The 56,915-nt window shown below is 66.8% G+C and carries 46 protein-coding genes, 1 tRNA gene and 1 pseudogene (1 of these 48 running past the window's edge); 22 read left to right on the top strand and 26 right to left on the bottom strand.

What is annotated here, in order from left to right; genetic code table 11:
* On the top strand, nt 1-1,271 hold the 3' portion of the coding sequence (locus KZ491_RS11145) for a D-amino acid dehydrogenase (RefSeq protein WP_222565904.1). 16 nt of this gene lie to the left of the window's left edge; 1,271 of the gene's 1,287 nt are visible here — the last part of the coding sequence; the start codon falls outside the window, past its left edge; the stop codon is at nt 1,269-1,271.
* Nucleotides 1,271-2,359 (top strand): alanine racemase, encoded by a 1,089-nt coding sequence (gene alr / locus KZ491_RS11140; protein WP_222565903.1) that lies wholly within the window; start codon nt 1,271-1,273, stop codon nt 2,357-2,359. The genes KZ491_RS11145 and alr overlap by 1 nt, the downstream gene beginning before the upstream one ends.
* Nucleotides 2,360-2,372: 13 nt before the next feature.
* On the opposite strand, the gene KZ491_RS11135 is transcribed toward alr, so the two are convergent.
* The 7 genes from KZ491_RS11135 to KZ491_RS11105 all read right to left on the bottom strand — a co-directional run bounded on the left by KZ491_RS11135 (nt 2,373) and on the right by KZ491_RS11105 (nt 10,290).
* The gene (locus tag KZ491_RS11135; RefSeq protein WP_222565902.1) at nt 2,373-3,023 is read right to left on the bottom strand and encodes a DUF4124 domain-containing protein; all 651 of its coding nucleotides are present in this window, start codon (nt 3,021-3,023) and stop codon (nt 2,373-2,375) included.
* Complete coding sequence (locus tag KZ491_RS11130) at nt 3,020-3,838, bottom strand: DUF4124 domain-containing protein (RefSeq protein WP_222565901.1); 819 nt, start codon at nt 3,836-3,838, stop codon at nt 3,020-3,022. Before KZ491_RS11130 ends, KZ491_RS11135 begins: the two co-directional genes overlap by 4 nt.
* A gap of 44 nt (nt 3,839-3,882) precedes the next feature.
* The gene (gene tsaC, locus KZ491_RS11125) at nt 3,883-4,473 is read right to left on the bottom strand and encodes an L-threonylcarbamoyladenylate synthase type 1 TsaC (RefSeq protein WP_222565900.1); all 591 of its coding nucleotides are present in this window, start codon (nt 4,471-4,473) and stop codon (nt 3,883-3,885) included.
* A 41-nt stretch (nt 4,474-4,514) separates the two neighbouring features.
* On the bottom strand, nt 4,515-7,043 hold the full coding sequence (locus tag KZ491_RS11120; protein WP_222565899.1) for a DNA topoisomerase I: 2,529 nt from the start codon (nt 7,041-7,043) through the stop codon (nt 4,515-4,517).
* A gap of 209 nt (nt 7,044-7,252) precedes the next feature.
* Nucleotides 7,253-7,741, bottom strand: a complete 489-nt coding sequence (locus KZ491_RS11115) for a DUF494 family protein (protein WP_222565898.1) — start codon at nt 7,739-7,741, stop codon at nt 7,253-7,255.
* A gap of 75 nt (nt 7,742-7,816) precedes the next feature.
* Nucleotides 7,817-9,043 (bottom strand): DNA-processing protein DprA, encoded by a 1,227-nt coding sequence (gene dprA, locus KZ491_RS11110; RefSeq protein ID WP_222565897.1) that lies wholly within the window; start codon nt 9,041-9,043, stop codon nt 7,817-7,819.
* A 95-nt stretch (nt 9,044-9,138) separates the two neighbouring features.
* Nucleotides 9,139-10,290, bottom strand: a complete 1,152-nt coding sequence (locus tag KZ491_RS11105; protein ID WP_222565896.1) for a LysM peptidoglycan-binding domain-containing protein — start codon at nt 10,288-10,290, stop codon at nt 9,139-9,141.
* A gap of 170 nt (nt 10,291-10,460) precedes the next feature.
* On the opposite strand from KZ491_RS11105, the gene def reads away from it, so the two are divergent.
* Genes def through rsmB form a run of 3 tightly spaced genes read left to right on the top strand, consistent with a single transcriptional unit; the run spans nt 10,461 to nt 13,290 of the window.
* A complete protein-coding gene (def, locus tag KZ491_RS11100; RefSeq protein ID WP_222565895.1) occupies nt 10,461-10,973 on the top strand; it encodes a peptide deformylase in 513 nt (170 codons plus the stop codon).
* A 57-nt stretch (nt 10,974-11,030) separates the two neighbouring features.
* On the top strand, nt 11,031-11,954 hold the full coding sequence (gene fmt, locus KZ491_RS11095; protein WP_222565894.1) for a methionyl-tRNA formyltransferase: 924 nt from the start codon (nt 11,031-11,033) through the stop codon (nt 11,952-11,954).
* The gene (rsmB, locus tag KZ491_RS11090; protein ID WP_425493148.1) at nt 11,923-13,290 is read left to right on the top strand and encodes a 16S rRNA (cytosine(967)-C(5))-methyltransferase RsmB; all 1,368 of its coding nucleotides are present in this window, start codon (nt 11,923-11,925) and stop codon (nt 13,288-13,290) included. Before fmt ends, rsmB begins: the two co-directional genes overlap by 32 nt.
* Here the strand turns inward: rsmB and KZ491_RS11085 are convergent.
* The 4 genes from KZ491_RS11085 to KZ491_RS11070 all read right to left on the bottom strand — a co-directional run bounded on the left by KZ491_RS11085 (nt 13,273) and on the right by KZ491_RS11070 (nt 17,704).
* Nucleotides 13,273-14,391, bottom strand: coding sequence for a glycosyltransferase family 4 protein (locus tag KZ491_RS11085; RefSeq protein ID WP_222565893.1), 1,119 nt, complete (start codon nt 14,389-14,391; stop codon nt 13,273-13,275). The two genes, rsmB and KZ491_RS11085, sit on opposite strands and share 18 nt — an antisense overlap.
* On the bottom strand, nt 14,388-14,828 hold the full coding sequence (locus KZ491_RS11080; RefSeq protein ID WP_222565892.1) for a glycosyltransferase family 2 protein: 441 nt from the start codon (nt 14,826-14,828) through the stop codon (nt 14,388-14,390). The genes KZ491_RS11085 and KZ491_RS11080 overlap by 4 nt, the downstream gene beginning before the upstream one ends.
* 128 nt (nt 14,829-14,956) lie before the next feature.
* The gene (gene asnB / locus KZ491_RS11075) at nt 14,957-16,867 is read right to left on the bottom strand and encodes an asparagine synthase (glutamine-hydrolyzing) (protein WP_222565891.1); all 1,911 of its coding nucleotides are present in this window, start codon (nt 16,865-16,867) and stop codon (nt 14,957-14,959) included.
* 9 nt (nt 16,868-16,876) lie between these two features.
* Nucleotides 16,877-17,704 carry a glycosyltransferase family 2 protein gene (locus KZ491_RS11070; protein ID WP_222565890.1) on the bottom strand — a complete coding sequence of 276 codons (828 nt, stop codon included), beginning with the start codon at nt 17,702-17,704 and terminating at the stop codon, nt 16,877-16,879.
* A 40-nt stretch (nt 17,705-17,744) separates the two neighbouring features.
* Here KZ491_RS11070 and KZ491_RS11065 point away from each other — a divergent pair, with 40 nt between their 5' ends.
* Nucleotides 17,745-18,809 (top strand): CDP-glycerol glycerophosphotransferase family protein, encoded by a 1,065-nt coding sequence (locus KZ491_RS11065; RefSeq protein WP_222565963.1) that lies wholly within the window; start codon nt 17,745-17,747, stop codon nt 18,807-18,809.
* Nucleotides 18,810-18,870: 61 nt separating this feature from the next.
* On the opposite strand, the gene KZ491_RS11060 is transcribed toward KZ491_RS11065, so the two are convergent.
* The 3 genes from KZ491_RS11060 to KZ491_RS11050 all read right to left on the bottom strand — a co-directional run bounded on the left by KZ491_RS11060 (nt 18,871) and on the right by KZ491_RS11050 (nt 21,904).
* Complete coding sequence (locus KZ491_RS11060) at nt 18,871-20,397, bottom strand: PH domain-containing protein (protein WP_222565889.1); 1,527 nt, start codon at nt 20,395-20,397, stop codon at nt 18,871-18,873.
* Nucleotides 20,387-20,899: a PH domain-containing protein gene (locus KZ491_RS11055; protein WP_246606762.1), complete on the bottom strand. Its 513-nt coding sequence runs from the start codon at nt 20,897-20,899 to the stop codon at nt 20,387-20,389. The genes KZ491_RS11060 and KZ491_RS11055 overlap by 11 nt, the downstream gene beginning before the upstream one ends.
* A gap of 63 nt (nt 20,900-20,962) precedes the next feature.
* Nucleotides 20,963-21,904, bottom strand: coding sequence for a lauroyl acyltransferase (locus KZ491_RS11050; protein ID WP_222565887.1), 942 nt, complete (start codon nt 21,902-21,904; stop codon nt 20,963-20,965).
* A gap of 89 nt (nt 21,905-21,993) precedes the next feature.
* Here KZ491_RS11050 and dtd point away from each other — a divergent pair, with 89 nt between their 5' ends.
* The 5 genes from dtd to KZ491_RS11025 all read left to right on the top strand — a co-directional run bounded on the left by dtd (nt 21,994) and on the right by KZ491_RS11025 (nt 26,570).
* Nucleotides 21,994-22,434: a D-aminoacyl-tRNA deacylase gene (gene dtd, locus KZ491_RS11045; protein ID WP_222565962.1), complete on the top strand. Its 441-nt coding sequence runs from the start codon at nt 21,994-21,996 to the stop codon at nt 22,432-22,434.
* Between the two features lie 99 nt (nt 22,435-22,533).
* A complete protein-coding gene (rpoD, locus tag KZ491_RS11040; protein ID WP_222565886.1) occupies nt 22,534-24,411 on the top strand; it encodes an RNA polymerase sigma factor RpoD in 1,878 nt (625 codons plus the stop codon).
* Nucleotides 24,412-24,518: 107 nt separating this feature from the next.
* Nucleotides 24,519-24,594 (top strand) — tRNA-Ile (locus KZ491_RS11035).
* 129 nt (nt 24,595-24,723) lie between these two features.
* Nucleotides 24,724-25,101 carry a YajD family HNH nuclease gene (locus KZ491_RS11030; protein ID WP_043958318.1) on the top strand — a complete coding sequence of 126 codons (378 nt, stop codon included), beginning with the start codon at nt 24,724-24,726 and terminating at the stop codon, nt 25,099-25,101.
* Nucleotides 25,102-25,355: 254 nt separating this feature from the next.
* Nucleotides 25,356-26,570 carry an NAD(P)/FAD-dependent oxidoreductase gene (locus KZ491_RS11025; protein ID WP_222565885.1) on the top strand — a complete coding sequence of 405 codons (1,215 nt, stop codon included), beginning with the start codon at nt 25,356-25,358 and terminating at the stop codon, nt 26,568-26,570.
* A gap of 86 nt (nt 26,571-26,656) precedes the next feature.
* Here the strand turns inward: KZ491_RS11025 and KZ491_RS11020 are convergent, their stop codons facing one another.
* The 4 genes from KZ491_RS11020 to KZ491_RS11005 form a co-directional block, all read right to left on the bottom strand.
* The gene (locus KZ491_RS11020; RefSeq protein ID WP_222565884.1) at nt 26,657-28,762 is read right to left on the bottom strand and encodes a peptidase domain-containing ABC transporter; all 2,106 of its coding nucleotides are present in this window, start codon (nt 28,760-28,762) and stop codon (nt 26,657-26,659) included.
* Nucleotides 28,763-29,257: 495 nt separating this feature from the next.
* Nucleotides 29,258-29,449: a Blp family class II bacteriocin gene (locus KZ491_RS11015; protein WP_246606760.1), complete on the bottom strand. Its 192-nt coding sequence runs from the start codon at nt 29,447-29,449 to the stop codon at nt 29,258-29,260.
* A gap of 322 nt (nt 29,450-29,771) precedes the next feature.
* Nucleotides 29,772-31,019 carry an HlyD family secretion protein gene (locus tag KZ491_RS11010; RefSeq protein WP_222565883.1) on the bottom strand — a complete coding sequence of 416 codons (1,248 nt, stop codon included), beginning with the start codon at nt 31,017-31,019 and terminating at the stop codon, nt 29,772-29,774.
* A gap of 137 nt (nt 31,020-31,156) precedes the next feature.
* The gene (locus KZ491_RS11005; protein WP_222565882.1) at nt 31,157-33,136 is read right to left on the bottom strand and encodes a UvrD-helicase domain-containing protein; all 1,980 of its coding nucleotides are present in this window, start codon (nt 33,134-33,136) and stop codon (nt 31,157-31,159) included.
* 106 nt (nt 33,137-33,242) lie between these two features.
* On the opposite strand from KZ491_RS11005, the gene KZ491_RS11000 reads away from it, so the two are divergent.
* Both KZ491_RS11000 and KZ491_RS10995 read left to right on the top strand, forming a co-directional pair.
* Nucleotides 33,243-33,965, top strand: a complete 723-nt coding sequence (locus tag KZ491_RS11000; RefSeq protein ID WP_222565881.1) for an SEL1-like repeat protein — start codon at nt 33,243-33,245, stop codon at nt 33,963-33,965.
* Nucleotides 33,966-33,982: 17 nt separating this feature from the next.
* Nucleotides 33,983-34,618, top strand: a complete 636-nt coding sequence (locus KZ491_RS10995; protein ID WP_222565880.1) for a thymidine kinase — start codon at nt 33,983-33,985, stop codon at nt 34,616-34,618.
* On the opposite strand, the gene KZ491_RS10990 is transcribed toward KZ491_RS10995, so the two are convergent.
* From KZ491_RS10990 to mutM, 3 genes are all read right to left on the bottom strand, one after another.
* Complete coding sequence (locus tag KZ491_RS10990) at nt 34,516-36,456, bottom strand: serine/threonine-protein kinase (protein WP_222565879.1); 1,941 nt, start codon at nt 36,454-36,456, stop codon at nt 34,516-34,518. The genes KZ491_RS10995 and KZ491_RS10990 overlap by 103 nt on opposite strands.
* Nucleotides 36,457-36,507: 51 nt before the next feature.
* Nucleotides 36,508-37,080, bottom strand: coding sequence for an ECF-type sigma factor (locus KZ491_RS10985; RefSeq protein WP_222565878.1), 573 nt, complete (start codon nt 37,078-37,080; stop codon nt 36,508-36,510).
* A gap of 88 nt (nt 37,081-37,168) precedes the next feature.
* Nucleotides 37,169-37,981, bottom strand: a complete 813-nt coding sequence (mutM, locus tag KZ491_RS10980) for a bifunctional DNA-formamidopyrimidine glycosylase/DNA-(apurinic or apyrimidinic site) lyase (protein ID WP_222565877.1) — start codon at nt 37,979-37,981, stop codon at nt 37,169-37,171.
* 220 nt (nt 37,982-38,201) lie between these two features.
* Between mutM and KZ491_RS10975 the strand changes: the two genes are divergently transcribed.
* The 5 genes from KZ491_RS10975 (at nt 38,202) to KZ491_RS10955 (ending at nt 42,392) form a co-directional block, all read left to right on the top strand.
* Complete coding sequence (locus tag KZ491_RS10975; RefSeq protein ID WP_222565876.1) at nt 38,202-39,386, top strand: DesA family fatty acid desaturase; 1,185 nt, start codon at nt 38,202-38,204, stop codon at nt 39,384-39,386.
* Entirely contained in the window at nt 39,383-39,763 is a 381-nt protein-coding gene (locus KZ491_RS10970; protein ID WP_425493147.1) for an EF-hand domain-containing protein, read from the top strand. The genes KZ491_RS10975 and KZ491_RS10970 overlap by 4 nt, the downstream gene beginning before the upstream one ends.
* 160 nt (nt 39,764-39,923) lie before the next feature.
* A complete protein-coding gene (locus KZ491_RS10965; protein WP_222565875.1) occupies nt 39,924-40,235 on the top strand; it encodes a DUF485 domain-containing protein in 312 nt (103 codons plus the stop codon).
* Nucleotides 40,236-40,273: 38 nt separating this feature from the next.
* Nucleotides 40,274-41,902, top strand: a complete 1,629-nt coding sequence (locus KZ491_RS10960; RefSeq protein WP_281421678.1) for a cation acetate symporter — start codon at nt 40,274-40,276, stop codon at nt 41,900-41,902.
* A gap of 46 nt (nt 41,903-41,948) precedes the next feature.
* Nucleotides 41,949-42,392 carry a universal stress protein gene (locus KZ491_RS10955; protein ID WP_222565873.1) on the top strand — a complete coding sequence of 148 codons (444 nt, stop codon included), beginning with the start codon at nt 41,949-41,951 and terminating at the stop codon, nt 42,390-42,392.
* Between the two features lie 468 nt (nt 42,393-42,860).
* On the opposite strand, the gene KZ491_RS10950 is transcribed toward KZ491_RS10955, so the two are convergent.
* Nucleotides 42,861-44,267 (bottom strand): DcaP family trimeric outer membrane transporter, encoded by a 1,407-nt coding sequence (locus KZ491_RS10950; protein ID WP_246606758.1) that lies wholly within the window; start codon nt 44,265-44,267, stop codon nt 42,861-42,863.
* A 174-nt stretch (nt 44,268-44,441) separates the two neighbouring features.
* Here KZ491_RS10950 and acs point away from each other — a divergent pair, with 174 nt between their 5' ends.
* The gene (gene acs, locus KZ491_RS10945; RefSeq protein ID WP_222565872.1) at nt 44,442-46,397 is read left to right on the top strand and encodes an acetate--CoA ligase; all 1,956 of its coding nucleotides are present in this window, start codon (nt 44,442-44,444) and stop codon (nt 46,395-46,397) included.
* 69 nt (nt 46,398-46,466) lie between these two features.
* A complete protein-coding gene (locus tag KZ491_RS10940; protein ID WP_222565871.1) occupies nt 46,467-47,132 on the top strand; it encodes a response regulator transcription factor in 666 nt (221 codons plus the stop codon).
* Nucleotides 47,133-47,141: 9 nt separating this feature from the next.
* On the opposite strand, the gene KZ491_RS10935 is transcribed toward KZ491_RS10940, so the two are convergent.
* On the bottom strand, nt 47,142-50,606 hold the full coding sequence (locus KZ491_RS10935; RefSeq protein WP_222565870.1) for a hybrid sensor histidine kinase/response regulator: 3,465 nt from the start codon (nt 50,604-50,606) through the stop codon (nt 47,142-47,144).
* An 88-nt stretch (nt 50,607-50,694) separates the two neighbouring features.
* Nucleotides 50,695-53,664 (bottom strand): winged helix-turn-helix domain-containing protein, encoded by a 2,970-nt coding sequence (locus tag KZ491_RS10930; RefSeq protein ID WP_222565869.1) that lies wholly within the window; start codon nt 53,662-53,664, stop codon nt 50,695-50,697.
* 423 nt (nt 53,665-54,087) lie between these two features.
* Here KZ491_RS10930 and KZ491_RS10925 point away from each other — a divergent pair.
* Together KZ491_RS10925 and KZ491_RS12815 are read left to right on the top strand one after the other, a co-directional pair.
* A pseudogene (locus tag KZ491_RS10925) lies at nt 54,088-55,845 on the top strand (S8 family peptidase); the annotation flags it as partial.
* A gap of 144 nt (nt 55,846-55,989) precedes the next feature.
* Nucleotides 55,990-56,220, top strand: a complete 231-nt coding sequence (locus KZ491_RS12815; protein ID WP_235318682.1) for a proprotein convertase P-domain-containing protein — start codon at nt 55,990-55,992, stop codon at nt 56,218-56,220.
* A 74-nt stretch (nt 56,221-56,294) separates the two neighbouring features.
* Here the strand turns inward: KZ491_RS12815 and rpmG are convergent, their stop codons facing one another.
* Together rpmG and rpmB are read right to left on the bottom strand one after the other, a co-directional pair.
* Complete coding sequence (rpmG, locus tag KZ491_RS10920; protein WP_036191471.1) at nt 56,295-56,459, bottom strand: 50S ribosomal protein L33; 165 nt, start codon at nt 56,457-56,459, stop codon at nt 56,295-56,297.
* A gap of 13 nt (nt 56,460-56,472) precedes the next feature.
* Nucleotides 56,473-56,709, bottom strand: coding sequence for a 50S ribosomal protein L28 (gene rpmB / locus KZ491_RS10915; RefSeq protein WP_036191474.1), 237 nt, complete (start codon nt 56,707-56,709; stop codon nt 56,473-56,475).
* Nucleotides 56,710-56,915: the final 206 nt, after the last annotated feature.

The raw sequence follows: 56,915 nt of genomic DNA, 5'->3' as shown, positions 1-56,915 counted from the left end.
TGGGCAGTGGCGTGATTGGCACTTGCAGCGCGTGGTATCTCGCGCAGGCGGGTTTCGAGGTGACGGTTATCGATCGCGAATCCGCCCCGGCGCAGGAAACCAGCTTCGCCAACGCGGGACAGATCTCGCCCGGCTACGCATCGCCGTGGGCCGCACCGGGCATTCCGCTGAAGGCGTTCAAATGGCTGTTCTCGCGCCACGCGCCGTTGGCCATCAAGCCCGGCCTGGATCCGCGCCAGTACGTGTGGATGCTGCAGATGCTGCGCAACTGCACGGTCGATCGCTACGCGGTGAACAAGGCGCGCATGGTGCGCCTGTCGGAGTACAGCCGCGACTGCCTGGACGAGCTGCGCGTCAGCACCGGCGTCGACTACGAGGGTCGGCAGCTCGGCACGGTGCAGCTGTTCCGCACGCAGGCCCAGCTCGACGACGCCGCCAAGGACATCGCGGTGCTGAAGGAATACGGCGTGCCCTACGAGCTGCTCGACCGCGACGGCATCGTGCGCGTGGAGCCTGCGCTGGCTGGCGTGGTGGACACGTTGGTCGGGGCGTTGCGCTTGCCGCATGACGAGACCGGCGACTGCGAGCTGTTCACCCGCCGCCTGGCGGCGATGGCCCGGAATGCAGGCGTGGAGTTCCGCTTCGGCGCAACGGTGGACCGGATCGAGGCGTCTGGCGGGGCGGTGACCGGGGTCAGCATCGACGGCCGGATGGAGCGTGCGGATCGCTATGTCGTGGCGATGGGCAGCTATTCGACTCCGATGCTCGCCCCGCTGGGCATCGACCTGCCGGTGTACCCGCTGAAAGGCTACTCGCTGACCCTGCCGATCACCGACCCGGCGATGGCGCCGACCTCAACCGTGCTGGACGAGAGCTACAAGGTTGCGATCACACGCTTTGACGAGCGCATCCGCGTGGGTGGCATGGCGGAGCTGGCAGGGTTCGACCTGAGCCTCAATCCGCGGCGCCGGCGCACACTGGAGAAAGTCGTCAACGATCTCTATCCGCATGGCGGCAACCTGGCCACGGCGGAGTTCTGGACCGGCCTGCGTCCGGCAACCCCCGACGGCACTCCGGTGGTTGGCCCCAGCCCATTGGCCAACCTCTACCTCAACACCGGTCACGGCACGCTGGGCTGGACGATGGCCTGCGGTTCGGGCCGTTACCTGGCCGACCTGATGTCCGGTCAGGCGCCGCGCATCAGCAGCGAAGGTCTGGACATCTCCCGTTACGGCCGCAGTCGGGTGGCCCACTCCGGAGCGCGGGCCTGATGCGTCCGGCACGCGCCTTCATCGACCTGGACGCGTTGCGCCACAATTACCGCCTCGCACGCGAGCTGGGTGGGCACAAGGCGCTTGCGGTGGTCAAGGCCGATGCCTACGGACACGGGGCCGTGCGTTGCGCGCGCGCGCTGGAGCCGGAAGCTGACGGGTTCGGCGTCGCCTGCATCGAGGAGGCCCTGGAGCTGCGCGAGGCCGGCATCCGCGCGCCGATCCTGCTGCTGGAAGGCTTCTTCCAGGCCGATGAGCTCGCCCTGATCGACCGCCATGATCTGTGGTGTGTGGTCCAGGCCACCTGGCAGATCGAGGCCATCGAACGTGCGCGGCTGCAACGGCCGTTGACGGTGTGGCTGAAGCTGGACTCGGGGATGCACCGGCTCGGATTGGCGCCCGACGAATACCGCGCCTGCCTGCAGCGGTTGCGGGCACTGCCGCAGGTGCGTGAGGTGGTGGCGATGACCCACTTCTCCCGCGCCGACGAGCTGGACAGTCACCGCACCCAGGAGCAGCTCGAGAACTTCCACCGGGTCATCGACGGGCAGGGCGTGGGCGGCAGCCAGATGACGGCGAGCGTCGCCAACTCGGCCGCCTTGCTGGGCTGGCCGGCGATCCGCGCCCAATTCGCCAGGCCCGGGCTGATGCTCTACGGCGCCACGCCGTTCGCGGCGCCGCACCCCCTTGCTGACCGGTTGCGGCCGGTGATGACGCTGGAGTCGCAGGTCATCGCGGTGCGCGAGCTGGGCGAGGGGGAACCGGTCGGTTACGGCGCGCGCTTCGTCACCGAACGACCCACCCGGGTCGGGGTGGTCGCCATCGGCTATGCGGACGGCTACCCGCAGTTCGCCCCGAACGGCACGCCGATATGGATCGACGGCCAGCCCGGGCGGGTGATCGGGCGGGTCTCGATGGACATGCTGACCGTCGACCTCGACGGCCATCCGGAAGCCGGCATCGGCAGCCGGGTCGAGTTGTGGGGCAACCACATCCGCGCCGGCCGCCTCGCCGAACGGGCCGCGACCAGCGCGTACCGGCTGTTGTGCGGCCTCAAACGCGTGCCCAGGACCTACCTGGGCGGGTAAGACGGCGCAGTCCTCAGTTCGCGTCCCGGCAGGTGCTGGCGTGGATGAGCCCCTCGATCCGGTCCAACTCGACCCGGGTCGCCGCCGGATCCTCGGCGCGACCGAACAGCAGCTTGGCCCGGATGTCATGTGCGTGCTGTTGCCACTGCTTGCACAGGGCGGTTTCGGGAACCGGGGCGCAGGTGTCGGTCACGTACTCGCACGCCGCCGCCAGGCCACCACCGGCACTGCCGTCCAGCCCGGACACGCGCAGCGGCGCGCAACGACGGGTCGGGATCGGGTCATCGCTGAAATACTCCTGGCGGTCCCAGGTGCGGCAACTGAAGAGCGCCGGTGGCGGTTCGGTCGGGAGGTTATCGGCATTCTCGCCGGCGGCGTCAGGATCGCTGTCGCCACCGTCCACGACGTTGCCATCAATCGCCCCAGCCGGAGCGGTGGCCGGACCGGTGACGGGCGACGCCGCTGGCATGGGAGGAATGGCGGCCGGGGCGGGGGTTTCCATCACCCGGCGCTGTTGCTGGCTGCCCTTGGGGCAAGGGACGTCGTTCTGCACGCTGACTGCGCCGTTGGCGTCGGTGCAGCGGTAGATCACCACCGCGTCCTGTGCGATGACCGGCACCGCGGCCAGGCCGAGCGCACAAGCCAGAAGAAGGGGGCGGATCACGGTCGGCACCCGGTGTCCAGACGCTCGTCGATGCGGCGCTTCTCGGCGTCGATCTGCCGACGCTCGCTCTGCAGCGCGCTGTTGTAGCGACGCGTCAGCGCGGTGCGACGTTCGCGGAGCTCGGCACAGACCTCGGCCTGCGGGATCGGTACGCAGGTATCGCGGATCCATGTACCGGGTCCCTGGACGACGCCGCCCATGGGCAGGCGATCCGGCACCCCGGGTTGACTGCCCGAGGGGACCGGGGAGGGCCGGCCGACACTGTCGAACTTGAAACCGGGCCGCCCATCGCCGGCGGTGGGGCTGGCGCCTGTCCCGTAGCGCGTGCCACCCGCCGGCCGCACTGGCGGCAGGGGGTAGTAGTCCGGCTGATGGCCGTAACCGGGGCCGATGATCACCGGATAGCCCAGCGTCCACAGCGGCACCCAGCGTGGATTACCCTCCGGCGAGTCGCTGGTGTATTGCGCACCATCCGGTGTCATGCAGCGATAGACAGGGGGCAGGGCTATGCGGCCCGTTGCGCCGGTTGGCTCGGGCTCGCGGGTGACAGCAACCGTCGGCGTGGGCGCCGCGGCTGCGCCGGGAGGCGGCGGTGGCGGATCCTGCGGGCGCTGCATCCCTCGCGTTTCCTGCTGCTCTCCGCGACGGCAGGGCGTGTCGCGCAGGCTCAGCCGGCCGTGGGCGTCGGTACAGCGGTAGATGGTCACCAGGTTCTCTGGGGTGTCGGCGCGTGCGCCTGTGGGCAGGGCAAGGCCGGCCGCAAGCATCAGCAGCGCCAACAGATTTGTGCAGAGGGGGAACGCACCCGGTTTCATCGCTTCATCTTGCCCGCGCGCCGTCCGCGGCGGAAGCGGCGCGTTCAGGCCCGCAGCACTCCGCCCGTGCGAGCGTCACGGATCGTGCTGGGCGTGGCGCGGCCACCGACTTCGCCGGCAAGCACGGCGTCGATCTTCGCCAGCAGCGCAGGGTCCAGCTGATCCACGCCGGTTGCTGCCGGGTGGCCGGCGAGATTGGCGCTGGTCGACACCAGCACACCACCCCATGCCTCGCACAGCGCCACGACCGTTGGGTGGGCACTGACGCGGACGGCGACGCTGTCGTGATCGCCGGTGATCACGGGCGGAACGGCCGCTGTCGCGGGCATCACCCAGGTATGCGGACCGGGCCAGCTTGCCCGCACCTCATCGCCGCGGTCCGGCGGTAGTGCACGCCAGTCGATCAGCCCGTCCAGTTGCGCCAATGCGCCGGCAATCAGGATCAGACCCTTTTCGACCGGGCGCTGCTTGATGGCGAGAAGCCGCAATACCGCGGCCTGGTCGAAGGGATCGCAGCCCAGCCCCCACACCGCTTCGGTGGGATAGGCGATGACGCCCCCTTCGCGCAGCGTGCGCACGGCGGAGTCCAGGTCGCAGGTTGCGCCGGCAAACCGGTCGGGCACGCCGTCACGCATGGCCCGCCCCTGTCACGTCGCCGGTGACGCCCACCCGGTGGTTACCCGGCCGTTGCGTCGGTGGCCCCGGCCGTCTTGGCGGCGGATTTCGTGGCGGCCGTCTTGGTCGCCTTTTTTGCCGCGGTTTTTTTCACGGCCTTCTTGGCGGCCTTTTTCACCACCTTCTTGGTGGTTTTCTTGGCGACCTTCTTGGTCGCCTTTTTTGCCGGGGCCTTGGCCGCCGCCTTCTTCGCAACCTTTTTCGCGGGCGCCTTCTTGCCGAAGCCCTTGCGCATCGGCTTGCCGGTTTCCTCCATCAACTGGATGACTTCCTCCAGCGTCAGCGACGCCGGCTCGCGATCCTTGGGGATCTTGCCGTTGAGCTTGCCGTCACTCAGGTATGGGCCGTAACGGCCGTTCAGCACCTGGATATCGCTGCCCTCGAACTCCTTGATGATCCGGTTGCGCGCGATCTCTTCCTTTTCCTCGATCAGGAACACCGCGCGGGCGAGGTCGATCTTGTACGGGTCGTCCTCTTTCTTCAGCGACGCGTACACCGTCCCGCGCTTGGCGAACGGCCCGAAGCGCCCGATGCCGACGCTGACGTCCTCGCCCTTGTCCTGGCCCAGGTGGCGCGGCATCAGGAACAGCTCCAGGGCATCCTCAAGACTGATGGTGTGCATGCTCTGGCCGGGACGCAGCGAGGCGAACTTCGGCTTGTCCTCGGCGTCCTCGGCAGTGCTGCCGATGGCCGCGTAGGGTCCGTAGCGGCCCAGACGCACGCTGACCGGCTTGCCGGTCTTCGGATCGGTGCCCAGCTCGCGCGCGCCGGTCGCCTGGCTGCGGTCAACCGACTCCATCTTGTCGTCGACCATTTCCTTGAACGGGGTCCAGAAGCGCTCCATCAGCGGGATCCAGTCCTGCTCGCCGCGCGAGACCGCGTCCAGCTCGTCCTCCAGCTTGGCGGTGAAGTCGTAGTCCACGTAGCGGGTGAAGTGGCCGGAGAGGAAGTTGCTGACCGCGCGGCCGACGTCGGTCGGGCGGAACCGGCGGCTTTCCAGTTCGACGTACTGGCGGAACAGCAGGGTCGCGATGATCGATGCGTACGTGGAAGGCCGGCCGATGCCGTACTCCTCCAGGGTTTTGACCAGCGAGGCTTCCGAGAACCGCGGCGGTGGCTCGGTAAAGTGCTGATTGGCGTTGACCTGCTGCAGCGGGATGCGGTCGCCGGTCTTCATCGGCGGCAGCTTGCGGCCCTCGTCGTCGGCGTCCTCGGCCTTGGTGTCCTTGCCTTCCTCGTACACGGCCAGGAAGCCCGGGTCGATCACGGTCGTGCCCGACACGCGGAAGCTGTGTTCACCGCCGGCGGCCAGGTCGACGGAGACGGTGTTGAGCGTGGCCGGGATCATCTGGCTGGCGACGGCGCGCTTCCAGATCAGCTCGTACAACCGGCGCGCGTCCTCTTCCAGGAAGTTGGCCATCTGCGCCGGGGTGCGCAGCGCGGAGGTCGGGCGCACCGCCTCATGGGCCTCCTGCGCGTTCTTGGCTTTGGACTTGTAGGTCACCGGCTGATCGGGCACCGCGCCGATGCCGTAGTCGCGGGCGATCACGTCGCGGATCTCGGCGACTGCATCCTGCGACAGCGCGACCGAGTCGGTACGCATGTAGCTGATCAGGCCGACGGTGCCTTCCTCGCCGCCCAGCGCGACGCCCTCGTAGAGTTTCTGCGCGACCTGCATGGTGCGCTTGGTGGTGAAGCCGAGTTTGCGCGCGGCTTCCTGTTGCAGGGTGGACGTGGTGAATGGCGCGGCCGGACGGCGCTTGCGCTCCTTGCTGACCACGTCGGTGACCTGCAGCGCGCCACCGGCGGCGCCGACGATGCGCTGGCGGGCGGCCTCGGCGGTCTCGCCGTCGGTGATCGTGAACTGCTCGAACTTCTTGCCGTCCAGCTTGATCAGTCGCGCATTGAAGGCCTGCGAGGGGTGCAGGCAATCGGCCACGATCGACCAGTACTCGCGCGCCTTGAATGCCTCGATCTCTTCTTCGCGCTCGACGATCATGCGCAGCGCCGGGGATTGCACCCGGCCGGCGGACAGGCCGCGCTGGACCTTGCGCCACAGCACCGGGGAGAGATTGAACCCGACCAGGTAATCCAGCGCGCGGCGCGCCTGCTGGGCATCGACCAGGTCGCTGGCGATGTCGCGCGGATTGGCCATCGCCTCGTTGATCGCCCGCGGGGTGATTTCGGTGAACACCACGCGCTTCAGCGGTTTGCCTTCCAGCAGGCCGCGCTCGCGCAGGATCTCGGCGATATGCCAGCTGATCGCCTCGCCTTCCCGATCCGGGTCAGTGGCCAGGAACACGGCCTCGGCCTTCTTGGCTTCCTTGGCGATGGCCTCGACGTGCTTCTGGTTCTTCTCGATCAGGTCGTAGCGCATCGCGAAGTTGGCATCCGGATCGACCGCGCCTTCCTTCGGGATCAGGTCACGCACGTGACCGTAGGAGGCCAGGACCATGAAGTCCTTGCCGAGGTATTTGTTGATCGTCTTGGCCTTGGCGGGCGATTCGACGATGAGGAGGTTCTTGGCCATCGCGGCAGAGCCTGTAGTCGGGGGCGGGTGCGCGCCGTAACGGCAGCGCGGGAGGACGCACAAACAAGCAGACACCCGCGGCTGGGCACGGAGGTCGAAATTGCGTTGCCAGTGAAATCACGCCGCGGGCGCTGCTGTCAAGCCTTGTCCGCGACAAACGGCCGGAGCGGGTCCGGGCGTGGCGCGCACAGTATTAATGGTCGCGCCGCTCAATGCACGGGGTCGGGCTCTTCCTCGAACATCTGGGTTTCCATCCAGGCATACGCCGCCTCGCTTCCGGGCTGGTTGAACAGCACCATCAGGACGACCCACTTGAGGTCGTCCAGGTCGATCTCGTGCTGGTCCAGCGCCATTGCGCGATCGATCACCAGTTCGCGCTGGCCCGCGTCGAGCACGCCGTGCTGCTCGAGAAACAGCAGAAAGCCGCGACAATCGGTGTCCAACCGGTCCAGCTCGGGACCGGCATAGACGCGCGTCGGCCAATCCGCGCGCACGGGACTGGGCGCCGGCCGCTGTCGCGCCAGTGCATCCAGCCACTCAAAGGCCTTGTTGATCTCGGCAGCGCTGAAGCCTGCCTGGCCGAGCTCCTCGAACAGCGGCCCGCTTTGCAGATTTTCACGGTCGCGGACCAGATCCGCGTCTTCGGTGAAGTAGTGTTCGAACAGGTACAGCAGGACATCCAGAATGCTTTCTTTCATTTCCCCTCGGCCTGCGCCGCAGGCGGCGCGGTGGGTCAGGAGTTGCTTGGGACCGTCGAACCGTCAAGTGACGGATCACCGGTGTCGATGGAAGCGGCCGTGTTGCGCGACCACTCGACCCTCCAGCTCCAGCGGCAGAAGCATGGATGACAGGCGTGCGGACGTCAATCCGGTGCGCTGAACAAGCTGATCCATATCTGTAGGGTCGTGACCGAGCGCCTGCCACAAAATATGGTGGTCATCGTCGTTTTGGGTTGGCGTGGGGTGGGAGGTCGACCGTGGTGGCGGATCGGGAGGGAGAGCAGATCCGCACGAGCGGGCTGACTCTCCTGAACTGGGGGCGGCCAGACGTTCGCGCAAGTGGCTGGCCTGCGCGCTGATGGCGGAAGCCAGCAGGTCGGCGATATCCGACGGGCTTTCAATCAGGCACGCACCGTCGCGGATCAGGCGGTGGCAGCCGCGCGCCAGCGGGTTGTGGATCGAACCGGGGACTGCCATCACCTCGCGCCCGCACTCCGCCGACAGGCGCGCGGTGATCAGCGCGCCGGAGCGGTAGGCGGCCTCGATCACCAGCGTGCCCAGGCACAGCCCGGCAAGGATCCGGTTGCGACTGGGAAAATGTTCCCGGCGCGGCCCGGTGCCGGGGAGGTGTTCGCTGACCACCGCGCCCCGCGCGGCGATACGCGCATGCAGTGCCGTGTTCGCACGCGGGTAGGGAACGTCCGGACCGGTCCCCAGCACCGCCACGGTTTCACCGCCGGCTGCCAGGGTGGACTCGTGGACCGCGGTATCGATGCCGGCTGCCAGTCCACTGGCGATCATCAGGCCCTGTCCGGCCAGGGCCCTGGCGAACTCGCGCGCGTTGTCCGCGCCGCCCGGCGTCGGCGAGCGACTGCCGACGATCGCCACGGCGGGAAGCCACAGCAGCGTCGGATCGCCCGCCACGAACAGGGCCAGGGGTGGGTTCTGCGTGTGCCGCAGCAGCGGCGGGTAGTCCGGATCGTCCCAGCCGATCAGGTGGTGGTCCGGAGCGGCCAGCCAGTCCAGCGCACGCAGCACCGCGTCCCCGGGTGGCATCTGCAGATGCGCCACTTGCCGGGCCTGCAATCCGACTGCCCGCCACAGGGAAGGCCCGGCCGCCAGTGCGGTCTGCGGCGAAGCCTGCGTCAGCAGGTTGCGGCGCGGTGCAGCGGGACCGGCGCAATCCAGCAACTGGAGCAGGGCGTGGTTGCGGGAGCGGTCGGTGCGGTCGACCGGCGTGGCAGGGGCAGCAACGGCATCGTGAGCAGCGGAATCGTCCATCCCGCGAGCATCGGGCGGAAACGACGACGGCACCCTAGGGTGCCGTCGATGATCGCGGTAGGGAATCCCCTTTCGCGCCGGTCAGTGATCCGGGCTCAGTAAGGCGCGTCCGGGTGCTTGAGCTCGTGACCGACCTGGATCGGGCGGATGCCCTCCATGACGAGTGCGTAGCTGACCTTGTCGAAGGTCCGGAACACCATCAGGTGTCCAGCAAACTCGTCCGGCAGCCGCACGCGGTTGTTGCGGCCGAAGGTGTCCTCGCTGCGGTCCCAGCCACTGCCGGTGCTCATGCGGTCGACCACTTCGCTGCCCACACGCCAACCCGAGAACACGGTGCCGTTGTCCACGCCGTCACGGGCGCCGACCGACAGGGCCACCACGTCACGCGGTCCACCGGTGCGCAGCATGTCCGCCACCGCCAACACGCGGGCGCGGCCGTACTCGAACTGCTGGCGCGGCGGATGCGGGAAGAACTGCAGGTCATATGGCTGGGCCTCCACCGGGATCAGGCGATCACCGATGCGCACTTCACGGCCGCTGTCGTCCAGCACCATCGTGGTGGCTTCGATGCCGCCGACTTCGCCGCGGGTGACCGTGCCGGTCGCCTGCTGCATCAGCTCGTAGCCCAGCAGCTCGGCACCGTTGTCGGGTACGACCACATTGGTCCAATGCCGCTCGAAATCGATCGTGCGGCGACCACGGTTGTCCAGGTCGGCCGCGTCGAAGATGTCGCAGCACATGGTCCGGTCGAGACGGGCGTAGCGCTGGGTCGGACGAACCACCGCGTAGCGCTGGCCGGCAACGGCGCCCGGCAACCCCTTGATGTAGACGACCTGACCCTTGGCACTGCGCAGGCGGTCCTCTTCCAGGCCGACCACGTGCGGCAGGCTGTCGATTTCATCGACGACCCGCAGGTCCTTCAGGAACGGTTCGATCTGCGACAGCGGCACGCCGGTGACGGGTGCGAGCTGGCGCGGGCCGGGTTGGGCGGTGACGCGGTTCAGATACGCCAGCGACAATACGTCGCCGGGATAGATGAGGTGCGGATTCTCCACCTGCGGGTTGGCCTGCCAGATTTCCGGCCACAGCCAAGGTTTCTGGAGGAAGGTTCCGGCGATGTCCCACAACGTGTCACCTTTCTTGACCACGTAGGTGTCGGGGTGATCCCCGCGCAACCCGGCAGCCATGGCAAAAGTGGCAATTGTCAGCAACGCAGCGGTAGCGACCGTGCGGATCGGCTTCAACATAATAGGTATACCTGATTCCCCATGCAGGTGCGCCCGGGCGTCATAAAGCGACGCGGGCGGCTCACTATATCCCAGATGAATAGAGTCATTGCAAGCAAAAGCACTGCAACAGCCGCGTTATACTGACCCGGTATCTTGTGGATGTGATCCACGCCCCCATTTCAAGAGCCATGGCCCAGTTACCGATCCTCGAATTTCCCGATCCGCGCCTGCGCACCGTCGCGACCGACGTTGATCCGTCCCAGATCGGCGCCCCGGAATTCCAGCGTCTGCTCGATGACATGCTCGAGACCATGTACGACGCGCCCGGTATCGGTCTGGCGGCCAGCCAGGTGGACGTCCACCAGCGTTTCATGGTGATCGATGTCTCCGAGGACAACGATACTCCGATGGTGTTCATCAACCCGCAGATCCTCGCCAGCGAAGGCGAAGAGGTGCATGAGGAGGGCTGCCTGTCGGTCCCGGGGATCTTCGCCGAGGTGACCCGCGCCGAGCGGATCACGGTCAAGGCGCTGAACCGGGATGGCGAGTCGTTCGAGATGGACTGCGACGGGCTGCTGGCGGTCTGCGTCCAGCACGAGATGGACCACTTGCTGGGAAAGCTGTTTGTGGACTACCTGTCCCCGCTGAAGCGCGAGATGGTGCGCAAGAAACTGGCCAAGGCACGCCGCAACGCCGCCTGAGTAACCATCCGGGTGGTCATGCCCGGTTGCAGGCATGCCCGGCTGTAAGATGGCCCGATGAGAATCGTCTTTGCCGGTACCCCGGATTTCGCCGTCCCCAGCCTGCGTGCGGCGGCCAAAAACAACGAAGTAGTCGCCGTCTACACCCAGCCCGACCGTCCGGCAGGGCGTGGTCGTGGCCTGACGCCCTCACCTGTGAAGCGGGTGGCGCAGGAACTGTCGATCCCCGTCTATCAGCCGGAGAACTTCCGCAGCGCCGCGGCGCGCGAAGCGCTGGCCGCACTGAAGCCTGATCTGTTGGTGGTGGTCGCCTATGGCCTGATCCTTCCCCAGTCAGTGCTGGACATCCCCACCGAGGGGTGCTGGAACGTGCACGCCTCGCTGCTGCCGCGCTGGCGCGGTGCGGCGCCGATCCAGCGCGCCATCCAGGCGGGCGACACCCGTACCGGCGTCTGTTTGATGCGGATGGAGAAGGGGCTCGACACCGGCCCGGTCCTGCTTTCGCAATCCATCGACATCCGCGCCGATGAAACCGGTGGCCAACTGCATGACCGGCTGGCGGAGTTGGGTGCACAGGTCCTGGCCGACGGTCTGGGACTCCTGCGCGCCGGCTTGCGCCCGCAGCCGCAGCCGCAACCCGACAGTGGCGTCACCTACGCGCACAAGCTCGACAAGGCCGAGGCGAAACTGGACTGGAGTCGCCCGGCGATCGAGCTGGCCAACAAGGTGCGCGCGTTCAATCCCTGGCCGATGGCGGAGGCAGTGATCGCCGGCGAGCGCCTGCGGCTGCACGCCGCGGTCGCCGTGCCGCGCGATCAGCACGCGGAGCCCGGAACAGTCCTCGCCGCGGGCCGCGACGGCATCGACGTGGCGTGCGGTGAAGGCACCCTGCGCGTGCGCGTGCTGCAACGCGACGGCGGCAAGGCGATCACCGCCGCTGACTATCTCAATGGACGCCGAGATCTGGTGGTCGGCGGTTGATGCGCCGATGACCGTCACTCCCGGCAGCCAGCCGCGCATTGCCGCCACTCGGGTGCTGGATGCCGTCCTGCATCACGGACGGTCGTTGAAGGCCGAGCTGACGAGTGCCCAGCAGGGACTGGACGATCCGCGCGACCGCGCCCTGGTCGAGGCGATCTGCCTGGCCGTGCTGCGCCAGCCGGCGCGGTTTGACGCGGCACTGGCAGCGTGGATGCCACGACCGTTGGCTCGCCGCGATCGCGAGCTGCGTGCTCTGCTGCTGGTCGGTTTCGCCCAGCTGGATCCGATGGGACTGCCGGCGCACGCGGCGGTGGCGGCGACGGTGGAGGCGGCGCGCGGGCTCGGTCGCGACCATCAGGCCGGCATGGTCAACGCCCTCCTGCGCCGCGCGCTGCGCGAAGGCCTGCCCGCGTTGGAATCCCACGCGCACTGGCCGGCCTGGCTGTGCTCCCGCATCGAGGGAGACTGGCCGGCAGAGGCAGAGTCGATCCTTACCGCCAGCGAGCAGGCGCCACCCATGTGGTTGCGGGTCAATCGCCAACAGGGCAATCGCGAGGCGTATCGCGCTGAGCTCACCGCAGTGGGGATCGAAGGCGTGTTGGTTGACGGGCTGGACGACGCCCTGCGCCTTGATGCCCCGGTGCCCGTTGCCGGCCTGCCCGGCTTTGCCGAAGGCCGCGTGTCGGTGCAGGACGGCGCAGCGCAGCGTGTGGTTGACGCGATGGCGGTCGACGGAGGGATGCGCGTGCTGGACGCCTGCGCCGCACCCGGTGGCAAGGCGGCCCACCTGCTGGAGCGCGAATCGTCGCTTGATCTGACCGCGCTGGACATCGACCGTCGCCGCCTGCGCCAGGTCCAGACAACGTTCGACCGGCTGGGTCTGGGCGCGGATGCCAGGCTGCTTGCAGCCGATGCCACCGATCTGGCGGCATGGTGGGACGGGGTGCCCTTCGATGCCATCGTGCTGGACGCACCATGCTCGGCGACCGGCATCATCCGCCGTCAGCCCGACGTGCTTCTGCACCGGCGCGAGTCCGATATCGACAACCTGGTCGCACTGCAGGGCCGGCTGCTGGACGCACTGTGGCAAACCCTGGCGCCGGGCGGGAGCTTGGTCTACACGACCTGCTCGATCCTGCGCGACGAGAACGACCGCCAGATCGCCGCCTTCCTTGCCCGCACCAGCGATTCACAGGGCGAGGCCCTGGAAGAAGGTTTCGGTCGCGCGCCGGAAAATGAAACCCACGGCCGGCAACGCCTGCCCGGCGAGGACGGCATGGACGGATTCTTTTACGCGCGCCTGCGCAAGGCGCCGGCTTCAGTCAGCGGGGAGTAGGTCGCGGTACACCGCCTCGGTGCGCTCGACGAAGCGCTCGATGCCGAACACCTCCAACGCGTGTGCGCGCGCCGCCTCGCCCATGGCCGGCAGCTTGGCGCGCTGCTTGAGCAGCGTCTGGATCGCGGCGGCGATGGCCGCCACATCGCGTACCGGGACGACCCAGCCATCGACGCCGGGGCGGATGTTTTCCGGCAGGCCGGCGTACTCGCTGACCAGCACCGGCTTGCCCATCGCCATCATCTCCCGACACGCGAAAGAAATCGTCTCCACGTCCCAGGACAGCACGAAGCCGGCGTCGATGGCCGCGATCATCGGCCGGACATCGTGCAGCAGGCCGGCGAAGCGAACCTGCCCGCCCAGCCCAAGCGTCTCGATGCGCGCCAAGGAGGTGGCCGAAGGTGGTCGTCCGGCGAGCAGCACGCGCACTTGTTCGCGCTGTTCTGCCGGCAGCCGTGCGAGCGCTTCGACCAGGTCCATCCAGCCCTTGTAGTCGGCGGTGCCGGCGTTGCTGCCCAGCACCAGCGTGGGCGAGTCGGGAAACAGTGCATCGCGTTCGGCACGCGCGTTGCCGGCCCGCCACGGTCTGTAGAACCCGGTATCGATGCCGTTGTGCACGGTGGCCATGCGGCAGCGTTTGTAGGCGGTGTCGGCAAGGGCGCGGCGGGTGTAGTCGCTGACCGCTATGAGCTGATCGGTGCGGCGCGCGCGCCACCAGTGGCCGATGCCCCGCATCGGCTTGGAGTTGTGTTTGGTCAGCACCAGGCGGGGTGGCCTGGGCAGACCTCGCACCGCCGCCAGCACCAGCCGATGGTCGGCCGAGCCATTGACGTGGATGAGGTCGTAGGCGTGCTCGCGCAGATGCGCTGCCAGTGCGTTGCGGGCGCGGCGGATCGCAGCCAGTTGGCGCAGTCCGTTGGGGAAGGGCTGCGCGAGTGCGGTCACGCCGGGGATCTCGCCGGCCTCGCACAACAGGCGGCTGCCCGGCGGGGCGGCAATGCACACCTTGTGACACGGCGCGAGCCCCCTGGCCAGCGACGCCAGGTAGGTCGTATGACCGCCGCCGTCACCGTCATGGAAGTTGGTCAGCAGGATCTTCATTGAGTCGGGAGGGGCGTCGGCTTGCCGGATTTGCGTCCGCCCAGCCGGGAGCGGCTTTCCTGGTCGAACACCTGCATGTCGGAAATGATGAAGTCGGTCCCGCCCGACGCGTAGGCCTGCGCCAGCTTGTGCAGGTAGTCCGGACTCCAGTGGTCATCGGAATCGAGGAAACAGACGATGTCGCCGCGGGCATGGCGCAGACCGGCACGGAAGGCCGAGAGCTGGCCGGCATTGTCCTGGCAGACCAGGGTCACCCGAGGATCCACGCCGTAGCGCTCGCGCAGCAACTGCGCCGAGCCATCGCTGGACTTATCGTCGACCACGATCACGTCGCAGGGGCGATGCGACTGCCCCAGAGCGCCATCCACGACGGCGGTGACGTAGTCGCGGTAGTTGTAACTGGTAATGACGACGGAGAAGCGGGTCTGGGACGGCATCTCACGGAACCCGGCCAGGCCGGGTCCTTGGTGGGGGAGCCCCTTTGTAGCAAGTCTGGGGAATGCAGTTCTGCAAAAGTTCACGCCGGTTTCGGCAATTCGGTGCGCTTCGCGGGGTACGAAGCTGCTCAATCCTGCGAATCCCGCCACGCCTGGAACATCAACACGCCCCACAGGTGGGTGTGCCATTTGCGTTGGCCGGCGAGGAATTGGCGCCAGATCGCGCGGATCGGCGCCGGGTGGAAGTGGCCTTCCTCGCGCAGGCGCCGCTCATCGAGCTGGGCCTCGGCCCAGTCGCGTAATGGGCCGCGCAGCCAGTCGCCGACCGGGGCGCCGAAGCCGGACTTGGGCCGGTACACCAGCTCATCGGGCAGGTAGCGTGTCAGCAGGCGCTTGGGCAGGTATTTGAGCGTGCCGTTGTGCCATTTCATCGACAGCGGCAGCGACCAGGCGAACTCGGCGACCCGCCAGTCGAGCAGCGGCGCGCGGGTCTCCAGTGCGACCGCCATGCTGGCGCGGTCGACCTTGGTCAGGATGTCCTCGGCCAGGTAGCAGGCGAAATCCAGTTGCATCAGGGCATCCGCGCCGGTGCCGACGCCGGGCATCGCGGCGGGATCGTCGTAGGCGGTGGGTTGCCGGCGCGCGCCGATGACCACGTCTTCCGGGCAGCGCCAGCGGGTCACCCGCTGACGCGCCAGACCCTGTAAATCGCCGGCGGCGAGTTCGGCGCGCAAGGCCGCCAGTCCACCCAGACGGGCCCGTTCGCCGGGATCGCCGGCAAGCTTTGCCAGCAGGCGCCGCGGTAGCCGGGACAGCCGTTGGTCGTTGCGCAGCGCGCGCGCATAACGGCCGTAGCCGAAAAAGAGCTCGTCGCCGCCATCGCCGGACAGCGCCACGGTGACGTGCTCCCGCGCCAGCCGGCACAGCAGTGCGGTTGGTACCTGGGAGGAGTCGGCGAACGGCTCATCGAAGATCCGCGGCAGTTGCGGCACCAGCTCCAATGCGGCGGCACCGTCCACGTGCAGCGGGGTGTGCTCGGTGCCCAGATGGCGGGCAACGGCGGTGGCGTAGTGGCTCTCGTCGTGGACGGTATTGTCGAAGCCAATGGAGAAGCTGCGCACAGGACGGCTGGATTGCGCCTGCATCAGCGCGGTGACCAGGGAAGAGTCGGTCCCGCCGGAGAGGAACGCGCCCAGCGGTACATCGGCCTCCATCCGCATCGCGGTGGCGTCGCGCAGCAGCGCGTCCAGTGCCGACAGCGCGGCGTCCTCGTCGTCGGCAAAGCCGTGTTCGATCGCGCTGCGCTGGCGGTCACGGCTGCTCCACCAGCTCTGCGGTGTGTTGACCGGGTCGAAGCTGGCGTTGCCGGAGCGGACGGTGGCGGCATCGATCCGCAGCAGCCGGCCGGCGGCGAGTTTATGCACCCCGCGCAGGATCGCGTGCGGCGCGGGGATGTAATCCAGCCGCAGCAGCAGGGCCAGCGCGTCCGGATCAACATCGCCGGACATGGTCGGGTGGGCGCGCAGCGCCGCCAGCTCGCTGCCGAACACGAAGGTGCCGTCATCGGCCCAGCCGTAGTAGAGCGGTTTCTTGCCGACGCGGTCACGCGCCAGCCACAGCACTTTGTCGTGACGATCCCATGCGGCCAGCGCGAGCATGCCGTTGCCGCGCTCCAGCGCTGCCTGCACGCCCCACTGGGCGACGGCGGCGAGCAGCACCTCGGTATCGGAATGGCCGCGGAACCGGTGGCCCAGTGCGGCAAGCTCGGCCCGCAGGTCGCGGTGGTTGTAGATCTCGCCGTTGAAGGCGATCACCCAGCGTCCATCGACCGACACCATCGGCTGGTGGCCTTCCGGGCTCAGGTCGACGATCGCCAGCCGGCGATGCGCCAGCACCAGTCCGGACGCCGGGTCGGTCCAGACGCCCGCGTCGTCCGGGCCGCGATGGGCGATGGCCGTGCCCATACGGGTGCCCAGCGCCGCCAATGCTTCGGCGCTGTCGTTCGGAGTGGGCGTCCAGGCGCCGGCGATGCCGCACATGACCGGTGCTCAGCCTTCCGCGCGCGGCGGAGTGGTGGTGTCGGCAGGTTGCCCGGCAGGGATAGCCGGGCTGTCGGCGACCGCCTGGCCGTTCTGCAGCAGCCACAACATGATCGTCTTCTGACGCACGTAGTTGGCCCTCACGTACGCATAGACCAGCCCGTGCCAGCCGTCGAGGAATCCCGCCCGCAGGATGTAGCCGCGCCAGAAACGCCACGCCGGCGACAGCACCAGTTTGGCCAGCGAGGCGCGTTTGCCGCGGGCGAAATCGTGCTCGGCCATCATCCGTGCGTAGCGCTGGGTCTTGGCCAGTTGCTGTTCCAGCGAGCGGTAGGGGTAGTGGACCAGGTCGCCGGCCAGAGTCTTGACCGGGCCATCGACACTGGCGGCCTCGTGGATCTCGCGGGTGCCACGCCAACCGCCGCGGCGACGATCGAACAGGCGCAGGATCCTGTCGGGGTAGGCATTGCCGTGTCGAAGGAAACGGCCGAAATAGTGGTCCAGACGGGCGAAGCGATAGCCGGCGGCGTCGACAAACCCGGCGTCCCGCGCTGCCAGGATCGCCTCGCGCAGGGCATCGCTGACGCGCTCATCGGCGTCCACGCACAGCACCCAGTCATTCCGGGCCTGCTCGATGGCGAACTGCTTCTGGCTGCGGAAGCCGGTGAACGGTCGCTCCAGCACACGCGCGCCCATCGCGTCGGCAATCTGCACCGTGGCATCGGTCGACTGCGAGTCCACCACCACGATCTCGTCGCAGAACGCCAGCGAGGCGAGGCAGTCGCCAATGCGGGCGGCCTCGTTGAACGTGATAATGCAGGCCGATATCGCCGGCACCGCGGGTGCTGGACGGGTTGGTGACGGAGCCGGGGAAGCGTTGATGGCGGAATACCTGTTGTTCGCGACCGAGCGCTACGCGCTGCCCATCCTGCAGCCCCTGGCGCAGGCCCTGCAAGCGCAGGGTCACGGCGTGAGCGCTTGGCTGGTGGACGGCGCGGCGGGTGCCGAATTGCCGGCGCCGGTGCGCATGGTAGACGACGTCCACGCCGCGGTAGCGTTGCGGCCGCGCGCGGTGTTCAGCGCCGCCAACTGGGTGCCGCCGTTCGTGGCCGGGGCCAAGGTGCAGGTGTTCCACGGTTTCAACGTGGAAAAACGCGCGGCCGCGCGCGGCCATTTCCGGGTGCGCGGACTGTTTGACCTGTACTGCACCCAGGGACCGGCGACCACCACGCCGTTCCGGGAATTGGCCAAATCCGCCGGCCACTTCAAAGTGGTTGAGACCGGCTGGCCGAAGCTGGACCCGTTGTTCGGTGAACCCGACCGGTTGGCGCGGCAACTGCGTGACGCGGCGGGCGGGCGGCCGGTGGTGATGTTCGCGTCCACCTTCACCGAGCGCCTGAGCGCGGCGCCGCACCTGCTCGCCGCGATCAGCGCCGAGATCGCGCGCGGCGACCGTTACTGGATCCTGACCCTGCACCCCAAGTGCGCGCCGGAGCTGTTCGATCGCTACCGCGCGCTGGTCGGGTCGAACGCCTGTTTCGTGGAGACCGAGCAACTGGTCAGCGCCCAACGCGCTGCGGATGTGCTGCTCGCCGACACCACCTCGGTGGTGAGCGAGTTCGTGGTCCAGCGCAAACCGGTGGTGACCTTCCGCAACCGGGCGCCGAAGCCGCACATGATCGATTTCAACGACCCCCACGCGCTGCCGGCGATGCTGGCGCGGGCATTCGCCCCCGATCCATCGCTGCAGGACGCCATCGCCGCCTACGCCGATGCGATCCATCCGTATCGCGATGGGCATTCCTCGCAGCGGGTCATCGCCGCGACGGAGGCGTTGTTGGCCGGTGCGCTGGGACCGCTGGCTCGCAAGCCCTTCGGCGCGTTCACCCGTGGCCTGCAGATCCGCCATCAATTGGGTTACTGGGGGCGCAGCGCACGTTGACCTGGTCGGGTGACGACCACCACGTACGACTCGTCACCAGCAAGGCAACCTACCGTCGGGATCACCAGCGCAGCGGCCGCCGCGCCAGCTCCGATGACAACTGCCGGTAAACCGCGTCGGCGGAGGCGTATGGCAGGTAGCGGATGCACAACTTCGGGGATCTCGCCCCGGCGCCAGCCGTGTCCAGCCACAGCGTGGCGGTGCCGAAGTGCCGGTCCAGCGGTGATCGGGTCAGTCGCAACGCCTGCAGTTTGTCGACCTCGGCGAAGCGCCAGTAGCGCTGCAACCACCCCTCGCGGACCGCCACCAGCTCGTCGCCGAGCGTCCAGCTCGCGCGGCGCGCCGCCGCATGTGCCTGCACCGCCGCCCACGGCAGCCAGACCAGTACCAGCAGCCCCAAGCTTCCAAAGCGCACGCAGAGCGCTGCGGTCACCAGCGCGATCCACGGCAGCGTGGGAAGCATTCGCCGCCACCAGCCGCGCATCGGCAGTGGCTGCCAGTCCAGCGCAAGCCAGCGGGCGCGCGGCAGCAGCGCCTCGATCAGCCGGTCGCAGTCCTCGCGCGGCGCGATCGGCGCCAGCTCATGCAGGGTCCGCGACTGACCTTCCTGCTGGCTGGCGGCGGTATCGACCTCCAGCGTGCGCTGCTTCAGCCACCGGTGGAGCAGACCTTCGGTCAGCGTCCACGCCTGGATCCGTCTTCGCGACGCGCTGGTGCGCCACCGGGTCAGCAGGCCGCGCTCGACGGTCAGGCGGCGCCCGTCGCGACTCAACACGAAACCGTAGTACTGGAGCACGGCCAGCAGCACCGACAGCAGGCGCAGTGCCAGCAACATCGCCGCCAGCAGCGTCACACCTCCGGCCAGCAGCTGCCAGAGCGGCCAGTGGTTGGCTCCGTTCCAGGTCTCCCAGGTGCCGCCGAGCCGCTCGAACAGGTTCGACCAGATCCGCCCACCCGTCTGCGAGAGCGCGGCCACGCCGGCGCCCACCAGGATCATGCCGCGGTTGGACACCACGCCCAGTCGCAACAGGTCCGCGGTCCCCATGTGCAGCAGCGGCTCGGGTGCGATGGTCGGTGCGGCCCCGGCCGCCTCGTCCGCGGCAACGCCGCCCTCCGATAGGGTCGACGCGGTTACCGCCAGCCCGCGTCGGCGCACCAGCGTTTCCAACTCCAGCGCGTCGGCCAGCGTCAGCACCCGCATCGTCGCTTCCGGCTTGCTGCCACCGGCCGATTCCAGGCGCAATTCGGCGACGCCGAACACGCGATGCAGCAGCGATTGCTCGACGGCGACGTTGTGGATGCGCGAGAACGGGATCACCCGCAGGCTGCGCTCCAGCAAGCCGCTGCGCACCACCAGCGCGTCGTCCGCGACGGCATAGCGGTAGGTGAAGTACTGCCACAGCGAGCCGATCGCGAGGACGCCCACGCCGATCAGCGGCCACAGCCCGCTCTCGTCGCGGCGGCCGAACACAAACAGCGCGATCAGCGGGACGATGAACTGTTTCAGCTGCGCCACCAGCACGAACAGCCACGACATCGGGTGCAGCCGGTGCTCGGGCTCGGCCGGCGCAGCGGTGTCAGTCTTCATCGTCGAGATCGATCTGCCGTCCGAGGCGATCCCGCAGGAATTCCGCATCCTCCGCGTCGATGTTGGGCACCACCACCGAACTGTTGCGCGTGCCCGCGGTGTGCACGATCAGGGTTGCCAGGCTGCGGCGGCGCTGCAGCGGGCCGCGCTTGAGATCCAGATGCTGCACTCGGGTGATCGGCACCCGGGTCTCCCGCAGCCACATGCGGCCACGACGCAGCGCCAGGCCTTCCCGGTCGAGGCGCCAGAAGGTGTGGTGGAACTGCTTGTGGCCGAGCATCCAGCCCAGTCCCCCGCCGAACAGACAGCCGACCACCGCGCAGGCGATAAACACCGTCATGCCAGTCGCATGGCCCGAATCCAGCAGGACGATACCAGGGATGGCCAGGGCCAGGCCCACCATCGCGCCCGCGAGCGCCAGCCACGGCGTCGTGCCCAGCAGGAACAGGGCACGCGCGCGCTGCGGCAACGGCTGCCACTCAGCCTCGTCGGCAGGCGCCATGGACGGGCTCTGAGGAAACGGTGGAGCCATGCGGACAGTCCTTCGTGCGCGAACGCAGCGTACTCAGTAGCACTGCGGCCAATAGGGGTTGTCCTCGCCGCTGCCCGGAGGGCGCAGCGAGTAGCGCTTGTAGGTCCACTGGTACTGCGAAGGGTCGCGCCGGGCGATGCGCTCCACCGCCGCGTTGAGCACGGTGACCGCAACGCCGGGGTCCGGGTCGGCCACGCCGTCGGGCGCTGCCTCGATATGGACCGCAAACCCCGGCCCGGACGGGTGGCTGTCGATGCGCTCGCAATAGGCCATCAGCACGGTGGCGCCGCTGCGCGCAGCCAGTCGGCCGAGCAGGCTCATGGTGAGCGCCTGGGTGCCGAAGAATTCACCGAATGCGCCGTCGCCCTGCTTGGGCTGCTGGTCGGGCAGGATGCCAAGCACGCCACCGGCCGCCAGCTGCTTGAACAACTGGCGCACGCCGGCGGACTCGGCACGGACCTGGGTGACACGCGGTGGCTGGCCGGCATCGACCCGGTCATCGGCGCGCACCCGCTTGAGGAATTCCTCGCCGACTTTGGAGTCCGGCGGTGCGTACAGGATCGCCAACGGCGTGCGCAGCGCCAGCCACTGGTTCAGCAGCTCCCAGTTGCCGTAGTGCGGAGCGGCGATGATCACTCCGCGTCCGGTGGCGATGGCCGCGTCCAGCAGCGCGGTGCCGTGCTCCTCGCGGATCAGGGCCATGTTTTCCGCATGCGGACGGGTCCACAGCCGCAGCGTCTCCATCAGCTGGCGCGCGGTGGTACGCAGCACTTCCTGCCGCAGTTCCTCGCGCTGCGCCGGGTGCATATGTGGGTAGGCGATCGCCAGGTTGCACGCGGTGACCCGGCTCTCGCGGCTGGACGGTCGCAGCACCACCTTCGCCAGCAGGTCCGCAATCCCATACAACCCGCGCCATGGCAGGCGCGCCACGAGTGCGGCCAGGACATACAGGACGTGGGCGAGAAGGCGGCTCATCGTTGGCAGTGTAGCCGCCCGATGGCGCCGATTCCGTCGTGGCGCCGCGCGACGTGGCGCCACGCGTGACGGTCGGCTACTGTGCGCTGATGCTCGCCCTCATCCAACGTGTCAGCCACGCCAGTGTGCGCGTCGACGACGAGCTGCTGGGCGACATCGGGCCCGGTCTGGTGGCGCTGGTCGGCATCGAACCGGCCGACGGCGAGGCGCAGGTCGAGCGCATGGCGCAACGCCTGCTCGGCTACCGGGTGTTCGCCGATGCGCAGGGACGGATGAACCTGGGGCTCGCCGACAGTGGCGGCCAGCTGCTGCTGGTCAGCCAGTTCACCCTGGTGGCCGACACCGCCAGCGGCATGCGCCCGGGCTTCAGCACCGCCGCTGCACCTGAGCAGGCTGAACCGTTATTCAACCAATTGCTCGCGTCCTGCAGGCGATTGTTGCCCGCAGGGGTGGAAACCGGGCGCTTTGGTGCCCATATGGTAGTAAGCCTGGCCAATGATGGCCCGGTCACCTTCCTTTTGCGGGCCTGAGGCCGCAGAAGCCGTACCGCCGGAGGCGCACAGCAGAATTGTGCATCGGTGGTATAATACAAGGTTCCCCAGCCCCAAATAATATGGTAGCGCAGCCGCATGGCAAACGAGAGTCCGGCTCCCAAGTCCGATATCAAATCGCTGATCAGTAAGGGCCTGGAGCAAGGCTACCTGACGTATGCGGAAGTCAACGATCACCTGCCGGCCGACATGGTCGAGGCGGAGCAGATCGAGGACGTCATCGCGCTGATCAATGGCATGGGCATCGAAGTGCACGAAGTCGCACCCGATGCCGACACCCTGTCGATCGGCGACACCAGCTCCAGCGGGCGAGAGGTCGATGAGACCACCGCCGAGGAAGCCGCCGCCGCGCTGACCGGCCTGGATGCCGAGGGTGGTCGCACCACCGACCCGGTACGCATGTACATGCGCGAGATGGGCACGGTCGACCTGCTGACCCGCGAAGGCGAGATCGAGATCGCCAAGCGCATCGAGGACGGCCTGAATCAGGTGCAGGCCTCGATCGCGCTGTTCCCGGGCACCATCGAACTGATCCTGCAGGACTACGAACTGCACAAGGCCGGCAAGAAGCGTCTGGCGGAGCTGCTGGTCGGCTTCCTTGACCAGCTCGAAGACCCGACCGTGGCGCCGCCGCCGGCCGAGGCGATGTCCGTCGTTCCCGAGCCGGTGAAGGACGAGGACGAAGTTGACGAGGACGCCGAGGACGAGGACGAGGATGAAGTCGTCGACGAGGGCCCGACCGGTCCCGATCCGGCCGAGGTGACCGCTCGCTTCGAGCACCTCAGCGACCTCTATGCCCAGTTCGAGAAGGCCTACGCCAAGCACGGCCCGAGCCACAAGTCGGTGGTCAAGCTGCGCGAGGAGATGGCCGAGGTGTTCGTCACCCTGAAGCTGCCGCTGCCGCTGACCGACGTGCTGGTGGAGAACCTGCGCAGCACCCAGGCCGAGCTGCGCCGTCAGGAGCGCCGTATCCTCGAGCTGGCGACCCGCGTGGCGAAAATGCCGCGCAAGGACTTCATCCGCTCGTGGGACGGCAACCAGACCAACCTGGAGTGGGTCGATGACCTGCTCAAGCGCAAGCAGAAGTGGGCGTCGGGCCTGCGCGAGGTGAAGGACCAGATCATTGCCGAGCAGGAGGCGACCATCGCCACCGAGGCCGCGATGCGTATCACCTTGGCCGACCTGCGCGAGATCAGCCGCACCATGGCCTACGGCGAGACCCGTGCGCGCAAGGCCAAGCGCGAGATGATCGAGGCCAACCTGCGTCTGGTGATCTCGATCGCCAAGAAGTACACCAACCGTGGCCTGCAGTTCCTCGATCTGATCCAGGAAGGCAACATCGGTCTGATGAAGGCGGTCGACAAGTTCGAGCATCGTCGCGGCTTCAAGTTCTCGACCTACGCGACGTGGTGGATCCGCCAGGCCATCACCCGCTCGATCGCCGATCAGGCCCGCACCATCCGTATCCCGGTGCACATGATCGAGACGATCAACAAGCTCAACCGCATCTCGCGCCAGATGCTGCAGCAGTACGGCCGTGAAGCCACGCCCGAAGAGCTGGCCAAGGAAATGGAGATGCCCGAGGACAAGGTTCGCAAGGTGATGAAAATCGCCAAGGAACCGATCTCCATGGAAACCCCGATCGGCGACGACGAGGACTCCCACCTGGGCGACTTCATTGAGGACACCAACGTGGAGTCCCCGGTGGATGCGACGGTCAACATCAACCTGATGGAAACCGTGCGCGATGTCCTGGCCGGGCTGACCCCGCGTGAGGCCAAGGTGCTGCGCATGCGCTTCGGCATCGATATGAACACCGACCACACCCTTGAGGAAGTCGGCAAGCAGTTCGACGTCACCCGCGAGCGGATCCGCCAGATAGAGGCCAAGGCGCTGCGCAAGCTGCGTCACCCAAGCCGCTCGGAGCAGCTGCGCAGCTTCCTCGAAATCGAGTAAGCCGCGCGCGGTAACGTCGCAAGCACCAAAGCGCCACGGCGCAACCGAAGCCCCGCCACGAGCGGGGCTTCGCGTATCCGGCAGGCTATAATCGGCGGCCGCAATGCGGGCCCATAGCTCAATGGTTAGAGCAGAGGACTCATAATCCTTTGGTTCCAGGTTCGAGTCCTGGTGGGCCCACCATGAAGGCCGCGTACCCGGTGTATCGAAGCCGATTTATGACGGCGGCCGTTTGTACCGGCAGTGTGGCGTGTGATCCTTCTCATCCGGCTTCCGATAGAGTCTGCGCATCAGTCCAACCGACACGCGTTCATGCCCTCAGACAAAGCCACCACCTCCAGCCAGATCCTTGACCGGGTCGTCGCGCAGGCCCGCCGTGACGCCGAGCAGCGCGACAAGGGCTATCGCGAGCGCGCGCTGAAGATGTATCCGTGGATCTGCGGGCGCTGTGCGCGTGAGTTCACCCGTACCAACCTGCGCGAACTCACGGTGCACCACCGCAATCACGACCACGACTTCAATCCGCCCGACGGCAGCAACTGGGAGTTGCTGTGCGTGTACTGCCACGACAATGAGCATTCGCGCTACGTGGACTACACCGGCGGCAGCGCGCTGGATGCCGAGGACCGGCCGGCCGCCGCGACGGGCAATCCATTCGCCAATTTGAAGTCGCTGCTGAAGAAAGATTGAGGGCTGTCGGATGCTCGACATTCGTCTTCCACCGAGCCAGCGAATTTCTCAACTCATCTGAAGCCTTGGCGCGCCGCGCGAACCGAGGTTCGCGCACGAGGATTAGGTTCACGCGCGTGACCGGTGGCCTTTCGATAGCCGTCCGCAACCGCGTTCACCCGCCTGTGATCCGCCGTTGCGCACCGTGCTGACTCCGACACGCGTGCATCGCCAGCGACTGCAACGCGTCACCACGTCCGAGACGGGATTGGCACATGGATCTGAAAAGCGGTTACCCGTTCTGGGCGATCAAGAACGGTTTGATGCACGCCTTCGAGCCGCTGGAAACCGACACCCGTTGCGATGTCGCCATCATTGGCGGTGGCATCAGTGGGGCATTGATCGCCGACTCGCTTTCCGCCGCGGGCCACGAGGTGGTCCTAGTCGAGCAGCGCGACATCGGCTGGGGCAGCACGGCGGCCAGTACAGCGCTGCTGCAGTACGAGATCGACACTCACCTGACCGAGCTGGCCGGGACTCTTGGCGAGGGCAACGCGGTGCTGGCCTACCGCGCGTGCGTTGACGCAATCGGCCTGCTGGAGGAACTGGCGACCGGGCTTGGCGATGTCGGGTTCCAGACGCGCGACAGCCTCTACTACGCGAGCCGGCGACGCGACAAATCCCCGCTGCGGGAGGAGTTCGAGCTGCGCCAGAAGCACGGGTTCGACGTGTCATGGTTGGACTCGGCTGACGTCCGGGAGCGCTTCGGAATCCCCGCGCCGGCCGCGATCCTCAACCGCCCGGCCGCGAGCGTGGATCCGTACCGGCTGACGTACCGTCTGCTCGCCCGGCTGCAGGAGCGCGGCGTGGGGGTGCATGACCGGACCCGCGTCGCCAGCGTGGTCACGCGACCGCGCTCGGTGGATCTCGAGCTCGAGAACGGCGCGCGCCTGAGTGCCGGGCACGTGATCGTGGCAGCCGGCTACGAGGGCGAGAACTTCCTGCCCAGGAATGTCGCCACCAACCGCAGCAGCTACGCGTTCGTCACCGATCCGATCGGCCGTGATGAGCTGGGAGTATTGGCGACCACGATGATGTGGGAAACCGCGCGGCCGTATCTCTATCTGCGCACCACCTCGGACAACCGCCTGCTGGTGGGCGGCGAGGATGACCGTCGGGACATCCCCAAGCGCCGCGACGCGATGGTCGACCGCAAGGCGCGGTCTCTGGCGAAGAAGGCGCAGAAGCTGTTTCCGCACCTCAATGTCACGCCCACATTTTCGTGGGCGGGGACGTTCGCCGAGACCAGCGACGGCCTGCCGTATTTCGGGCCCCACCCGGCGACCGGTCCGCGGATGCTTTTCGCCATGGCCTACGGTGGCAACGGCATCACCTACTCGATGCTGGGCGCGGGCCTGCTGCGCGCGCTGGTGGAGGGCAAGCCGCATCGCCTGGCGCCGCTGTTCACCTTCGAGCGTTTGAAGACCTGACCGATCACCCGCCCGAAACGCCGGTGTCGCGCCAGGGTCAGCTGTCCAGCAGCGCCCGCCCGGAGTACCCAGTAACCTTTGCGTCGTTACGCTGGCTCGGGGACGGGCTCTGCGGTGGCTGGCGGCTGCGGCCGCAGCTCCTGCACGATCCTGCCTTGTTCCATCACCAAGACCCGATCCGCGCTGGCGATAGTTTCCGGCCGGTGCGCGATAATCACTTTAGTTAAATCCAGCTGGCGTACCGCGTCGTTGACCAAGCGCTCCTTCATCACGTCCAAGTGGCTGGTGGCCTCATCCAGCACCAACAGCTTTGGGTTGCGATAAAGCGCGCGGGCCAAAATGATACGTTGCTTCTGTCCGCCCGACAACGAGCTGCCCATGTCTCCGATCAGGCCGTGATAGCCCATCGGCATGGCGACGATCTCGTCATGTATGGCGGCCAATCGGGCGGCGGACTCTACCCGCGCCTGATCGCCGTCGGTGTCGAAGAAGCTGATGTTGTCGGCGATGCTGCCGGCGAACAGCTGATCATCCTGCATCACGGCACCGATGATACTGCGGACATTGCGCGGGCCGGCCTTGCGGATATCCACCCCGCCGATAGAGATGGTGCCGGCGGTGGGAGGCAACAGGCCGAGTATCAGTTTGACCAGGGTGGTCTTGCCGCACCCGGAACCGCCAACAATTGCCACCGATTCGCCCGCTTCGACGGTCAGGCTGCAGTCTTCCAGCACCCAGGGTTCGCCATCGGCGTAGCGGAACGAAAGCCCTTCGATCTGGATGCGTGAATCAACCGGAGGCGGCAGTTCCGGCTGGCCCCGGTCGTCCTTGGGCGGAGTGAGGACGATATCCGCGAGCCGTTCACCATGCAGCCGCAGCATGCGGAACTCGATCCACTTGTCGATCAATGCCGCCATGCGGCCGGCGAACTGATCCTTGTAGGCCAAGTAGGCGATCAACATGCCGACCGAGAACACGCTCTGCAGTGCCAGCAGTGCGCCGATCCAAATCACCGCAATTCGTTCGATCCCAAATACGATCTGGCTGGCGCTGTTGAAGCCCAAGCCCATGTGAGCCAGCCGTACGTCCTGATTAATGGTGTCGACCATCAGGTTGTCGTAAGTGGAGCGGCGCAGCGATTCCTGCCCGGCCACTTTCAGGCTTTGAATGCCACGCAATGATTCCAATAGGTGGGTCTGTTGCTTGGCGCCGGCTACGAGCTGTTGTTCCGTTCGATCACGGACGGGCCGATATGCCACGGCCCTGATCGCTAAGTATAGCACGACAGCTAGCACGGTGACCAGCGCCAGCTTCCAGCTGTAGAACAGCATCAGCGCCAAGGTCACGACCGCCATCAGGCCATCGATGAGCGCTTCGACGAAGCTGGTGGTCAAGGTGCGTTGGATCGTCTGCACTGAGCCCATGCGCGAAGTGATATCGCCTAGATGGCGTTTCTCGAAGAAATCCAGCGGCAGGCGGAGCAGGTGGGCGAAGACGTTGCCCATCCATTGCAACCCGAGCCGAGACGACAGATAAACCACAGACCAGCCACGCAGCAGGCCAATGGCGACTTGAAGTAACAGCGCAAGACCAAAGCCCAGGCCCAGCACCACCAGTAGGTCGCGGTCGGCCGAGACCAAAACCTGGTCCACTACCCACTGCATGAAGAACGGCGCCAGCACCACAAACACCTGCAATGCGATTGACAACAACAGGATCTGGCTAAGCGCGCGCCACAAGCCGTGTATCGGACCGGTCAACTGGCGGGCACTCACAGAGGGCGCGGCCTTATGGGGCTTGAAATCAGCGCTAGGCGTGAGCTCCAGTGCGACTCCGGTGAAGTGCTTGGATACCTCTTCGTAGGTGAGCTTCCGTTCCCCAACCGCGGGGTCAAAAATTGTGACCTTAGCTTGGGCGGTTTTCGCCAGAACCACGAAGTGGTTCATGTCCCAGTGCAGAATGCAGGGTAGACGTAGCTTGCCAAGATCATTCATGTCGAGGCGAAGCGGGCGCGTCGAAAAACCAAGCTTCTGGGAGATGTGGATTAGCTGACTAAGCTTTGCTCCCTTAAGCGAGAGAGGGAACCGGCGACGTATCTCAATGAGCCCCAACGACATTCCGTGGTGGCTAATCAGCATCGCCAAACATGCGAGTCCGCATTCACTTGATTCGGATTGAACTATCGGCCGCATTCAACGATATTCTCTGATAGGTTTTCTGGCACGGCCTCAAGTCGGCCAAGGTCAACGTCTCGTAGCTGAGAAATCACAGTTGCATTGTAAGAGCGAGCGTTGTTACTGTGAGCAATAAAAACTACATGGGTGTTCCAATTGATTGTGCCATATTGCTATAAATAACATAGCAGCTAAACCAACTGAGCGTGTGTCATTCAGTAGCCAGGCAGCATAGTTATTAATCTAAAAAATAAATTATGTGTCCTGATGTTCCGATGTGCGCCGCTTCTCCGGCGACTCTTTTCGAGCATCGAAATAGTTGGCTATTTTGAAGAATGTCAACAGAAGTGCAGTAGATGCGAATGCGAGCCATATTTTACCGTCTGTAGCTACGATAACAACTGCGATCGATAGAATCGCAATGACGTACGTCAAGTTTGACAGCGCAGGAATTTTCATTTCATAATCTCCTGAAAGTGCTGTCGCCATTGCGACAGCACTTGATAAGTCTTTTTACTCAGCCAACAAAAGATGGCCAAAAAATGCGCCGTGAATTCCGCCGCTGATCGCTCCTGCGAACGCGCCGATTGGACCTCCAATAGCGCCAATCGCTGCGCCTGCCATTACACCCGCAGCAAACCCTGAGACCGTTCCCGAGTGTGAGCCGTCGACGTCTTCGATTTCGATAGAAGTAATTTCGCGCATAATAGCATTCCTAATAGTTATAAGTTCTAATTAGAGAAAATACAGGCCGAGAGCGATTCCGCCGCAGACTAGGCCCCCGATCGCCGCACCAGGAGCTGCGCCGATTCCGCCGGCAAATCCGCCGATAATTCCGCCTGCCATAGCTCCTGCACCTGCCCCGCTCGCGAATGCGTTTACTGCGCCGGCAGCGCTTTCTCCAGCTACTTCGAAGACTTCGTTAACAGTAAGCTCTCTCATTTGTTCTTCCTTAGTCTATGATTCGGAGATCCTCTCCGAGAGGGCCGCAAATTGCGGCATCTTCTGATTCGCCGCATGCACGCAGTCATGCGCCGAACACAGATCCTTTAATTGAGTAAAGAGGCTCGAAAATCCATTCGATCAGTGTGCGTTGCTCTCCGAGCACATCGGCGTCGAGCAGCATGCCGGGCTTTAGTGGCTCAGGCTTGCCGTACACGGTAATGGCTTGCTTGTCAAGTGAAACGGTAATTCGATAGAAAGGTTCGCTGGTGCTATTCGCATCCATCGTAGCCACAGTACTGCGGCTGATGCGTTCGACACGGCCTTGGTGGTGTCCGAACTTCTGGTAAGGGAATGCCTGATAGCGCAGCAGGACGCTGTCACCAGGTTCGATGAAGCCGATGGAGCGGCTGGGTACCAACAACTCGGCCTCCAACGTGCCGTCGCCCGGCAACAGGCTCAGCAAGGGTTGCCCGGCCTGCACTGCCTGTCCCGGTTTGGCAAGTTGGGTGGCGACGATGCCGCTGACCGGTGCATGCAGGGCGAGTTCGCCGCGCGCCTGGGTTTCGACCTGCTCCTGCTCCAGCACTGCCAGGTCGCGTTGGAAGTTGGCTTCGGAGGTTTGTCGTTGGCCCGGCACTTCGTGCAGGGCCTGTTGCAATTGGGCGATCAGCCGGCGCGTGCCGATGGCCTGCCGTTGTAGTATCTGGACTTCACCGACCTGTTCCAGCGTAGCGGCCTGCTGCTGTTTGACCTGCAACTCGCTGACGTACTGGTCCTGCTGGAGTTGTTGCAGGCGTTCCATCGTCTGGTTGGCGATGCCCACTTGCTCTTGGCGAGTGGCAATCTCGGTTTCGATCTGGGCCAGTTCGCGTCGGGCGATGGTCAGCTGCGTGGCCAGGCCGTTGGACTGCGCTTCCAGGAGTTGCTGCTGTGCGGACTGAGCGGAGGTCATGCCGTCCTCGCGACGTTGCAGGCGTTGCGCCAGCGCTGCGGTGGTATCGCCGCTGAGCAAGGTGGACCGGGGCACGGTGACTACGGCGAGCGTTTGGCCCGCGCTGACCTTGCCTCCCTCGGGAATGTCCACGCGGGTGAGCACGCCCGTGGCAGGTGCTAGCACCGTGGCCATGCCTTGGACCGGCACCAGCTGCCCAATCACCCGCGATCGGCGGGTGTAGGTGCCAAAGGTGAGGAAAAGCGCAATGGTCAGTGCGACTACGACAGCGGCAGTCGTCAGAATCCACAGCCGCACGGGCTGGGCAAGGGAGATGCCCCCCAGCCAACTCGTGCGCTTTGCCTCCAACACTTCCCTGCGAAACAAGTCTTGCGACATCCGTATCTCCAACGCCACCCCCCTGTGGCGAAACACTTTCTACAGGAAGCCCGTGACTTGAGTCAAGAATAAAGCCGCTGCTTATCGCGATAGCGACGTGCTTCCGGTTCGCGCGGGTGTTGAGAGAGGACGAAAGCTCACTTTTCCAAAAGAGCCCGGATCGCCGCCAGCCCGGCGGCCGCCCGTTCCTGCTTGTGCGCCGCGTCGGCCACCGGGTCGGCGCCGTCGCGCTGGACTTCGGCCACCGGCAGCTCGTCGAGGAAGCGGCTGGGCTTGAGGCGGATCATGTCGCCCCATTTCTGCGCCTTCTTCGAATACGACAGCCACAGCCGTTCCTTGGCCCGGGTGATCCCGACGTACAACAGGCGGCGTTCCTCCTCCAGGCTGCCTTCATCCAGGGCGGCATCGTGCGGCAGGGTCCCGTCCTCCACGCCGACGATGAACACGTAGCGGAACTCCAGGCCCTTGGCGCCGTGCAGGCTCATCAGGCGGACCTGGTTGCCGGCCTCGCCCTTGTCGGCGTGGGACAGCAATGCCAGCTGGGCGGCCAGTTCGCCGGGGCCCGCGCCCTTGCCGCCGTCAAACCAGTCGGCGAGTTCTTCCAGGTTGGCCTTGCGGCGCTGGAACGAGGCCTCGTCCTTGCAATGGGCGCGGATGGCCAGCAGCAGGCCGGACTTCTCCGCCAGCACCCGCACCAGCTCCGACGGTGGCAGTCGACGCGCGTCCTCGCGCAGGCCGCGGACGATGCCGACAAAGGTGTTGAGCGCGTTGCCAGCGCGGGGCGGGAGTTGCTGCAGGGCCCCGACCGACTCGGCGGCGCGTGACATCGGCATGCCGGCACGCTGGGCCAGTTCGGCCAGCCGCGCCAGCGTGGTGGCGCCGACCTCGCGCTTGGGCGAGGTCACCGCGCGCACGAACGCCGCATCGTCGTCGGGGTTGGCGATCAGGCGCAGCCATGACATCGCGTCCTTGACCTCGCCACGCTCCAGGAAGGCGGTGCCCCCGGTCAGGTGGTAGGGCACTCCAACCTGCTGCAAGGCCTTCTCCAACGCGCGCGACTGGAAATTGCCGCGGAACAGGATGCAGAAATCGCTCCACGGTGCCTGCCGGGCGGTGGCGGTGAACTGGATCTCGGCAGCGACCTTCTCCGCCTCATGGGCGCTGTCGCGGCATTCCCAGATGCGGATGCGCTCGCCGTCGGCCTGCTCGCTCCACAGGGTCTTGAGGTGGGTATGCGGGTTGTTGGCGATCAACGCGTTGGCCGCGCGCAGCACGCGGTTGGAGCAGCGGTAGTTCTGCTCCAGCTTGATGACCCGCAGGGTCGGGTAATCGCTCTCCAGCGACAACAGGTTGTCGGGATTGGCGCCGCGCCAGGCATAGATGGACTGGTCATCGTCGCCCACCACGGTGAACAGTCCGGTCGGCCCGGCCAGCGCCTTGAGCAGACGATACTGGGCGTCGTTGGTGTCCTGACACTCGTCCACCAGCAGGTAGCCGATGCGCTCGCGCCAGGCCAGCGCGCATTCCTCGTCGGACTCCAGCAGTTGCACCGGCAGGCGGATCAGGTCATCGAAGTCGACCGCGTTGAAGGTGGTCAGGCGGGCCTGATACAGCGCATAGACCGTGGCGGCCTCAACTTCGCGCGCACTCCGCGCCTCGGCCATCGCCTGCTCGGGTGACAGGCCGGCGTTCTTTGCGCGCGAGATCAGGTTGCGCATGCCGTCCAGCACGTCCGGCTTGGTGCCCACGCCCAGCAGGTCCTTGATCTGCGCGGCGCTGTCATCGCTGTCGAAGATCGAGAAACCGCGGCGCAGCCCGAGTTTGGCGTGCTCGATCTGCAGGAAGCGCAGCCCGAGCGCATGGAAGGTCGAGATCGTCAACCCTTCGGCGCCGTCGCCACGGATGCGCTTGGCGACGCGCTCGCGCATCTCCTTGGCCGACTTGTTGGTGAAGGTGATCGCGGCGATGCGCCTGGCCGGCATGCGGCCGGAGGCGATCAGGTGGGCGATCTTCTCCACGATCACGCGGGTTTTGCCGCTGCCGGCGCCGGCGAGCACCAGCAGGGGGCCTTCGACGTGTTCGACGGCGGCGCGTTGTGGGGGATTGAGGCCGTGCATGGAGGACTGCGGTCACGCGATGGAGCGGCCGGGCAGTTTACCCCGGCGCCGCTGGCCACTACCTTGTCGGCTACCCCTGTTGGCTTTCATGGCTCAAGGATCACGGATGTTCCCTCAGCTGCTGTTGCGCGCCCTGCTCGCATCGTCTCTGTTTGCCCTTGCTTTCACTGCCGTTGCGGCGCCCCCTGCGGAGGATCCGCTGGACGACCCGGTGATGCTGTCCGCAGGGTTCCTCGCCGGCCACCCCGACCTGAACTACCGCATCGAAGGCCAGAAGGCGCTCGACGACGGCCGGCTGGAAGACGCGCTGGCGTACTTCCGGCGCGCCAGCCTGTACGCCGACAAGGCCTCCCAGGCGATGGTCGGGGAGATGCTGTGGAAGGGCCGCGGCACCGGGGTGGACCGGGCGCTGGCCTACGCGTGGATGGACCTGGCGGCCGAGCGCGGCTATCGCGGCTTCCTGCGCTTCCGCGAACAGTATTGGGAACAGCTGGACGAGGCCGAGCGCGAGCGCGCGGTGGTTGAAGGGCAGGCGATCTACGCCCGCTACGGCGATGCGGTGGCCCAGCCGCGGATCGCAGCGGTCCTGAGGCGAGCGCGCAGCCGCGTTACCGGCAGCCGGACCGGGTTTGTGGGCTCGCTGAAGATCATCACCACCGGTCCGGCCGGGGAGTCGATCAGCATCGACGGGTCCAAATTCCACGACGAGCGCTACTGGGATCCGAAGCAGTACGCGGCATGGCAGGACAGCATCTGGATGAACCCGCGCGTGGGCACGGTCAACGTGGGCGAGACCGAGGTGCTGCCCCGGCAGGAACCCGGGTCCTGATCGCCTAAAATGCCGGCATGGCGAAGCTCTATTTCTATTATTCGGCGATGAACGCCGGCAAGACCACCAACCTGCTGCAGTCGGCGCACAACTACCGCGAGCGCGGGATGCGGGTCCTGATCCTGGCGCCGCAGCTGGACAGTCGCGCCGGCAGCGGCACGGTGGCCTCGCGGATCGGCCTGAGCGCGCCGGCCACGACCTTCACCCCCGAGCAGGACCTGCAATCACTGGTGGCGGCGGATATTGCCGCTCACGGCGCGCTGCACTGCGTGCTGGTGGACGAGGCGCAGTTCCTGCACAAGCCGCAGGTCTGGCAGCTGAGCGAGGTGGTGGACGCGTTCGGAATCCCGGTGCTTTGCTACGGCCTGCGCACGGACTTCCGCGGCGAGCTGTTCGAGGGCAGCCAGTACCTGCTGGCCTGGGCCGACGAGATCAGCGAGATCAAGACGATCTGCCACAGTGGCAGCAAGGCGACCATGACCGTGCGCGTGGATGGGCAGGGCCGCGCGGTACGCGACGGGCCGCAGGTCGAGATCGGCGGCAACGACCGCTACCTGTCGGTATCGCGCGCCGAGTACAAGAAGGTGGTCCGCGGCGAGGGTGTGATCACCCCGCTGCAGCCTTCGCTGACCTTGCCGCCGGGGAAGGGCTGACACCGCGGGTCCTCCTGCGGACCGAGCAGGATCGTCGTCAGCCGCCCCAGGCCGTCGTCCTTCTTAATCGAGGACGCATCGTCGGCAACGTGGAGAGACGCCACGCGTTGAAACAAGGGCTCTGACCGCCGCGAGCGCGCAAGTGCGGTCTGGCAGCGCGACAGCTGGGCACGAAAAGCCGCCGTGGGCAGCGGCAACGCCAGCGGGTGCTGGGCGATGTGCGCACGAGCAGGTTGCATGACCTCGATGCAGCCGGCGGGATCGCCGAGCAACTCGGCCACCCTGCCGCGCTGGGTGACCGAGTCCAGTTGCAGCTGCTCGGGGACCGGCTGCAGCGCGGCCAGCAGGACTGCCTGGCGGTCCAGCAGTGCCTGCGCCTGCAGCGGCTCATCCAGACCGATGTGCAGGCCGGCGACCACCCCCAGCACCTCGGCGAGTGCCGCCGGCTGGTCGCCCAGTTCACGCTCGCCCCGCTCCACCGCCGTGGCCAGCAGGGTGCGCATATCCATCGGCTCGCCCTCGCGGGTGTCGCCGGCACTTTCCAGTACCCCGATCATGAACGCCTGGATCGCCTGCGCGCGCGTCGCCTCGGCGACCGCCTGGCGGGACTGCCACAACCCCATTACAAGGGCGACCGCGACCACCGCCGTGGTCAGCGTGCCGGTGGCCAGCTGCCAGCGGTGGCGGCCGATGAACTTGCCCATCCGGTAGCGCCAGCTTTGCGCGCGCGCGCGCACGGGTCGGCCGCTGGCGTAGCGGAGCAGGTCCTGTGCAAACGCCTCCACCGAGGGGTAGCGCTGCTCGGGCGGCTTGGACAGGGCCTTCAGGACGATGTTGTCCAGATCCCCGGCCAGCACGCGCGCGCGCCGGCGCAAGGCCAGCGGATCGTGGGCATCCCGCAGCGGACTCGCACCACTGGGGTGCAGCATCGCCTGCGAGGGCCGCACCGGGTCGTGCAGCAGGATCGATTCCTCCCAGGCCGCGTCGCTGGCGCGGCTGGGCCGGTAGGGCTTGGCGTCCACCAACAGTTCGTACAGCACCACGCCGAGTGAATAGACGTCGGTCATCGTGGTGACCGGTTCGCCGCGGATCTGCTCGGGCGCCGCGTAGTGCAGGGTGAATGCGCGGGTATCGGTCCGGGTGCGCTCCGGGCCGCTGTCGCTGTCGAGCAGTTTGGCGATACCGAAATCGAGCAGGCGCACGTCGCCGGCCGGGGTGACCAGGATGTTGGAGGGTTTCAGGTCGCGATGGACGATCAGGTTGGCGTGGGCGTGGCTGACCGCAGCACAGACCTGCTCGAACATCTGCAGCCGGGTGGCGAGCGGCGTGTCGTGCTCGCGGCAGTAATCGGTGATCGGGATGCCGTCGATGTATTCCAGGGCGAGGTAGGGCAGGCCTTCGCTGCTGATGCCGGCATCGAGGAGACGGGCAATGTGCGGGTGGGCGAGCCGCGCCAGAATCTGGCGTTCGCGAGTGAAGCGCAAGCGCAGATTGGTGTCCACCAAACCCGGCCGCAGCAACTTCAGTCCAACGCGGCGCTGATACAGGCCATCGGCGCGCGAGGCCAGCCAGACCTGGCCCATCCCGCCCTCTCCCAGCAGGTGTTCCAGCCGGTAGGGGCCGACCTGGCGACCGGGCATCACCAGCTGGCTGGGCTTCAGTGCGGGCTCGGAGAGGAAGCTCTCGTCCTCATCCAGGGCAAGCAGCGCTGTCAGCTCGTGGGCCAACTCCGGGTCATCGGCACGCACCGCCCGCAGACGGCGTTCGCGATCGGCCGCATCCAGCCCGAACAGCTCGTCGAGCAGGGGGGAGATCCGTTGCCAGCGTGCAGGGTCCATGTGCCTTCCCCATTGCGGTCCAGCGGTGTTGCGGAGTGATCCGCCAGAACCTCAGCCTTGCGGTGCGTCGCGCAGCGAAGCCAACAGGAATACGCGGGCCTTCTGCCAGTCGCGCCGGATGCTGCGCTCGGAGCGATCCATCACCGCGGAAATTTCCGGCTCCGACAGTCCACCGAAGTAACGCAGTTCGACCAGCTGCGCGAGCTTGGGATCGACCTGCGTCAACCGGGTCAGGGCGATATCCAGCGCGAGCATCTCGTCGTCCAGCCGGAGGCCGCCTTCCAGGTCCTCCGGCAGGTCGGTCACCCGGTGCATGTCGCCGCCACGTTTCTGCGCCAGGCGCTGGCGCGCGTAGTCCACCACCACCGATCGCATCGCGGTCGCGGCATAGGCGAAGAAGTGCGCGCGGTCGTCGAATTGCGCTTCGCGTTTGCCCCACAGCTTCAGATACGCCTCGTGCACCAGGGCGGTCGCATCGAGGGTCTGACCCCGCTGCTCGGCCAATTGGCGCCGGGCCATGCCGTGCAGCTCGTGATAGAGGGCGGAGAGCACCTCATCGAGCGCGCCGCGGCCGCCGCCACGGGCTTCTTGCAGAAGCTGGGTAATGTCGCCGCTGTCGGCCATGGCACGTCCCTTCCTTGTGACGTTCAATATAGCGCGTTGTGACGGGTGTCACGGAATCGCGGGAGAGAACGGTACCACCAACACCGGTTCAGCGCTGGCAATGGCTGCACCAGACACTGGTGCGCTGCCCGATCAACCCCTGCTTCAAGGGCCGGCCGCAGTTGCGGCAGGGCTGTCCACCTCGACCATAGACCGAAAGTTGCTGGATGAAATAGCCGGTATTGCCGTCGGGACTGATGAAGTCGCGCAACGTCGTACCGCCCTGAACGATGGCGGCTTCCAGCACCCGGCGGATTTCCGTGGCGAGCAGAGCGTAGCGCTCGCGGGAAATCCGCCCCGCGGGTCGCAGCGGTGTTATCCCCGCCGCGAACAGGGCCTCGGCGGCATAGATGTTGCCCACCCCGACCACCACGGCCTGATCCATCAGAAAGGTCTTCACGGCCGCGCGGCGTCCGCGGCTCAGCGAATACAGATAGTCGCCGGTGAACGCGTCCGACAAGGGCTCCGGCCCGAGTGCCGCCAGCAAAGGGTGGACGCTGCCGGGTGCTTGCCACAGCACGCTGCCGAAACGGCGCGGGTCGTGCATCCGCAGAACACGCTCGTTGTCCAGGACCAGGTCGACGTGGTCGTGCGGGCGGGGCGGGGTGTGCGCCGGGATCACCCGAAGGCTGCCCGACATGCCCAGATGCAGCAGCGCGCTGCCCACCGCCGTGTCCAGCAGCAGGTATTTCGCGCGACGGCGGACCTCCAGAATGCGTTGGCCGGGAAGCAGCGTGCTGACTTCCGCTGCGATGGGCCAGCGCAGGTCGGTGCGGCGCAGCGTTGCGGCAGTGACCGTGCGCCCGGTCAGGTGCGGCGCGAGGGCGGCACGGGTGGTCTCGACTTCGGGCAGCTCGGGCATGCGCACAGTCTACGGCGCAGAGGCGTACCCGAAGGGCCAAACCGTCGCGGCGCTGAACGATTCACGCCGCCGGCTTGCCTGCGCGGAGCGCGCCCGCATTCACATGAATGACGTCAATGCACAGTTGTGCACTGGCATGTCATCATCATCAATTCCGGTGGGGCAATGCCTCGCCGGATGATCCGGGCAAGCGCCCGGTGCCCTCTCCCGGAGTCATGAAATGCCCGCTTCTCTGCTCGACTTTCTCGCCGGTGGCCTGCTGCAGCCCAGTTGGGGCGCGCTTGCCGTCTACCTGCTGGTCGCCACCCAGCTGACCATCTTTGCCGTCACCCTGTACCTGCACCGCTCGATGACCCATCGCGGCGTCGAATTTCACCCGGCGATCAACCACTTCTTCCGCTTCTGGACCTGGCTGACGACGTCCATGATCACCCGCGAGTGGGTGGCCATCCACCGCAAGCACCACGCTACCTGCGAAACCGAGGAAGACCCGCACAGCCCGCTGACCAAGGGCATCGGCAACGTGTTCTGGCGCGGCGTGGAGCTCTACCGCGAGGCGCGCAGCGACCGCGCATCGATCGAGAAGTACGGCAAGGGCTGCCCGGATGACTGGATCGAGCGCCACCTGTACACGCCGCATGCGACCCTCGGCCCGACCCTGCTCCTTTTCATCAGTTTTGCGCTGTTCGGCTTTGCCGGCGTGGCGGTCTGGGCGATCCAGATGCTGTGGATCCCGTTCTGGGCCGCCGGCGTCGTCAATGGCATCGGTCACTGGTGGGGCTACCGCAACTTCGAGACCACCGACAAGGCGACCAACATCACGCCGTGGGCGTTCTGGATCGGGGGTGAGGAGCTGCACAACAACCATCACGCCTTCCCGAGCTCGGCCAAGTTCGCGCTGCGCAAGTTCGAGTTCGATATCGGCTGGACGGTGATCCGGGCGCTGCAGAGCGTGGGCCTGGCTAAGGTGCTGCGGGTGGCGCCGACCCTGGACGTGCGTCCCAACATCACCATGCCCGACCGCGAGACGCTGAAGGCATTGCTGGCGATCCGCTTCCAGGCGATGACCGACTACTACCGCAAGGTCACCCTGCCGACCCTGCGTGCCAATGACGAGAAGCTGCCGCGCAAGCTCCGCAAGGGGCTGGCCGATGGCGGTCGCTGGCTGGATGACGAGAAACGCGCCCGCCTGCAGGCGTGGCTGGCCGACCGCCCGCACATGGCGACCCTGGCCGAATACCGCCAGCGCCTGCAGCAGGTCCTGGACGAGCGTTCGCACGATGCCCAGGTCACGTTGCAGAAGCTGCACGACTGGTGCGTGGAGGCCGAGGCCACCGGCAACCACGCGCTACAGCAGTTCTCCGCGCGTCTGAAGGGCTACACCCTGGTGCCGGCGCAGGCGTGACCGCCGCGGGCCGTCATCCGCTGCGTGTGCTGACGGCCTCGTTGCTGGTGACCGGGCTGGCAGCGCTTGCGGGGTTCTCGACCCCGGCGTCCGCCCAGTCCCGGGTCGAGACGACCGGCGATTACCTGCAGCGCATGGACGCCGATGGCGATGGCCGGGTCTCGCTGGAGGAGTACCTGGCCTGGATGAGCTATGCCTTCGATGCGATGGATGCCGATGGCGACGGCGTCCTGGCCCCGGCCGAGCAGCCGGGCGGGAAGGGCAAGCCGATCACCCGCAGCCAGCACAACGCCCGCCTGACCGCGCGCTTCCAGCGCCAGGACCTCAACCGCGACGGCTTCCTCAGCGCCACCGAGCTTGCCTCGCCGCCGCAATAGTCCGCCCGGTTGACCGCCCGGGCGGCACCTACTACCAAAGTCGTCTGTCCGCCCCGGCGGGCACCTCCTACATTTTGATGGCAACCGTCCCGAACGGCCGTACGGCGCTCAAGCGCCCGCGTCGATCCGGGGCACGGCCATTCACTTGGGAGGACGTGCAATGCAGGCGAACAACGTGGTCGAACGGGTGCTCGCACACCCCAAGTTCCAGGAGCTGACGCGCAGGCGGGGACGCACCAGTCTCTGGTTTTTCCTGCTCATGCTGGTGGTCTATGCCGGCTTCATCCTGACCCTCGCGTATTGGCCGGACGTGTTCGCCCGACCGATCGGACCGGGCTACACAATGAGCGTCGGGGTGCTGACCGCGATCATCGTGGCGATCAGCGCGGTGGTGATGATTTCCGCCTTCGTGCACCTGTCCAACAAGCATTACGACCCGTTGATCGAAGCCATCGTGAGGGACGTGAAATGAGGGCCGCGATCGCACTGCGCGCCGCGGCCGTCGCCGCCATGCTCCCGCTGCCGGCGTTCGCCGCGACCAAGGGGCAGGCCAACACGTCGGCCATCATCATGTTCCTGGTCTTCATCGTCGGCACGATGTTCATTACCTGGTGGGCGGCCAAACGCACCAAGACGACCTCGGACTTCTACACCGCCGGCGGCGGCATCACCGGCTTCCAGAACGGTCTGGCGATCGCCGGTGACTATCTGTCGGCGGCATCGTTTCTGGGCATCGCCGGCATGGTCTACGTCAGCGGTTTTGACGGCATGATCTACGCGATCGGCTTCCTGTTCGGATGGCCGGTGGTGATGTTCCTGATCGCCGAGCGGCTGCGCAATCTGGGTCGCTACAACTTCGCCGACGTCACCTCCTACCGCTTGTCGGAAACCCCGTTACGGGTGTTGGCAGCGAGCGCTTCGTTGCTGGTCATCGCGCTGTACCTGATCGCGCAGATGGTCGGCGCGGGCAAGCTGATCGTGTTGCTGTTCGGCATTCGCTACGAGCTGGCGGTGTCCATCGTCGGCGTGCTGATGATCATGTACGTGGCGTTCGGCGGCATGACCGCGACCACCTGGGTGCAGATCATCAAGGCCGTGCTGATGCTGATCGGCGCCACGCTGATGGCGTTCCTGGTGCTGAAGGCTTTCAGCTTCAATCCCGATGCGATGCTGGCTGAAGCGGTGCGCATCCACCCCAACGGTCTCGGGATCATGGCCCCCGGTTCGCAGGTCAGTGCCAACCCGCTCAATGCACTATCGCTGGGGCTGGCGTTGGCCTTCGGCACCGCCGGACTGCCGCACATCCTGATGCGTTTCTTCACCGTGCCCAACGCCAAGGAAGCGCGCCGCTCGGTGATCTACGCCAGCTCGTTCATCGGCTACTTCTACCTGCTGACCTTCATCATCGGCTTCGGCGGCATCGCGCTGCTGTACCGGCATCCGGAGTTCTTCAACGCCAGTCCCGACGGCAGCATCGACATCATCAACGGGCTGGTCGGTGGCACCAACATGGTGGCGGTGCACCTGGCCAATGCGGTGGGCGGGAGCCTGTTGCTGGGCTTCCTGGCCGCGGTGACCTTCGCCACCATCGTGGCGGTGGTGGCGGGCCTGACCCTGGCCGGTGCCGCAGCGATCTCGCATGACCTGTACGCCAACGTGTTTGCCCGCGGCCGGGCGACGGAGAAGCAGCAGATGAAGATCTCGCGCATCTCCACCGTGACCCTGGGCGTGATCGCGATCCTGCTGGGCATCGTGTTCGAGAACCAGAACGTGGCGTTCATGGTCGGGCTGGCCTTCGCCATCGCGGCCAGTGCCAACTTCCCGGTGCTCGTGCTGTCGATCGCCTGGCGTGGCTGCACGACGATGGGTGCGACGATCGGCGGGTTCATCGGCCTGGTGGTGGCGACGGCCTGGGTAACGCTGAGCAAGACGGTGTGGGTGGACGTGTTCCACTTCGCCGAGCCGATCGTGCCCTTCCCGAACCCGGGCATCCTGTCGATCCCGCTGGCGTTCATCGCGATCTGGCTGTTCTCGATGCTGGACCGCAGCCCGCGTGCCGATCGTGAGCGCGCCGCCTTTGATGCGCTGCGCGTGCGCAGCGAGACGGGCATCGGCGCCTCCTCGGCGAGCGACCACTGACCCGGGGGGCTACCCTCGGTACTACAGACACAGGAGCGATGACGCCATGTACAAGCACATTTTGATTGCGACCGACGGCTCGGAGCTGGCGGGCAAGGGACTGGAGCAGGGCCTGGAGCTGGCGGCGGCGGTGGATGCGCAGGTGACCATCGTCACCGCATCCGAGCGCTGGACACCGGCCGATGCAGGGGTGGTGTGGGGTGGCTCGGCAAGCATGCTCGAGGAGTACCGGACCCACGTCACTGACCAGGCCAACGAGGTGTTGGCGGCTGCGGGGGCGCGAGCCGATCAGCTCGGGGTACGCCACGAGTCGGTGTATGTCGCCGACCGCTACCCGGCCGATGCCATCCTGGAGACCGCCGCCGCGCGCGGGGTGGACCTGATCGTCATGGCGAGCCACGGCCGCCGCGGCCTCAACCGGTTGCTGATCGGCAGTCAGACCAACGCGGTGATTGCCCACAGCACCATTCCGGTGTTGGTGGTGCGCTGAGGGTCGAGTTGGGTTAGATGAGGGGGCGCGATAGCTCCATCTTCCTTTTATGTCCGTCGGGCGTGAGGGGCCCCGCCGCGGCCGGGAGGTCTTCGCTGCTCATGTCCCCCTGCATCCGCCTGCAGGCGGATGCCTCCTCCTTTACTTCGCTGCGAAGACCTCCCGACCACGACGGGGCTCGGCGGGCGGGGACCTCCATCCGCTGGAGGTCCGGCTTTCACGACGGCCCCTGCGTTCCCCCGCAAGACGGGTGGGCCTGCCCTTGAGGGCGAAATAAAGGAGGAGGCGATGGCCGAAGGGCTTCGCCGGGGGACATTGGCCCTCAAGGGCAGGCACACCCGGCCCTGGTATCGCCGCGGTCCGCGTCGCGATGTTCTGGCTCACTGAAAAACCAGAGCACGAGACAAAACCGGGCCCACTGGTGTGGACCCGGCCGCTCGCGGACTCCCGCGGGCTCAACCGGCAGGTTCAGAAGGTGTAGCGCGCCAGAGTGTGCAGGCGGATCAGCTCGCCGTCGGCGCCCGACTCCAGGGTGCGCTCACCCCAGATGGCCTCGACGCCCAGATCCAGCTTCGGCACCGGCGACCAGATCAGGTTGGCGTGCGCCGAATGCACCCGCCAGGTAACACCCAGACCGGTCAGGTCGGTCTTGTTGTCCCACTGCGAGCGCGCGTAGTACAGGTTGCCGCGAAGCTGCGGATTGAACGCATGGCGCAGACCGGCATACGCCGCCCAGCCGCCCAGCGCGTCGAGATTGCCGTTGGCGTCGACCATCGCGTCCTGCTGTACGGTCGCCAGGCCAACGTAGCGCCCGAAGCCTTCGCCGCCGGTCGCCTGGTAACGGAAGTCGGTGCTGTCGCCGAGCTTGACCAGTCCGCTGACAGTGGCGGCGAATCCGGTGGTGGTCTCGGCGCTGCCGGCGACCGGCTCGTGCTTCAGCTGCCGCGCCATGCCGGCGACGCTGAAGTGGCCCCAGTCGCCCTTGCCGGTGTAGCGGGCGATCAGGTCGGGGACACTGTTGTCGCCGCTGATCACGCGCGGACCGCCGCCAAAGGGCTGCACCGTGGTTTCCGGGTTTTCCAGCGACACGCTGAAGGGTCCGCTGGTGTAGCGGATCTGCGGCTGGCGCACGAACACCACCGCATCGGTGGGACCGACGAAGTCCACCGAGTCGAGCAGTGCCGCGGTGTCCATGAAGTTCGACCAGGTCTGGCCGACCAGCAGCCGGTTCCAGGTCAGGTAGGCGTGGCGGATGGTGGCGCCATAGGTATTGGTCGCCGCGGTGTTGCCGAGCGATCCGCCGAAGAAGTCCAGCTCGAAGCGCGCGCCCAGTTTGTCGCCCGAATCCAGCTCGGTGCTGGCGTCGAACCACAGGCGCGAGAATTTGACGTGGCTGTCGAGGTAGGCGTCGCCGCCATCGCCGCCGACCGGGATCGCGCCAGGCACGTAGAAATCCCGTCCGGCGGTGCTCTTGGCGATCTTGCCGTCGCTGGTGCTGGTCGACATGGCGTCCACCCGGATCATGCCGCCGACGGTGAACCGGGTGCCGGGGTTGGCCTGCGGGGTGATCGTGGTGGTCTGGATGGGGTTGGTCGGGACCGGGGTTGCCGGGGGCGCGGCGGCAACCGGTTGGCTTGCCGGCACCGGCATCGTGCGCGGCCCGGTGGTGCCGGTATTGGCGAGTGGCTGCTGCGCCAGCATCTGCTCGACCAGCCGCTCCAGCTCCGCCACGCGGGCCTCGAGTGCCTGCTCGCGATCGGTCTGCGCCAGCGCCACGCCGGGCGCGAGCAGGGCCAGAAGCATCGCGGCGGCCAGCGGCCGGCGACGCCATTGCGTCGATACGCCGGTAGTGCCGGCGCGGTTGGATCGGGGCATGTTTCCCTCCACGGCTTCCGCCAGGTGACGGGTTGCCGACGGGCTGCCGGCCACCTGTTTTGGAGGGTATGCGTAAAACGCGCGCATTCACGCTTGCCTAGACCAAGGTCTAAACCGCGCCGCGATTGGATGCGGCACACTCGACAGGGACAAACCGCTCAGGAGGCCACGCCCATGAACACGCCCCGGGACATCTACCCAGTGTCGGCCGATTTCGCTGCCGACACGCGCGTCAATCGGGAGCAGTACCAGACCCTGTACAAGCAGTCGCTGGAGGATCCGGACGGCTTCTGGGCCGGCGTGGCCGAGCGCCTGGAGTGGATGAAGAAGCCCACCAGGATCAAGAACACCAGCTTCGACCTGGAGGACTTCCGCATCCGCTGGTACGAGGACGGGGAGCTCAACGTCAGCGTCAACTGCCTGGACCGGCACCTGGAGACCCGTGGCGACAAGACCGCGCTGGTCTTCGAGCCCGACAGCCCGGATGCCCCGGCGGAGCGCATCAGCTATCGCGAGTTGCACCAGCGTGTATGCAAGCTGGCCAATGCGTTGCGCGCACTGGGCATCGGCAAGGGCGACCGGGTCACCATCTACCTGCCGATGATCCCGGAGGCGGCGATCGCCATGCTCGCCTGCGCGCGCATCGGCGCGGTGCACATGGTGGTGTTCGGCGGCTTCGCGGCCAACTCCATCGCCGATCGGGTCTCCGACAGCGGCAGCAAGCTGATCATCACCGCCGACGAGGGTCTGCGCGGCGGCCGCAAGGTAAAGCTGAAGGTCAACGTCGACGCCGCCCTCAAATTGCCCGGCACCTCCACGGTGGAGACGGTCCTGGTGGTGCGCCACACCAACGCCGCCGTCGACATGCAGATGCCGCGCGACCGCTGGTACGACGCAGTGGTCGATGAACAGCCCGAAACCTGCGAGCCCGAGCGCATGAACGCGGAGGACCCGCTGTTCATCCTCTACACATCCGGCAGCACCGGCAAACCCAAGGGAGTGCTGCACACCACTGGTGGCTATCTGGTGTACGTCAGCTACACCCACGAGACCATCTTCGACCTGCGCGAGGATGACGTGTACTGGTGCACCGCCGATGTGGGCTGGGTCACCGGCCACAGCTACATCGTCTACGGCCCACTGGCCAACGGCGCGACCTCGCTGATCTTCGAGGGCGTGCCCAACTACCCTGACATGTCGCGTTTCTGGCAGGTGGTCGACAAGCATCAGGTGACCACGTTCTACACCGCGCCCACCGCGATCCGGGCGCTGATGCGCGAAGGCGAGGGGCCGGTCAAGGCGACCTCGCGCAAGTCCCTGCGCCTGCTGGGAAGCGTCGGCGAGCCGATCAACCCCGAGGCGTGGCGCTGGTACCACGACGTGGTCGGCGAGGGCCGCTGCCCGATCGTCGATACCTGGTGGCAGACCGAGAACGGCGGCATCCTGATCTCGCCATTGCCCGGCGCGACCGACCTCAAGCCCGGCTGCGCGACCAACCCGTTCTTCGGCATCAAACCCGCCCTGGTCGACACCAACGGCAACTTCATCGAAGGCGAGGGCTCGGGCAACCTGGTGATCACCGACTCCTGGCCCAGCCAGTCGCGCAGCATCTACGGCGACCACCAGCGCTTCATCGACACCTATTTCAAGACCTACCCGGGCACCTACTTCACCGGTGACGGCTGCCGCCGCGATGCCGACGGTGACTACTGGATCACCGGCCGCGTGGACGACGTGATCAACGTCAGCGGCCACCGCATCGGCACTGCCGAGGTCGAGAGCGCCCTGGTCTCGCACGACAAGGTCGCCGAGGCCGCGGTGGTCGGCTTCCCGCATGACCTGAAGGGCCAGGGCATCTACGTCTACGTCACCCTGATCGCCGGTGAAGTCGCCAGCGACGAGCTGCGGCTCGAGCTGATCCGCCACGTGCGCGCCGAGATCGGGCCGATCGCCTCCATCGACCACCTGCAGTGGGCGCCCGGATTGCCCAAGACCCGCTCGGGCAAGATCATGCGGCGGATCCTGCGCAAGATCGCCGAGAACGCGCCCGACCAGCTGGGGGATACCAGCACTCTGGCCGATCCTTCCGTTGTGGATTCACTGGTCAAGGAGCGCTACATCCCCGAGTGACGCCCGACGGCCATCCGCCTGCCGTTCCAACCCCCTTTCCCGGTGCGCCGGGGAAGGCGGAGTCCGCCGATGCCCACACTGCTGATCGCCGATGACCACCCGCTGTTCCGCGAAGCCCTGCGCGGGGTGGTCGCGCGGGTGATGCCGGGCGCCCGCCTGCACGAGGCGGACAGTGTCGATGCCCTGTATGCGTTGGTGGATGCAGAGCCCGATGCCGACCTGTTGCTGCTGGACCTCAACATGCCCGGCGCGCAGGGGTTCAGTGCGCTGGTGCATCTGCGGGCGATCCATCCCCAGCTGCCGATCGTGGTGGTCTCCGCTCGCGAAGAGCCGGGAGTGATGCGCCGCGCGCTGGACCACGGGGCGGTCGGCTTCATCCCCAAGTCGGCCGACGCCGCGACCCTGGCCGAGGCGATCACCGCGGTGCTCGACGGTGACCGCTGGGCGCCCGCGGCGGCATTCAATGCCCCGGCGGTCAACCCCGACGAGCGCGACGCCGCCCGACGCCTGCGCGACCTCACCCCGCAGCAGTTCCGCGTCCTGCAGATGATCGGGTCAGGACTGCTGAACAAGCAGGTGGGCTACGAGCTGGGTGTCTCGGAGGCGACCATCAAGGCGCACGTCACCGCGATCCTGCGCAAGCTGGGCGCCAACAACCGCACCCAGGCGGTGCTGATCGCCGGCCGGCTCGCGCTGGATCCGGGCAACATCGTGTTGCCGCCCGACGAGGAATAGCGCTCCCGCTCAGGGGGTGGCCAGGATGCGCGGTTGCGCGGCCAGGAACGCGCGCAGCGACGCCGGCTTGATCGGCTTGGTCAGCACCAGGCAGCGGTGCTCCCGGGCGGCATGCTTGAGTGCGTCGCTGCCATCCCCGGTCAGCAGGGCGGCGGGCAACGGGTCGCCGAGACGCTCGCGCAGAAGGCCGATGATGCCCAGGCCGTCGAGTCGGTCGTGCAGGTGGTAGTCGACCAGGGCCACGTCGGGGCAGTCCGACAGGGGCAGTGCGTCCAGCAGCGCGAGCGCCCCGTCCGCCGAGGCGGCAGTCAGGGTGATGACGTTCCAGCGGGTCAGCAACGCGCGCATTCCGTCGAGGATTTCGCGGTCGTTGTCGATGCACAGCACGCGCAGCCCGGCCAGTGAATCGGCGGTCTCCGCGGTCCGCTCGGCGATCACCTCAGCGTCGGGAGTGCGCGGCTGGCCCAGCGGCACGGTGATCGAGAACACGCTGCCGCCGCCAACCCGGGCGCGAACGCGCAGCGGATGGTCCAGGGTGCGCGCGATGCGCTGGCAGATCGACAGGCCCAGCCCGAGCCCGCGTTCACCGCGTCCGGGGTGATCGAAGCGGCGGAACTCGTCGAAGATCTGTTCCAGGTGGTACGGCGAGATGCCCGGCCCGGTATCCCATACCTGCAACTCCACCGCGCCATCGCGCATGCGGGCGGCGATCAGCACGCCGCCGGTGCGGGTGTAGCGCAGCGCATTGGCGAGGAAATTCTGCAGGGCCCGGCGCAGCAGACGGCGGTCGCTGTGGACCATCAGGGCCGCTGCGGGCGCGCGCACCCGCAACTGCAGTCCACGGCTGGCGGCAATGGCCGAGTGCTGGTGGGAGAGTTCGCGCAACAGCTCGTTGACATCGAAATCGGCGATCTCCGGGCGCAGTACGCCGGCGTCCAGGCGGGAGATGTCCAGCAAGCCGTCCAGCAGGTCCTCGGCCGCCCGCAAAGAGACATCCACCCGCTCCGCCAGACGCGCCTGCTCGGCCGGCTCCTCGCTTTCGCGCAAGGCCGAGGTGAACAGCCGAGCGGCATTCAGCGGTTGCAGCAGGTCGTGGCTGACCGCGGCCAGGAACCGGGTCCGCGACTGCTGTGCGTCCTCGGCCTCGCGCGTGCGCAGTTCGACGCGCTGCTCCAGCGTCTCGTTGGATTCGCGCAGCGCCTGCTCCACGCGCTTGTACTCGGTGATGTCGCTGTAGCTGGTCACGTAGCCGCCGCCGTCCAGCGGCCGGCCGTGCAGCTCGATCACCTGGCCACTGGCGCGCACGCGTTCGAACACGTGCGGTGCGCCGACGTTGAGGTGTTCCAGCCGCCGTTGCACCTGCTCCTCCACATCGCCAGGGCCCATCTCGCCGCGCTCGGCATTCCAGCGCAGCAAGTCGGCGACCGGTCGGCCGACATAGAGCATGCCGTCGGGGTATTCGAACAGCTCCTGGTAGCGCCGGTTCCAGGCGACCAGACGCATCCGCGCATCGACCACGCTGACGCCCTGGCTGATGTTCTCCAGCGTGGTGGCGAGTATCTGGCGATTGAAGCGCAACTCCTGGTTGGCCTCGTCCAGCAATGCGACCACCTCGCCCAGCTCCATGCCCGAGCCGCGCAGCGCGCTGGTCAGCGTCAACCGCGCCGATGCCGAGCCGATCGCCGCGGCCAGCAGGCGCTCGGTGAACTGCGCCAGGGCCCGGTCCGCGGGCCGCTCGGCCTTCCAGGGCTGGCCCTGCTGGCGCGCGTAGTCCTCGAACGCGCGCCGGGCACGACGCTCGCCGACGATGCGTTCTGCCAGCGCCAGCAGGTCGCCGCCGCGCACGCTGCCCGCCCAGCCGCCGGGACTGAGTGGGGGACGCTGCGCGTACGGGTCCAGGAACGGCGCGGCACGCAACTGCTCGTTCAGGCGCGGCCGGCTGCGCACGGAGACGTAGACGAACGCGCCGATGTTTAACAGCAGCGACCAGAACACGCCGTGGGTCAGCGGATCCCAGCCGACCAGCCCGAACAGCTGCTCGGGCTGCAGCCAGGCAATGCCGAATGGCCCCATATCCACCCAGCGCGCATTGATCCAGCCCCCATGCGCGAGGCTGGGCAACATCAGGGTGTAGATCCACAGCGCCCCTCCGGCGCCGATACCCGCCAGCGCGCCCGCCCGGCTGGCCCCGCGCCAGTACAGTCCACCGATCAGCGCCGGCGCGAACTGGGCGACCGCAGCAAACGCGAGCAGGCCGTGTTGGGCCAGGCCGCTGCCGCCGGAACCGCGTGCGTACGCGTAGGCCATCAGCGCCAGCGCGAGGATCGTCGCCCGGCGCACCCACAGCACCCGCTGCTCGATGCCCGGACCGGTCCGGCGCAGCGCGCCGGTGCGCAGCAACGCCGGGACAATCAGGTCGTTGCTGACCATCGTCGCCAGCGCCACGCTGGTGACGATCACCATGCCGGTGGCCGCCGAGAAGCCGCCGATGTAGACCATCAGTGCCAGCGCACTCTGGTCCAGCGCCAGCGGAAGGGCGAGCACATAGGTGTCCGGCGAGATGCCGCTGTCGCCCAGCACGGCCTGCCCGGCCAGGGTGATGGGCACCACCATCGCGCTGATGATCACCAGGTAGCCACCGAAGAACCAGCGCGCCATGCGCAGGTCACCGACGTTCTGGCACTCCACCACGGCGACGTGGAACTGCCGCGGCAGGCACACCAGCGCCGTGAACGCGAGCAGCGTCTGGGCGACGAATCCGACCGGCAGGCCCGGCCGGGTCACCTCATCGGCGGCCTGGACGATGCGCTCGCCGAAGCCGCCGATCCCGGGCAGGTGCATCAGCGCAAACACGCCAATGGCGACGAACGCCACCAGCTTGACCAGCGACTCCAGCGCGATCGCCAGCACCATGCCGCGGTGGTGCTCGGTGGCGTCGATCTGGCGCGTGCCGAACAGGATCGAGAACACCGCCAGCAACAGGGCGGTGTATAGGGCCGGGTCGGCCAGCAGACTCGCGTTGGCCGGCACCCCGGCCAGTACCTGGATGCTGTCGGCGACCGCCTTGAACTGCAGCGCGACATACGGAATCGCCGCGATCAGCGCCAGCAACGAAACCATGGCCGCCAGTCCGGGCGCGCGGCCGTAGCGCGAGGACAGGAAATCGGCGATGGAGGTGATCCGCTGCTCGTCGGAGATCAACACCAGGCGTTCCAGCAGGCGCCAGCCAAACATCAACAGCAGCAACGGGCCCAGGTAGATCGGCAGGAATCCCAGGCCGGTGCGTGCCGCCGTTCCCACCGCGCCGTAGAACGTCCACGACGAGCAGTACACCGCGAGCGCGAGGGCGTACACCGCCGGACGCAGCCACGCGCGGGTCGGCGTGCGCTCCCGGCGGTCGCCGTAGTAGGCGACCAGGAACAGCATGCCGACATAGGACACCGACACCAGCAGCAGGATCCAGCCAGGAATCACCCGCTCGCGCCTCCCAGGAATGTCGAACGCCGAGTGTAGGACGGTGGGCGGCCGTGCGGGTACGTCTCGGCCCGTGGGGTCGCGCCGGTCAGTGAGCCGGTTGCGGGACTGTCGCCGCCACGCGCTCGTCGGGCAGGGGGAGGCCGCGCATCATCCAATCCAGGTTGGAGCCGCGCATGCCGGTGCTGGCAAGGAGCGCGTTACGGGCAGGCGCATCGCAGCCGCCGACGGAACGGAGGTACGGAGCCACCGCCTCCATAACGCTGTGCAGCTCCAGTTGCGCCTTGATGTCGCCGACTTCGTGGGCGCGAGCATCGGCGGCCGCCATCCGGGCCTGTGCCTGCGCGTTTTCGCCTCTTGCGAACGCGACCAGGATCGCCACCTGGTCGAGCCGGTGAAACTGCTGCCACGATTCGGCGGGCAGGCGCTGGCGTGCGCTGTCGGTCAACCGGCTTGCATCGGTCCAACGTCCCCGGGCGGCGGCAATTTCGGCCAGACCGATCTCCGCATCGGCGATCAGCCACTCGTAGCCGGTGCCCTGCATCGCCGCGAGGGTGTCGGTCAACAGCGTGGACGCGGTGTCCACGTCCTCGGCGCGTGCCAGCAGATAGGCCGTCCATAACGCTGCCGTCCATCGCTCCGGCGCGGGGGGCATCGACTGGATATCACTGACCCGTTCCTGCAGAGCGGGCATCGCGTTGCCCGTGTCGCCCGCCATCAGGTCGATCATCGCGCCCACCGTAGCGGCATAGTTGGCCAGGTACGTCTGCCGGGTGTCGCCACACTGGTCGTGGCGCAACCGGGCATCCTGCAGGCGTCCTTGCGACAACAGCAACTCGGCCCGCGCGCAGGCCAGGCGGGCCAGCGCGTCCGCCGGCAGTGGTGGCTGGCCCTCGCGGGCGAGCCGGTCCACGGTCTGGTCAAGCGCCTGGCTGGCAGCCGGATAGTCGCCGCGCGTTCCGAGCAGGAACCCCTCGAACTGGTCCAGCCAGGTCGCCGTGTCCCCGGAAACCGGGCCGGCGCGGATCTGGCGGATGCGCTCGGTGGCGCGCTCGAAATGCCCCAGCAGCAGGTCCTCGTTGAGCAGGTCCACCTGCAGCTCCTGCTGCGCGGACACATCGTCAACGCTCTCGGCGATCGCCAGCGCGTCCTTCAGCCGTCGGCGGTACTCGCTGAGGTTGCCCGCGCTGCGCTGCTGGAAGGCGACGCGACGCAGCAACTGGATCTCCAGGTTGCGGTAGCCGCCGGCGCGCGCGTGCGCCAGCAGGGTGTCCAGCTCTTTGGAGCGACCCGCGGTTGGCAGCATCAACTCGCCGGATACGCGCGCGTGCATCGCGTCGATTTCCGCGCCGACCGAGGCGAACAGCCGCGCGGCTTCGGCGAACCCCTCCTGGCCGGCCTCCGGACCGCGCTGGAACGCATGGACCCGCGCCTGCAGCATCGTGGCCGCTGCGAGTTCGCGCTCCCAGCCCTTGCCCGCGTCGCGCGCCAGTTGGGCCGCACGAGTGGCGTGTTCGAGCACCGCGTCGCTGTCCAGGCGTACCCCTTCGATTTCCGCCAGTGTGAGGCGCCATTGCACCTGCACGCCCAGCGGCTGTCGTTGCCACTGCGTTCCCTCCAGCGCCAGCAGCGCCGCCTCTGCGTCGCCGCCGCGCATTTCATGCCACGCCTGTTCCAGGCGGAACGAGATTCGCTGGGGGTAGCGGGCGGCCAGTTCGGCATAGGCGGCAGCCGTCTCGGCGGCGCGTTGCGGGTCCACCGACAGGGCGGCGGCGGCCAGCACGCTGGCGACGTCCTCGGAGACCGGCGTCAGCAGTCGTTCGGCATGACCGATGTGTTCCATGGCGAATCGCGCCTGACCCAGACGGTACTGGGCCATCGCCCGCTGCAGATGTGCCAGGCCAAACTGCGGCGCCTGCTGCAGCACCGCCGCCAGGCCCGCGGCGGCGCTGGCCATGTCCCGCTCGCTGTAGGCGCGGTATGCGTCGGCGTAGGTGCGCAGCGCCGGCTCATCAATTTCCAGCTTGGGCCAGGGATCATCACGCCGAGCCGGCACCACCTCGTCAAGCACCTGACGGGACAGCGCGTCTATGAGCTGGGGCATCTGCGCGGCATCACCGCGCAACTCCAGTCGGCGACTCCCGCCTGGTGCGTCGAAGCGGGCCCGGATAAAGCGCTCGTCGGGATGGTCGGCCGATTTGCCTGCGCTCAGCAGCACCACCTGCGGCGGGTTTTCGGTCGCATCAGCCGCCAAATGGGCCTCCGTCATCAGCACGACCTCGGGAATCGCGTTCAGCTTCCACTCCAGCCAGGCGTGAAGCACCGTCGCCGGCCAGCGGGCATCGGCGTCTTCGCTGTTGCCCACTTCGATCAGTACCACGGACACCGGCTGCAATGGCGGCAGCGGCATCGACTGGCCGCTCATCCGGGCCAGCCCAAGCAGCCCGGCGAGGAGCATCAGTCCACCCGCACTGGCCGCTACCCACCAGGTCCTGTGGATGCGGCGGCGAGGCCGCTCAGCGCGTGGCTCACCGGCAGCGTGCGTTGGCCGGCCCCCGGCAACGGCGGCGCCTTCGGCGGGCGGCGGCTCCATCAGGGGCGGCGGCTGCGTCAATGGCGCGATCGGCTGTGTATGGGTGGCGGCGTCGGCGGGAGCGGTCTCGGGTTCCGCCGGGGGGGGCAGAGTCTTCGTTCCGACGCTTTCGATCGGGATTGCCTGCACCGGACCGGGAGGGTCGAACACATAACCGCCCTTGGCGACGGTCCGTATCCAGTGTTTGCGTTCCGGGCCGAGCGCCTTGCGCAGCATCCAGATGCTCTGCGACAGGTTGGCGTCTTCCACGACTACACCCGTCCAGACCTGCTCCATGAGGGCGGTTCGCGCGTGCAGCACGTGTGGTCGGGCCAGCAGGATCAGCAGCACATCGAAGACGCGCTGGGGCAACTCGGCGGTTTGCTCCGGCGTGATGGCCTGCCGGTAGCGCAGATCCAGCCGCAGATCGGCGACCTGCAGCATGCCTGTGTCACTCGGCCAAGGCAGGTTGTCCGGCGTGGTCATCGTTTCCACCGTTTCCCGGGCTTGCTCGCACCCGCTCGATGCCACGGAAGGCGTCTGCGGCTCTCGCATCCGTCTCCCCATCCAGATGGCTGGAGGCAAGTTATACACAGCAATTCACGTCAGTTTATGACGTAAATTGTGACTTGTTGCGTATTTATTGACGCTGTTTAGAACAAATTGAGATTTACACGCATGTTCGGCCGGGTCAAATGGCCTACATCTGGGGTGTGCTTTGCCGCATGTGGCGTCGTGAGAGTGGGCGCAACACGCAGGTCGCGGCGAGCTACGCAGGGCATCCCAGACACCGGAACCCACTTCCGCTCGGCGACTGCCCGGTCCTGAAGAGGTCGGACGAGACGGCCTGGACCAGATCCTTGGGAGTTCATCAACTGCTTGCGACACACCAACCGGGGTAACAAAACCATGTCCAGAACCACCGATAAGCGTCTGCGCCAGAGCCTTCTGGCCGCCGCCACCGCCGTTGCCATTTCTTCCGCCGCCTTCGCCGCACCGGCCGTTGCAGCCAATGCGGGCGCTGCCAACCTGGCCACCCTGCCGGACGGCCAGCCGACCGATCGCTTCATCGTCAAATACCGCGAGGGCAGCGCCCCGCAGGCGAACATCGCCAAGGTGCAAGCCTCGCTGGACCGCGTCGCCATGACCGCGCGTACCGGCAATGCGCTGCAAATGCACCAGGTGCGCCGCATTGCCACCGGCGCGGACGTGATCCGCACCGACCGCAAGCTTGATGCTGTGGAAGCCGCGGCGCTGATGCGCCAGATCGCCTCTGATCCGAACGTGGAGTACGTCGAGGTCGATCAGCTGATGAAGCCGACCATGACGCCGAACGACACCTATTACGCCAACAATCAGTGGCACTACTTTGAAAGTGCGGGCGGTATTCGCGCCGACAAGGCGTGGGACGTCACCGCGGGGCAGGGCGCGGTGGTCGCGGTACTGGACACCGGTATCACCAATCACAGCGATCTGAACGCGAATGTGCTGCCGGGTTACGACTTCATCAGCGACGCCGGGATGGCGCGCGATGGTGGTGGTCGTGACTCCAATCCGAATGATGAAGGCGATTGGACCTCGGCAAACGAGTGTGGCCCGGCCTCCAGTTCCAGCTGGCACGGAACCCACGTCGCCGGAACGATCGCGGCGGTGACCAATAATGCCAAGGGTGTGGCCGGCGTAGCGCACGGTGCGAAAATCGTTCCGGCACGGGTGCTCGGAAAGTGCGGTGGTTATACCTCCGACATCGCCGACGCCATCATCTGGGCTTCTGGCGGCAGCGTCAGCGGCGTGCCCGCCAATGCCAATCCGGCCGAAGTCATCAACATGAGCCTGGGTGGCGGTGGCAGTTGCTCGGCCACCTATCAGAACGCGATCAATGGCGCCGTCAGCCGTGGCACCACCGTGGTGGTGGCGGCGGGCAACAGCAACGCCGATACCAGCGGCTTCGTTCCGGCCAATTGCAGCAATGTCATCGCCGTCGCGTCGACCACCCGCACCGGTGCACGCTCCGGTTTTTCCAACTACGGATCTCTGATTGACGTCGCCGCACCGGGCAGCGATATCGCTTCCACCGTCAACACCGGCAGCACCACGCCTTCGTCGGAAGGCTACTCGTTGATGTCGGGTACCTCGATGGCGGCTCCGCACGTGGCCGGCGTGGTTGCGCTGATGCAATCCGCCGCGGCCGCCAATGGCGGGGTCAAGACACCGGCGCAGATCGAGTCGGCGTTGAAGTCCACCCTGCGTCCGTTCCCGGTCAGCATCGACAAGGCGATCGGCAACGGCATCGTGGACGCGAAAGCGGCGGTCGACGCGATGGGCAGCGGCGGTGGCAACCCGCCCGATCCGGATCCGGTCGGTGGCACGTTGACCAAGGGCACTCCGGTAACGGGCCTGTCGGCCGCGAGCGGCGCGACGGTGAACTACACCTTCCAGGTGCCGGCAGGCGCCACCAACCTGAGCTTCAAGATGTCCGGCGGCAGCGGTGACGCGGATCTGTACGTCAAGCGCGGCAGCGCCCCGACCGACAGCTCCTACGACTGCCGCCCGTGGTTGAGCGGCAACGTGGAGACCTGCACCTTTGCCAGCCCCACCGCCGGCACCTACTACGTTCGGCTCAAGGCCTACCAGGCGTTCAGCGGCGTCAGCCTGGTCGCCAATTACGACACCGGCAGCAGTGGCGGCAACGACAGCCCGCAGACCTACAGCAATACCAACACATACAACATCCCCAGCCCGGGCACGATCGACAGCCCGATCACGGTCAGCGGCCGCAGCGGCAACGGTCTGGCGGCGACCAAGGTGAGCATGGATATCCGCCACACCTATCGTGGTGACCTGCAGATCGACCTGGTGGCACCGGACAACTCCACCTACCGGATCAAGAACTCCAGCGGCAGCGACAGTGCCGACAACGTGATCGGCTACGCCAACGTCAATCTGACCAGCGAAGCCAAGAACGGCACCTGGAAGTTGCGTGTGCGCGACATGTGGTCCGGCGATACCGGTTACATCAAGTCGTGGAGCATCGATTTCTGATCCGCGCGCATTGAACGCATGAAAAAAAGAAACCCGCCGGAAGGCGGGTTTCTTTTTGGAACAAGCCGGAAGGCTTACTTGATCTTGCCTTCCTTGTAGATCACGTGCTTGCGAACGACGGGATCATACTTCTTGATCTCCATCTTGTTCGGCGTGTTCTTCTTGTTCTTGTCGGTGGTGTAGAAGTGGCCGGTGTTGGCCGAAGAGATCAGGCGAATCTTGTCGCGCTTGGAAGCCATGGGTCAGTCCTCCTCAGATCTTTTCGCCGCGTGCGCGGAGATCGGCCAGAACGGAATCGATCCCGTTCTTGTCGATGGTGCGCATGGCGTTGGCGGAAACACGGAGCTTCACCCAGCGATTCTCACTGGCGACCCAGAAACGGCGCTCGTGAAGGTTGGGCATGAAGCGGCGACGGGTCTTGTTCATGGCGTGCGAGACGTTGTTGCCAGTCGTCGTTCGCTTGCCGGTTACTTGGCATACACGGGACATACGCACCTCGAAAGGATGTTGATGCTTCCCTTGGCCAGGGAGGCGGCGGCCCCGCCGGATCCACGGATGTGGGCGGCATGCGATACGGGAAGAAGGCCGCCCGGAGGCGGACGCTGGAACCGGCAGACCGGAATCGCGCTTCCGGATGCTGCCTTGCAAGCCGCATGGGCTGGCCGGACACAGCGAGCCGGGCATTATGCGGTAAC

This window comes from Novilysobacter antarcticus, assembly GCF_019802285.1.
GTDB classification, from domain to species: domain Bacteria; phylum Pseudomonadota; class Gammaproteobacteria; order Xanthomonadales; family Xanthomonadaceae; genus Novilysobacter; species Novilysobacter antarcticus.
The sequence above is the reverse complement of the archived record's forward strand: the minus strand, read 5'-3'. Positions and strand labels throughout refer to the sequence as shown.

Bases quoted from the DNA above. Each gene is read 5' to 3' on its own strand.
- alr (WP_222565903.1), top strand. From the start codon at position 1,271: ATGCGTCCGGCACGCGCCTTCATCGACCTGGACGCGTTGCGCCACAAT.
- KZ491_RS11130 (WP_222565901.1), bottom strand. From the start codon at position 3,838: ATGAAACCGGGTGCGTTCCCCCTCTGCACAAATCTGTTGGCGCTGCTG.
- tsaC (WP_222565900.1), bottom strand. From the start codon at position 4,473: ATGCGTGACGGCGTGCCCGACCGGTTTGCCGGCGCAACCTGCGACCTG.
- KZ491_RS11120 (WP_222565899.1), bottom strand. From the start codon at position 7,043: ATGGCCAAGAACCTCCTCATCGTCGAATCGCCCGCCAAGGCCAAGACG.
- KZ491_RS11115 (WP_222565898.1), bottom strand. From the start codon at position 7,741: ATGAAAGAAAGCATTCTGGATGTCCTGCTGTACCTGTTCGAACACTAC.
- dprA (WP_222565897.1), bottom strand. From the start codon at position 9,043: ATGGACGATTCCGCTGCTCACGATGCCGTTGCTGCCCCTGCCACGCCG.
- KZ491_RS11105 (WP_222565896.1), bottom strand. From the start codon at position 10,290: ATGTTGAAGCCGATCCGCACGGTCGCTACCGCTGCGTTGCTGACAATT.
- def (WP_222565895.1), top strand. From the start codon at position 10,461: ATGGCCCAGTTACCGATCCTCGAATTTCCCGATCCGCGCCTGCGCACC.
- fmt (WP_222565894.1), top strand. From the start codon at position 11,031: ATGAGAATCGTCTTTGCCGGTACCCCGGATTTCGCCGTCCCCAGCCTG.
- rsmB (WP_425493148.1), top strand. From the start codon at position 11,923: ATGGACGCCGAGATCTGGTGGTCGGCGGTTGATGCGCCGATGACCGTC.
- KZ491_RS11085 (WP_222565893.1), bottom strand. From the start codon at position 14,391: ATGAAGATCCTGCTGACCAACTTCCATGACGGTGACGGCGGCGGTCAT.
- KZ491_RS11080 (WP_222565892.1), bottom strand. From the start codon at position 14,828: ATGCCGTCCCAGACCCGCTTCTCCGTCGTCATTACCAGTTACAACTAC.
- asnB (WP_222565891.1), bottom strand. From the start codon at position 16,867: ATGTGCGGCATCGCCGGCGCCTGGACGCCCACTCCGAACGACAGCGCC.
- KZ491_RS11060 (WP_222565889.1), bottom strand. From the start codon at position 20,397: ATGAAGACTGACACCGCTGCGCCGGCCGAGCCCGAGCACCGGCTGCAC.
- KZ491_RS11055 (WP_246606762.1), bottom strand. From the start codon at position 20,899: ATGGCGCCTGCCGACGAGGCTGAGTGGCAGCCGTTGCCGCAGCGCGCG.
- KZ491_RS11050 (WP_222565887.1), bottom strand. From the start codon at position 21,904: ATGAGCCGCCTTCTCGCCCACGTCCTGTATGTCCTGGCCGCACTCGTG.
- dtd (WP_222565962.1), top strand. From the start codon at position 21,994: ATGCTCGCCCTCATCCAACGTGTCAGCCACGCCAGTGTGCGCGTCGAC.
- rpoD (WP_222565886.1), top strand. From the start codon at position 22,534: ATGGCAAACGAGAGTCCGGCTCCCAAGTCCGATATCAAATCGCTGATC.
- KZ491_RS11030 (WP_043958318.1), top strand. From the start codon at position 24,724: ATGCCCTCAGACAAAGCCACCACCTCCAGCCAGATCCTTGACCGGGTC.
- KZ491_RS11025 (WP_222565885.1), top strand. From the start codon at position 25,356: ATGGATCTGAAAAGCGGTTACCCGTTCTGGGCGATCAAGAACGGTTTG.
- KZ491_RS11020 (WP_222565884.1), bottom strand. From the start codon at position 28,762: ATGCGGCCGATAGTTCAATCCGAATCAAGTGAATGCGGACTCGCATGT.
- KZ491_RS11015 (WP_246606760.1), bottom strand. From the start codon at position 29,449: ATGCGCGAAATTACTTCTATCGAAATCGAAGACGTCGACGGCTCACAC.
- KZ491_RS11010 (WP_222565883.1), bottom strand. From the start codon at position 31,019: ATGTCGCAAGACTTGTTTCGCAGGGAAGTGTTGGAGGCAAAGCGCACG.
- KZ491_RS11005 (WP_222565882.1), bottom strand. From the start codon at position 33,136: ATGCACGGCCTCAATCCCCCACAACGCGCCGCCGTCGAACACGTCGAA.
- KZ491_RS11000 (WP_222565881.1), top strand. From the start codon at position 33,243: ATGTTCCCTCAGCTGCTGTTGCGCGCCCTGCTCGCATCGTCTCTGTTT.
- KZ491_RS10995 (WP_222565880.1), top strand. From the start codon at position 33,983: ATGGCGAAGCTCTATTTCTATTATTCGGCGATGAACGCCGGCAAGACC.
- KZ491_RS10990 (WP_222565879.1), bottom strand. From the start codon at position 36,456: ATGGACCCTGCACGCTGGCAACGGATCTCCCCCCTGCTCGACGAGCTG.
- KZ491_RS10985 (WP_222565878.1), bottom strand. From the start codon at position 37,080: ATGGCCGACAGCGGCGACATTACCCAGCTTCTGCAAGAAGCCCGTGGC.
- mutM (WP_222565877.1), bottom strand. From the start codon at position 37,981: ATGCCCGAGCTGCCCGAAGTCGAGACCACCCGTGCCGCCCTCGCGCCG.
- KZ491_RS10975 (WP_222565876.1), top strand. From the start codon at position 38,202: ATGCCCGCTTCTCTGCTCGACTTTCTCGCCGGTGGCCTGCTGCAGCCC.
- KZ491_RS10965 (WP_222565875.1), top strand. From the start codon at position 39,924: ATGCAGGCGAACAACGTGGTCGAACGGGTGCTCGCACACCCCAAGTTC.
- KZ491_RS10960 (WP_281421678.1), top strand. From the start codon at position 40,274: ATGCTCCCGCTGCCGGCGTTCGCCGCGACCAAGGGGCAGGCCAACACG.
- KZ491_RS10955 (WP_222565873.1), top strand. From the start codon at position 41,949: ATGTACAAGCACATTTTGATTGCGACCGACGGCTCGGAGCTGGCGGGC.
- KZ491_RS10950 (WP_246606758.1), bottom strand. From the start codon at position 44,267: ATGCCCCGATCCAACCGCGCCGGCACTACCGGCGTATCGACGCAATGG.
- acs (WP_222565872.1), top strand. From the start codon at position 44,442: ATGAACACGCCCCGGGACATCTACCCAGTGTCGGCCGATTTCGCTGCC.
- KZ491_RS10940 (WP_222565871.1), top strand. From the start codon at position 46,467: ATGCCCACACTGCTGATCGCCGATGACCACCCGCTGTTCCGCGAAGCC.
- KZ491_RS10930 (WP_222565869.1), bottom strand. From the start codon at position 53,664: ATGACCACGCCGGACAACCTGCCTTGGCCGAGTGACACAGGCATGCTG.
- KZ491_RS12815 (WP_235318682.1), top strand. From the start codon at position 55,990: ATGGATATCCGCCACACCTATCGTGGTGACCTGCAGATCGACCTGGTG.
- rpmG (WP_036191471.1), bottom strand. From the start codon at position 56,459: ATGGCTTCCAAGCGCGACAAGATTCGCCTGATCTCTTCGGCCAACACC.
- rpmB (WP_036191474.1), bottom strand. From the start codon at position 56,709: ATGTCCCGTGTATGCCAAGTAACCGGCAAGCGAACGACGACTGGCAAC.